Source organism: Ramlibacter sp. MAHUQ-53, assembly GCF_052600055.1.
Genome location: NZ_JBQWTS010000013.1, coordinates 1 through 54,773, shown reverse-complemented (window position 1 = coordinate 54,773; position 54,773 = coordinate 1). Strand labels below are relative to the sequence as shown.

At 70.9% G+C, this 54,773-nt stretch carries 52 protein-coding genes (1 of these 52 running past the window's edge); 16 read left to right on the top strand and 36 right to left on the bottom strand.

The genetic code is table 11. The annotated features are described in order from the left end of the window. Positions 1-1,080 carry the 3' portion of a peptide chain release factor 3 gene (locus ACT80S_RS17305; RefSeq protein WP_377418137.1) on the top strand. The gene continues 552 nt to the left of window position 1, outside the view, so the window shows 1,080 of its 1,632 coding nt (coding positions 553-1,632); its start codon lies beyond the left edge, outside the window; it ends in the stop codon at positions 1,078-1,080. Between the two features lie 100 nt (positions 1,081-1,180). Further along, on the top strand, positions 1,181-2,158 hold the full coding sequence (locus tag ACT80S_RS17300; RefSeq protein ID WP_377418135.1) for a tripartite tricarboxylate transporter substrate binding protein: 978 nt from the start codon (positions 1,181-1,183) through the stop codon (positions 2,156-2,158). A 25-nt stretch (positions 2,159-2,183) separates the two neighbouring features. Here ACT80S_RS17300 and uvrA read toward each other — a convergent pair whose 3' ends face one another. After that, on the bottom strand, positions 2,184-7,880 hold the full coding sequence (gene uvrA / locus ACT80S_RS17295; protein ID WP_377418133.1) for an excinuclease ABC subunit UvrA: 5,697 nt from the start codon (positions 7,878-7,880) through the stop codon (positions 2,184-2,186). 226 nt (positions 7,881-8,106) lie between these two features. Here uvrA and ACT80S_RS17290 point away from each other — a divergent pair, with 226 nt between their 5' ends. The 4 genes from ACT80S_RS17290 (at position 8,107) to ACT80S_RS17275 (ending at position 15,302) form a co-directional block, all read left to right on the top strand. Further along, on the top strand, positions 8,107-11,067 hold the full coding sequence (locus ACT80S_RS17290) for a PAS domain S-box protein (protein ID WP_377418131.1): 2,961 nt from the start codon (positions 8,107-8,109) through the stop codon (positions 11,065-11,067). Positions 11,068-11,198: 131 nt separating this feature from the next. Then, positions 11,199-12,911, top strand: a complete 1,713-nt coding sequence (locus tag ACT80S_RS17285) for a methyl-accepting chemotaxis protein (protein WP_377418129.1) — start codon at positions 11,199-11,201, stop codon at positions 12,909-12,911. Between the two features lie 35 nt (positions 12,912-12,946). Next, on the top strand, positions 12,947-14,491 hold the full coding sequence (locus ACT80S_RS17280; protein ID WP_377418127.1) for a methyl-accepting chemotaxis protein: 1,545 nt from the start codon (positions 12,947-12,949) through the stop codon (positions 14,489-14,491). A gap of 112 nt (positions 14,492-14,603) precedes the next feature. Beyond that, the gene (locus ACT80S_RS17275; protein ID WP_377418125.1) at positions 14,604-15,302 is read left to right on the top strand and encodes a hypothetical protein; all 699 of its coding nucleotides are present in this window, start codon (positions 14,604-14,606) and stop codon (positions 15,300-15,302) included. Between the two features lie 112 nt (positions 15,303-15,414). Here ACT80S_RS17275 and ACT80S_RS17270 read toward each other — a convergent pair whose 3' ends face one another. From ACT80S_RS17270 to ACT80S_RS17260, 3 genes are all read right to left on the bottom strand, one after another. Further along, on the bottom strand, positions 15,415-15,561 hold the full coding sequence (locus ACT80S_RS17270; protein ID WP_377418123.1) for a hypothetical protein: 147 nt from the start codon (positions 15,559-15,561) through the stop codon (positions 15,415-15,417). A 76-nt stretch (positions 15,562-15,637) separates the two neighbouring features. Next, positions 15,638-17,308 carry an MFS transporter gene (locus tag ACT80S_RS17265; RefSeq protein WP_377418121.1) on the bottom strand — a complete coding sequence of 557 codons (1,671 nt, stop codon included), beginning with the start codon at positions 17,306-17,308 and terminating at the stop codon, positions 15,638-15,640. Between the two features lie 176 nt (positions 17,309-17,484). Continuing rightward, complete coding sequence (locus ACT80S_RS17260) at positions 17,485-17,796, bottom strand: DUF4212 domain-containing protein (protein WP_377418119.1); 312 nt, start codon at positions 17,794-17,796, stop codon at positions 17,485-17,487. A gap of 101 nt (positions 17,797-17,897) precedes the next feature. On the opposite strand from ACT80S_RS17260, the gene ACT80S_RS17255 reads away from it, so the two are divergent. The 3 genes from ACT80S_RS17255 (at position 17,898) to ACT80S_RS17245 (ending at position 19,208) form a co-directional block, all read left to right on the top strand. After that, positions 17,898-18,209: a hypothetical protein gene (locus ACT80S_RS17255; RefSeq protein WP_377418117.1), complete on the top strand. Its 312-nt coding sequence runs from the start codon at positions 17,898-17,900 to the stop codon at positions 18,207-18,209. 15 nt (positions 18,210-18,224) lie between these two features. Then, positions 18,225-18,575, top strand: coding sequence for a hypothetical protein (locus tag ACT80S_RS17250; protein ID WP_377418115.1), 351 nt, complete (start codon positions 18,225-18,227; stop codon positions 18,573-18,575). Positions 18,576-18,641: 66 nt separating this feature from the next. Continuing rightward, positions 18,642-19,208: a hypothetical protein gene (locus ACT80S_RS17245; RefSeq protein WP_377418113.1), complete on the top strand. Its 567-nt coding sequence runs from the start codon at positions 18,642-18,644 to the stop codon at positions 19,206-19,208. A gap of 5 nt (positions 19,209-19,213) precedes the next feature. On the opposite strand, the gene ACT80S_RS17240 is transcribed toward ACT80S_RS17245, so the two are convergent. Genes ACT80S_RS17240 through ACT80S_RS17200 form a run of 9 tightly spaced genes read right to left on the bottom strand, consistent with a single transcriptional unit; the run spans position 19,214 to position 26,650 of the window. After that, positions 19,214-19,852: a 2-hydroxychromene-2-carboxylate isomerase gene (locus tag ACT80S_RS17240; protein WP_377418111.1), complete on the bottom strand. Its 639-nt coding sequence runs from the start codon at positions 19,850-19,852 to the stop codon at positions 19,214-19,216. A 22-nt stretch (positions 19,853-19,874) separates the two neighbouring features. Continuing rightward, positions 19,875-20,111 carry a DUF1289 domain-containing protein gene (locus tag ACT80S_RS17235; RefSeq protein WP_377418109.1) on the bottom strand — a complete coding sequence of 79 codons (237 nt, stop codon included), beginning with the start codon at positions 20,109-20,111 and terminating at the stop codon, positions 19,875-19,877. Further along, a complete protein-coding gene (locus ACT80S_RS17230; RefSeq protein ID WP_377418107.1) occupies positions 20,111-20,614 on the bottom strand; it encodes a YbaK/EbsC family protein in 504 nt (167 codons plus the stop codon). The genes ACT80S_RS17235 and ACT80S_RS17230 overlap by 1 nt, the downstream gene beginning before the upstream one ends. Further along, complete coding sequence (locus ACT80S_RS17225; protein WP_377418191.1) at positions 20,614-21,522, bottom strand: hydroxymethylglutaryl-CoA lyase; 909 nt, start codon at positions 21,520-21,522, stop codon at positions 20,614-20,616. Before ACT80S_RS17225 ends, ACT80S_RS17230 begins: the two co-directional genes overlap by 1 nt. Positions 21,523-21,542: 20 nt before the next feature. Further along, positions 21,543-23,537 carry an acetyl/propionyl/methylcrotonyl-CoA carboxylase subunit alpha gene (locus ACT80S_RS17220; RefSeq protein WP_377418105.1) on the bottom strand — a complete coding sequence of 665 codons (1,995 nt, stop codon included), beginning with the start codon at positions 23,535-23,537 and terminating at the stop codon, positions 21,543-21,545. Between the two features lie 22 nt (positions 23,538-23,559). After that, the gene (locus ACT80S_RS17215) at positions 23,560-24,339 is read right to left on the bottom strand and encodes an enoyl-CoA hydratase/isomerase family protein (RefSeq protein WP_377418103.1); all 780 of its coding nucleotides are present in this window, start codon (positions 24,337-24,339) and stop codon (positions 23,560-23,562) included. A 24-nt stretch (positions 24,340-24,363) separates the two neighbouring features. Beyond that, positions 24,364-24,765: a type II toxin-antitoxin system VapC family toxin gene (gene vapC, locus ACT80S_RS17210; RefSeq protein ID WP_377418101.1), complete on the bottom strand. Its 402-nt coding sequence runs from the start codon at positions 24,763-24,765 to the stop codon at positions 24,364-24,366. Next, entirely contained in the window at positions 24,752-25,003 is a 252-nt protein-coding gene (locus tag ACT80S_RS17205) for a type II toxin-antitoxin system VapB family antitoxin (RefSeq protein WP_377418099.1), read from the bottom strand. Before ACT80S_RS17205 ends, vapC begins: the two co-directional genes overlap by 14 nt. Before the next feature lie 39 nt (positions 25,004-25,042). After that, complete coding sequence (locus ACT80S_RS17200) at positions 25,043-26,650, bottom strand: carboxyl transferase domain-containing protein (protein ID WP_377418097.1); 1,608 nt, start codon at positions 26,648-26,650, stop codon at positions 25,043-25,045. 95 nt (positions 26,651-26,745) lie between these two features. Here ACT80S_RS17200 and ACT80S_RS17195 point away from each other — a divergent pair, with 95 nt between their 5' ends. Together ACT80S_RS17195 and ACT80S_RS17190 are read left to right on the top strand one after the other, a co-directional pair. Further along, entirely contained in the window at positions 26,746-27,783 is a 1,038-nt protein-coding gene (locus ACT80S_RS17195) for an AraC family transcriptional regulator (protein ID WP_377418095.1), read from the top strand. Positions 27,784-27,814: 31 nt separating this feature from the next. Beyond that, a complete protein-coding gene (locus tag ACT80S_RS17190; protein ID WP_377418093.1) occupies positions 27,815-28,174 on the top strand; it encodes a cupin domain-containing protein in 360 nt (119 codons plus the stop codon). A gap of 24 nt (positions 28,175-28,198) precedes the next feature. Here the strand turns inward: ACT80S_RS17190 and ACT80S_RS17185 are convergent, their stop codons facing one another. After that, positions 28,199-28,762 (bottom strand): restriction endonuclease, encoded by a 564-nt coding sequence (locus ACT80S_RS17185; protein ID WP_377418091.1) that lies wholly within the window; start codon positions 28,760-28,762, stop codon positions 28,199-28,201. Positions 28,763-28,816: 54 nt separating this feature from the next. Between ACT80S_RS17185 and ACT80S_RS17180 the strand changes: the two genes are divergently transcribed. Next, complete coding sequence (locus ACT80S_RS17180; RefSeq protein WP_377418089.1) at positions 28,817-29,086, top strand: SemiSWEET transporter; 270 nt, start codon at positions 28,817-28,819, stop codon at positions 29,084-29,086. Between the two features lie 7 nt (positions 29,087-29,093). On the opposite strand, the gene ACT80S_RS17175 is transcribed toward ACT80S_RS17180, so the two are convergent. From ACT80S_RS17175 to ACT80S_RS17125, 11 genes are read right to left on the bottom strand one after another with little or no spacing between them, the layout of a single operon-like run. After that, positions 29,094-29,480, bottom strand: coding sequence for a YkvA family protein (locus ACT80S_RS17175; RefSeq protein WP_377418087.1), 387 nt, complete (start codon positions 29,478-29,480; stop codon positions 29,094-29,096). Between the two features lie 11 nt (positions 29,481-29,491). Next, entirely contained in the window at positions 29,492-30,181 is a 690-nt protein-coding gene (locus ACT80S_RS17170) for an HAD family hydrolase (protein WP_377418085.1), read from the bottom strand. Beyond that, the gene (locus tag ACT80S_RS17165; protein WP_377418083.1) at positions 30,178-30,573 is read right to left on the bottom strand and encodes a YchJ family protein; all 396 of its coding nucleotides are present in this window, start codon (positions 30,571-30,573) and stop codon (positions 30,178-30,180) included. The genes ACT80S_RS17170 and ACT80S_RS17165 overlap by 4 nt, the downstream gene beginning before the upstream one ends. Positions 30,574-30,601: 28 nt before the next feature. Beyond that, complete coding sequence (locus tag ACT80S_RS17160) at positions 30,602-31,729, bottom strand: acyl-CoA dehydrogenase family protein (protein WP_377418081.1); 1,128 nt, start codon at positions 31,727-31,729, stop codon at positions 30,602-30,604. Between the two features lie 18 nt (positions 31,730-31,747). After that, positions 31,748-32,416, bottom strand: coding sequence for an SDR family oxidoreductase (locus ACT80S_RS17155; RefSeq protein WP_377418079.1), 669 nt, complete (start codon positions 32,414-32,416; stop codon positions 31,748-31,750). Between the two features lies 1 nt (position 32,417). Next, on the bottom strand, positions 32,418-33,602 hold the full coding sequence (locus ACT80S_RS17150) for an acetyl-CoA C-acyltransferase (protein ID WP_377418077.1): 1,185 nt from the start codon (positions 33,600-33,602) through the stop codon (positions 32,418-32,420). After that, positions 33,599-35,404 (bottom strand): bifunctional isocitrate dehydrogenase kinase/phosphatase, encoded by a 1,806-nt coding sequence (gene aceK, locus ACT80S_RS17145; RefSeq protein ID WP_377418075.1) that lies wholly within the window; start codon positions 35,402-35,404, stop codon positions 33,599-33,601. Before aceK ends, ACT80S_RS17150 begins: the two co-directional genes overlap by 4 nt. A 31-nt stretch (positions 35,405-35,435) precedes the next feature. Beyond that, positions 35,436-36,095, bottom strand: coding sequence for a carbonate dehydratase (gene can / locus ACT80S_RS17140; RefSeq protein WP_377418073.1), 660 nt, complete (start codon positions 36,093-36,095; stop codon positions 35,436-35,438). A 38-nt stretch (positions 36,096-36,133) separates the two neighbouring features. After that, positions 36,134-37,312 carry an isovaleryl-CoA dehydrogenase gene (locus ACT80S_RS17135; protein ID WP_377418071.1) on the bottom strand — a complete coding sequence of 393 codons (1,179 nt, stop codon included), beginning with the start codon at positions 37,310-37,312 and terminating at the stop codon, positions 36,134-36,136. A gap of 45 nt (positions 37,313-37,357) precedes the next feature. Further along, the gene (locus tag ACT80S_RS17130) at positions 37,358-37,822 is read right to left on the bottom strand and encodes a PaaI family thioesterase (RefSeq protein ID WP_377418069.1); all 465 of its coding nucleotides are present in this window, start codon (positions 37,820-37,822) and stop codon (positions 37,358-37,360) included. 58 nt (positions 37,823-37,880) lie between these two features. Then, positions 37,881-38,351, bottom strand: a complete 471-nt coding sequence (locus ACT80S_RS17125) for a MerR family transcriptional regulator (RefSeq protein WP_377418067.1) — start codon at positions 38,349-38,351, stop codon at positions 37,881-37,883. A gap of 96 nt (positions 38,352-38,447) precedes the next feature. On the opposite strand from ACT80S_RS17125, the gene ACT80S_RS17120 reads away from it, so the two are divergent. Then, on the top strand, positions 38,448-39,503 hold the full coding sequence (locus tag ACT80S_RS17120) for an MBL fold metallo-hydrolase (protein WP_377418065.1): 1,056 nt from the start codon (positions 38,448-38,450) through the stop codon (positions 39,501-39,503). A gap of 33 nt (positions 39,504-39,536) precedes the next feature. Here the strand turns inward: ACT80S_RS17120 and ACT80S_RS17115 are convergent, their stop codons facing one another. The 10 genes from ACT80S_RS17115 to ACT80S_RS17070 form a co-directional block, all read right to left on the bottom strand. Further along, positions 39,537-41,468: an ATP-binding protein gene (locus ACT80S_RS17115; RefSeq protein WP_377418063.1), complete on the bottom strand. Its 1,932-nt coding sequence runs from the start codon at positions 41,466-41,468 to the stop codon at positions 39,537-39,539. Between the two features lie 5 nt (positions 41,469-41,473). After that, a complete protein-coding gene (locus ACT80S_RS17110) occupies positions 41,474-42,457 on the bottom strand; it encodes a M48 family metallopeptidase (protein ID WP_377418061.1) in 984 nt (327 codons plus the stop codon). After that, entirely contained in the window at positions 42,429-43,214 is a 786-nt protein-coding gene (locus ACT80S_RS17105; RefSeq protein WP_377418189.1) for a lysophospholipid acyltransferase family protein, read from the bottom strand. Before ACT80S_RS17105 ends, ACT80S_RS17110 begins: the two co-directional genes overlap by 29 nt. After that, a complete protein-coding gene (gmhB, locus tag ACT80S_RS17100; protein WP_377418059.1) occupies positions 43,214-43,771 on the bottom strand; it encodes a D-glycero-beta-D-manno-heptose 1,7-bisphosphate 7-phosphatase in 558 nt (185 codons plus the stop codon). The genes ACT80S_RS17105 and gmhB overlap by 1 nt, the downstream gene beginning before the upstream one ends. Positions 43,772-43,805: 34 nt before the next feature. Then, a complete protein-coding gene (gene glyS / locus ACT80S_RS17095; protein ID WP_377418057.1) occupies positions 43,806-45,917 on the bottom strand; it encodes a glycine--tRNA ligase subunit beta in 2,112 nt (703 codons plus the stop codon). A gap of 4 nt (positions 45,918-45,921) precedes the next feature. Next, positions 45,922-46,827, bottom strand: a complete 906-nt coding sequence (gene glyQ / locus ACT80S_RS17090; RefSeq protein WP_377418055.1) for a glycine--tRNA ligase subunit alpha — start codon at positions 46,825-46,827, stop codon at positions 45,922-45,924. A gap of 37 nt (positions 46,828-46,864) precedes the next feature. Beyond that, positions 46,865-48,361: an apolipoprotein N-acyltransferase gene (gene lnt / locus ACT80S_RS17085; RefSeq protein WP_377418053.1), complete on the bottom strand. Its 1,497-nt coding sequence runs from the start codon at positions 48,359-48,361 to the stop codon at positions 46,865-46,867. Then, a complete protein-coding gene (locus ACT80S_RS17080; RefSeq protein ID WP_377418051.1) occupies positions 48,358-49,245 on the bottom strand; it encodes an HlyC/CorC family transporter in 888 nt (295 codons plus the stop codon). The genes lnt and ACT80S_RS17080 overlap by 4 nt, the downstream gene beginning before the upstream one ends. Positions 49,246-49,341: 96 nt before the next feature. Continuing rightward, entirely contained in the window at positions 49,342-49,998 is a 657-nt protein-coding gene (locus ACT80S_RS17075; RefSeq protein ID WP_377418049.1) for a GNAT family N-acetyltransferase, read from the bottom strand. 84 nt (positions 49,999-50,082) lie between these two features. Further along, the gene (locus ACT80S_RS17070) at positions 50,083-50,562 is read right to left on the bottom strand and encodes an Lrp/AsnC family transcriptional regulator (RefSeq protein ID WP_377418047.1); all 480 of its coding nucleotides are present in this window, start codon (positions 50,560-50,562) and stop codon (positions 50,083-50,085) included. A gap of 133 nt (positions 50,563-50,695) precedes the next feature. On the opposite strand from ACT80S_RS17070, the gene hppD reads away from it, so the two are divergent. Beyond that, positions 50,696-51,838 (top strand): 4-hydroxyphenylpyruvate dioxygenase, encoded by a 1,143-nt coding sequence (gene hppD, locus ACT80S_RS17065; RefSeq protein ID WP_377418045.1) that lies wholly within the window; start codon positions 50,696-50,698, stop codon positions 51,836-51,838. A 16-nt stretch (positions 51,839-51,854) separates the two neighbouring features. Then, a complete protein-coding gene (gene phhA, locus ACT80S_RS17060; RefSeq protein WP_377418043.1) occupies positions 51,855-52,670 on the top strand; it encodes a phenylalanine 4-monooxygenase in 816 nt (271 codons plus the stop codon). Here the strand turns inward: phhA and ACT80S_RS17055 are convergent. Then, the gene (locus tag ACT80S_RS17055) at positions 52,621-53,586 is read right to left on the bottom strand and encodes an esterase/lipase family protein (RefSeq protein WP_377418041.1); all 966 of its coding nucleotides are present in this window, start codon (positions 53,584-53,586) and stop codon (positions 52,621-52,623) included. The two genes, phhA and ACT80S_RS17055, sit on opposite strands and share 50 nt — an antisense overlap. A 75-nt stretch (positions 53,587-53,661) precedes the next feature. Here ACT80S_RS17055 and ACT80S_RS17050 point away from each other — a divergent pair, with 75 nt between their 5' ends. Next, complete coding sequence (locus ACT80S_RS17050; protein ID WP_377418039.1) at positions 53,662-54,585, top strand: MBL fold metallo-hydrolase; 924 nt, start codon at positions 53,662-53,664, stop codon at positions 54,583-54,585. The last annotated feature ends 188 nt before the right edge of the window (positions 54,586-54,773 follow it).

The following is a 54,773-nucleotide window of genomic DNA, read 5'->3' as shown; positions in this document are numbered from 1 at the left end:
CTGCGCACGAATGCCATGACGGTGTTCGAGTCCGGCAGCGAGCGCCGCCCGCAGGACTTCGAGACGATTCCGCTGGATGACGCCGCCACCCTGCAGGCCCGCTTCGGCGACGAGTACACCGCCGCCGCCGACAGCATGGAGCTGGCCGTGGGCGCCTCGCCCGCCTGGGACCACCCCGCCTTCCTCGACGGCAAGCAGACGCCCGTGTTCTTCGGCTCCGGCGTGAACAACTTCGGCGTGATGGAGGTGCTCGACGCCCTGGTCGACCTCGCCCCTGCGCCGCAGCCCCGCAAGAGCTCGCTGGTGGTGAACAAGCAGCTGGTCGAGAAGACCATCCAGCCCGACGACCCCGGTTTCGCCGGCGTGGTGTTCAAGGTGCAGGCCAACATGGACGCCAACCACCGCGACCGCATCGCCTTCGTGCGCATGGCCTCGGGCAAGTACACGCCGGGCATGAAGCTCAAGGTGCAACGCACCGGCAAGGAGCTGCGCCCGACCTCGGTGGTGACCTTCCTCTCGCAGCGCCGCGAGGCGGTCGATGAAGCCTACGCCGGCGACATCATCGGCTTCACCACCCATGGCGGCGTGCAGCTCGGCGACACCATCACCGATGGCGCCAACCTGCAGTTCACCGGCCTGCCGTTCTTCGCGCCGGAGATGTTCATGACGGTGCTGCTTCGCAACCCGCTGCGCACCAAGCAGCTGCAGCAGGGCCTGGCCCAGCTCGGCGAGGAAGGCGCGATCCAGGTGTTCCGCCCGCAGGCCGGCGGCGCCATGCTGCTGGGGGCCGTGGGCCAGCTGCAGTTCGAAGTGGTGCAGCACCGCCTGAAGGCCGAATACGACGCCGACATCCGCCTCGAGGGCTGCCAGTACACCGGCGCGCGCTGGATCACCGCCGACACGCCCCAGGAGCTGCGCGCCTTCTGCGACGCCTACCCGCAGCGCATGGCGCTGGACGCGGCGGACGCCCTGGCCTTCCTGTGCACTTCGCCCTACGACGTGCGCCTGGCCCAGGAGCGCTTCCCCAAGATCCACTTCCACCCGCTGCGCGAGCACGCGGGCCTGGCGCTGCAAGGCTGATCGCCGCGCCGGGGCAGGCCGCGCCGTCCGGGTGTTCCCGGATTGTTCCCCCGGGGGGCCGACCCTCCAATGCGAGGGTCCGGACCTCCTGGAGACACCGATGCGCCGACGCCTGATCGTCCAAGGGGCCGCTGCCGCGGCGGCCCTTCCCACCCTGAGCGCCCTGCCCGCGCGCGCGCAGTCCGACAACTTCCCGAGCCGGCCGGTCAAGCTGCAGATCGCCTTCCCCGCCGGCGGCCCCACCGACATCACCATGCGCCAGCTGGCCGACAACGCCGGCAAGGTGCTGGGCCAGCCGGTGATCGTGGAGAACAAGCCGGGCGCCGGCGGCACCCTGCCGGCCCAGGCCCTGCAGACGGCGCCGGCCGACGGCTACCTGCTGGCGCAGATCCCGCTGGGGGTCTTCCGCCTGCCCTACACCACCCGCATCACCTGGGACCCGGTCAAGGACATCAGCTACATCCTGAACCTCACCGGCTACGCCTTCGGCATCGTGGTGCCGGCCGACGGGCCGATCCGCACCTGGGCCGACTTCGTGGCCTACGCCCGCGCCAACCCCGGCAAGCTGTCCTACGGCTCCACCGGCACGCTGACCAGCCCGCACCTGACCACCGAGCTGATCGCGCAGCGCCTCGGGCTGCAGCTCAATCACGTGCCATACAAGGGCAGCGCCGACCTGATGCAGGCGCTGGCGGGCGGCCACCTCATGGCCGCCGCCGACTCCACCGGCTTCGCCTCGCTGGTGGCGGCGGGCAAGCTGCGGGTCCTCAACACCTGGGGCGAGAAGCGCCTCGAGAAATTCCCCGACGCGCCCACGCTGCGCGAGCTGGGCCTGGACATCGTGCAGAACTCGCCCTTCGGCATCGGCGCCCCGCGCGGCACGCCGCCCGAGGTGGTGGCGAAGCTGCACGACGCCTTCCGCAAGGCGATGGAGGAGCCCAGCTACGTGCAGGCGCTGACCCGCTACGACATGGTGCCGATGTACATGGGCCCGGCGGCCTATGCCCGGTTCGCGCAGGAGACCTTCGCCACCGAGAAGGCGCTGGTGGAGAAGCTCGGGCTGCTGCGGCAGCCCTGAAGCCCTCCCCCGGTTCGCCGAACGCTCAGGCCCGCGCCAGCACCGGCGCCAGCGCCAGGCCGGTGTGCGTGCCCAGGCGCACCACCTCCTCGGGCGGCGCGCTGGCCACCACGCGTCCGCCGCCGGTGCCGCCCTCGGGCCCGAGGTCGACGATCCAGTCGGCCTCGGCGATGACGTCGAGGTCGTGCTCGATCACCACCACGCTGTGGCCGCCGTCCACCAGCCGGTGCAGCACGCGAATCAGCTTCTCCACATCGGCCATGTGCAGGCCCACGGTGGGCTCGTCCAGCACGTAGAGCGTGTGCGGCGCCTTCTGGCCGCGGCGGGTGACGTCGTCACGCACCTTGCTCAGTTCGGTGACCAGCTTGATCCGCTGCGCCTCGCCGCCCGAGAGCGTGGGCGAGGGCTGGCCCAGCGTGAGGTAGCCCAGGCCCACGTCCTTGAGCAGCTGCAGCGGGTGGCTGATGGAGGGCATGGAGGCGAAGAATTCCACCGCCTCGTCCACCTCCATCTGCAGCACGTCGCCGATGCTCTTGCCGCGCCAGGTGACCGCCAGGGTCTCGGGGTTGAAGCGGGCGCCGCGGCAGGACTCGCACGGCACCTTCACGTCGGGCAGGAAGCTCATGGCGATGGTGCGCATGCCCTGGCCCTCGCAGGTGGGGCAGCGGCCCTCGCCGGTGTTGAAGGAGAAGCGGCCGGGGCCGTAGCCGCGGGCGCGCGCCTCCAGCGTATCGGCGAACAGCTTGCGGATGGTGTCCCAGAAGCCGATGTAGGTGGCGGGGCAGGAGCGCGGCGTCTTGCCGATGGGGGTCTGGTCCACCTCCAGCACGCGGTCCACCCCCTGGTAGCCGTCGAGCGAGCGGCAGTCCAGCCAGCCCGGGCGCTCGCCGCGGTCGTCGGCCTCGCGGCCGGCCTTGGTGCTGCGAAGCTGCACGGCCTGCTGCACGTTGTGCAGGAGCACGTCGCGCGCCAGGGTGGACTTGCCCGAGCCCGAGACGCCGGTGACGGCGACCAGGCGCTGCAGCGGCACGTCCACATCGACACCCTGCAGGTTGTGGAGGTCCGCGCCCCGCAGCTGCAGGTGGCGCTCGCCCGGGCCGCGCCGCGGCTTGAGCGGGTGCTTCATCGCGTGCAGCAGGTAGCGGCCGGTGAGCGAGTCGGGGTTGGAGGTGACCTCCGAGGCCGAGCCCTGGGCCACCACGCGGCCGCCGCGCTTGCCGGCGCTGGGGCCGATGTCGATGATGTGGTCGGCGCGGCGGATGGTGTCCTCGTCGTGCTCCACCACCACCAGGGTGTTGCCCTTGTCGCCCAGCTTGTGCAGGGCGTTCAGCAGGATCTGGTTGTCGCGGGCATGCAGGCCGATGGTGGGCTCGTCCAGCACGTAGCACACGCCCTGCAGGTTGGAGCCCAGTTGCGCCGCCAGGCGAATGCGCTGGGCCTCGCCGCCCGAGAGCGTGGGCGCGCCGCGGTCCAGGGTCAGGTAGCCCAGGCCCACCTCCTCCAGGAATTCGAGCCGGCTGCGGATCTCGGGGATCAGGTCGCGGGCGATGCCCTGCTCGCGGGTGGAGAGCGCGTTGCCGGCCTGCAGGCCCTCGACCCACTGGCGCACGTCGATCACCGACAGGGCCGCGATCTCGGCGATGCCGATGCCGTTGAACTTCACGCTGCGGGCCTGCGCATTGAGGCGGGTGCCGGCGCAGGTGGGGCAGGTCTCGTCGCTCACGTCCTCGACCTCGGGCTCGGCGAAGGTCTGCTCGCGGCCCTTGTTGTCCTCGGCCTGCAGGGTCTCGTCGTAGGCGCGGCGCTGCTCCTTGGTCAGGCGCACGCCGGTGCCCACGCAGTCGGGGCACCAGCCATGCTTGCTGTTGTAGGAGAACAGGCGCGGGTCCAGCTCCGGGTAGGAGGTGCTGCACACCGGGCAGGCGCGGCGGGCCGAGAACACCTCCACCTTCCCGATGTGGTGGTGGTTGCCCAGGCCCATCTCGAAGGCCTCGCGCAGGCCGTCCAGCGGGGCCAGCACGTGCAGCACGCCCTTGCCATGCTCCAGGGCCGCGGCCAGCGCCTCGCGCAGCTGCGGCTCGACCTCCGGCGTGACGGTGAAGTCCGCCACCGGCAGCTCGATGGTGTGCTCCTTGAAGCGGTCGATGCGCGGGAAGCCGGTGGTGGGCAGGAAGTTGCCGTCCACCCGCAGGTGGGTGTAGCCGCGCGCGCGGCCCCACTCGGCCAGCTCGGTGTAGACGCCCTTGCGGTTCACCACCAGGGGCGCGAGCAGGCCGATGTGCTGGCCGCGGTAGCGGGTCAGGAGCTGGGCGGCGATGCTGTCCGGCGTCTGCGGGCGCACCTCGGCGCCGTCCTTCACGCAATGCTGGATACCGAGCTTCACGTACAGCAGGCGCAGGAAGTGCCAGACCTCGGTGGTGGTGCCCACCGTGGACTTGCGGCCGCCGCGCGAGAGCCGCTGCTCGATGGCCACCGTGGGCGGGATGCCGTAGACCGCGTCCACCTCGGGCCGGCCGGCCGGCTGCACGATGCTGCGGGCGTAGGCGTTGAGCGACTCGAGGTAGCGGCGCTGGCCCTCGTTGAACAGGATGTCGAAGGCCAGGGTCGACTTGCCCGAGCCCGAGACGCCGGTGACCACGCTGAACTTGTTGTGCGGGATGCTGACCGTCATCGACTTCAGGTTGTGCTCCCGCGCGTTGACGATCTCGATCGCCTCGGTGCGGCGAGCCTTCACCACCGCCTGCAGCGGGCGGCCCTCCTCGGCCTTCTGCGGGCCGGCGCCCAGCGCATGGTCGTACTCGCGCAGGGCCTGGGCGGTGTGCGAGGTGGGGTGGTTCTTCACCTCCTCGGGCGGGCCCTCGGCCACCAGCAGGCCGCCGGCGTCGCCGCCCTCGGGGCCGAGGTCGATCAGCCAGTCGCTGGCCCGGATCACGTCCAGGTTGTGCTCGATCACCACCAGCGAGTGGCCCGCCTCCAGCAGCTTGCGCAGCGCCCGCATCAGCTTGGCGATGTCATCGAAGTGCAGGCCGGTGGTGGGCTCGTCGAACAGGAACAGCGTGCCCTTGGTGGCCAGGGGCTGGTGGCTGCGGCGGCCGGCCGCCTCGGCCAGGAAGCCGGCGAGCTTCAGGCGCTGCGACTCGCCGCCCGAGAGCGTGGGCACGGGCTGGCCCAGCTTCACGTACTCCAGGCCCACGTCGACGATGGGCTGCAGGGCGCGGATCACGTCGCGGTCATTGGCAAAGAGCTGCGCCGCCTCGCTGACGGTGAGTTCCAGCACGTCGGCCACGTTGAGCGTGCGGGGGCGCAGCTCGCCCACGGCCTGGCGCTCGATGGTGACCTCCAGGATCTCCGGCCGGTAGCGCTTGCCGTCGCAGTCGGGGCAGCGCAGGTAGACGTCGGAGAGGAACTGCATCTCCACATGCTCGAAGCCGGAGCCGCCGCAGGTGGGGCAGCGGCCGTCGCCGCTGTTGAAGCTGAACTTCGCGCCGGTGTAGCCCCGCTGCCGCGAGAGCGGCGCGGTGGCGAAGATCTCGCGGATCGCGTCCCAGGCGCCGACATAGCTGACCGGGTTGGAGCGCGCGGTCTTGCCGATGGGGGACTGGTCCACGAACACCACGTCACCGAGGTGGTCGGCGCCGAGCAGGCGGTCGTGCCGGCCGGCCGACTCGGTGGCCTTGCCGAACTGCCGCAGCAGCGCGGGTGCGAGGATGTCCTGGATCAGGGTGGACTTGCCCGAGCCCGAGACGCCGGTGACGCACACCAGGCGCTGCAGCGGGAACTCGATGGACAGGTCCTGGAGGTTGTGCTCCCGTGCGCCTTCGAGCACCAGGCGCGGCGTGGAATCCGTCACCGCGCGCTTGAAGCCCATGCCGACCTGGCGGCGGCCGCCGAGGTAGGCGCCGGTGAGGGTGTCGGCATGGCGAAGCTGGTCGGTGGTGCCGTCGAAGACGATCTGGCCGCCCTTCTCGCCGGGCGCGGGGCCCATGTCGATCATGCGGTCGGCGGCGAGCATCACCGCCGGGTCATGTTCCACCACCACCAGGGTGTTGCCGGCATCGCGCAGGCGCTTCATGGCCTCGGTGATGCGGTGGATGTCGCGCGGGTGCAGGCCGATGCTGGGCTCGTCGAGCACGAACAGCGTGTTCACCAGCGAGGTGCCCAGCGCAGTGGTGAGGTTGATCCGCTGCACCTCGCCGCCCGAGAGGGTGCGGCTCTGGCGGTCCAGCGTGAGGTAGCCGATGCCCACGTCCACCAGGTACTTCAGGCGGTGGGTGATTTCCTCGAACAGCAGCTTGAGCGCCTGCGCGTCCTCGCCCGCGGGCAGGGCGACGCGGTCGAAGAAGGTCCGCAGCCGGTCGATCGGCAGCAGCATCAGGTCATGCAGCGACAGGCCCGGCAGCGCCTCCAGCTGCTCGCGGCTCCAGCCGGTGCCCACCGGCTGGAAGCGCTTGGCGGGGGCGAGCACCGCGTCGGCATCTTCCCTGGAGCCCAGGCGCCACAGCAGCGGCTCGGTCTTGAGGCGCGCGCCGCCGCAGGTCTCGCAGGGCGTGTAGCTGCGGTACTTGGACAGCAGCACCCGAATGTGCATCTTGTACGCCTTGCTTTCCAGGTACTGGAAGAAGCGCTTGATGCCGTACCACTGCTTGTTCCACTGCCCCTCCTTGAAGCCGGGCGTGCCATCGAGCACCCAGGCCTTCTGCTCGGGGGTGAGCTTGTACCAGGGGGTGTCGCGCGGGATGCCGGCGGTCTCGGCATGGCGCATCAGGTCGTCCTGGCACTCGGCCCAGGCCGGGGTCTGGATCGGCTTGATCGCGCCGGCGCGCAGCGTGAGCTTCTCGTTGGGGATCACCAGGCCCCAGTCCACGCCGATGACGCGGCCGAAGCCGCGGCAGGCCTCGCAGGCGCCCACCGCGCTGTTGAACGAGAACATGGAGGGGATCGGGTCGGCGTAGCGGATGTCGCTGTCCGGGCAGTGCAGGCCGGTGGAGAACCGCCACGCTTCCCAGGCCTCTTCGCCGACCTGGGCGTAGACCGTGAGCCGGCCCGCGCCGCGCTTGAGGGCGACCTCGATCGCCTCGATCGCGCGGATCCGCTCCGTGCCCTGGAGCCGGAAGCGGTCGGCCACCACGTCGAGCACCTTGCGCGGGCCGGTGACCGTGGCCACCTCGCGCTCGGCATGCACCCGGGTGAAGCCGCTGGCGGCCAACCACTGCTCCACTTCCTCGGCGGTGGTGGAGGCGGGCAGTTCGACCGGGAAGGTCACGACCAGGCGCGGGTCGGCTTCCTTCGTGCGGGCCAGCAGGTCTGCGTAGATGGTGTCCGGCGTGTCGTGCCGCACCGGCTGCGCGGTCTGGCGGTCGAACAACTGCGCGGCGCGGGCGAACAGCAGCTTGAGGTGGTCGTTCAGCTCCGTCATCGTGCCGACCGTGGAGCGCGAGGAGCGCACCGGGTTGGTCTGGTCGATGGCGATGGCGGGCGGCACGCCCTCCACCCGGTCGACCGCGGGCTTGTCCATGCGGTCCAGGAACTGGCGGGCGTAGGCGGAGAAGGTCTCCACGTAGCGGCGCTGGCCTTCGGCGTAGAGCGTGTCGAACACCAGGCTCGACTTGCCCGAGCCGCTGGGGCCGGTGACCACGGTCAGCTCGCCGGTGCGCAGGTCGAGGTCGAGGTTCTTGAGGTTATGTTGCCTGGCGCCGCGGATGCGGATCAATCCCTGGGTCATACGGCTCTTGGTTCTGGGTGGGGGCCCGACATTCTAGGAACGCCTCCGCAGGCCCGCCGGCCGGCCGCCCCCGCATCCGGCGGCCATGAATTCTTTTGGATTCACTCCGCGCCTGCGAATCCTCAAGCCGTGCGTAAAAAGGCGGTCATTTGCCCTCTGTTCGGGCCCACGGAAGCTTTCGGCATGCCTATGCTTCAGTCTGCGGACACCCGTCCGCCACCTGCCCATGATCGCTTCCCGCCTGCTGCCCACCCTCCACCCCCAGACCCTGGCCTCCAGGCTGACGGCGCTGGCGGCCGTGGTCTGCCTGGCCCTGGGCGCCATGTGGTGGTTCACGCTGGACCGCGGCGCCCATGAAATGGCGGAGGCCCGCATCGACGAGGCCGAGCGCAACGACCGCCTGGCCCTGGCGCACGAGCAGCAGGTGCACCTGGTGCTGCGCACGCTGGACGAGGCGCTGCTGACGCTGTCCGACGACCGCGAGCTCGTCGAGCGCATGCTGGCCGGCGAGGCCGGGGTGCCGCGCCACCTGGCCCAGCGGGGCCTGCGCATCGGGCTGGCGGACGACCGCGGCCGCCGCGCCGGGGACGACGGCCAGCTGCCCACCGGCTGGACCGAGCGCCTGCGCGCCCACCACCGCAGCGGCGACCCCTGGCAGGCCTATGTCCAGGTGCCCGAGCGGGATGTCACCGGCGAGGGCTGGGTGACCACCCTCTCGCGGTCGCTGCTGGACCGGCAGGGCAACTTCATCGGCGTGGTCTACGCGCGCCTCGACCCCCGCGCCTTCCTCGAGTTCTTCCAGAAGGCGCCGCTGGGCGACAGCGACGTGATCGTGCTGCTCGGAAGCGACGGCCGCAGCCGCGCGCGGCGTACCGGCTCCGACTACAGCTTCGGCGACAGGCTCGGCGACACGCAGGGCAACGCCCCGCTGCGCAAGGAGGTCGCGAACCAGGCCATCGGCCACGCCGTCGCCGACAGCCCGGTGGACGGCGTGCGCCGCTTCTACAGCTGGCGATCCATCGAGAACTATGGCCTGACCGCGATGGTGGGGACCTCCTTTGCCGGCGTCATGCAGTCGGTGGCGGACCGCAATGCCCGCTACCGGTGGACGGCCCTGGCCGTGACCGCGCTGCTGCTCGCCGGCGGCGCCGCGCTGGCCCTCGCCATCGCCCGCCACGACCGGGCGCAGGCTCGCCTGCGCGCCAGCGAACAGCGGCTGGCCGGCATCATCGAGTCGGCGATGGACGCCATCATCACCGTCGACTCGAATCAGCGCATCGTGGTGTTCAACGCTGCGGCGGCCGACATGTTCCGCCGCGACCCGGTCGACACCCTGGGCCAGCCCGTGGGCCTCCTGCTGCCCCGGCGTTTCCGCTCCGCCCACCCGCGGCACATGCAGCAGTTCTCCCACACGCATGCCACGCCCCGCTCGATGGGCCGCGGCGGCCATATCTGGGCGCTGCGCGCGGACGGCCAGGAGTTCCCGGCCGACGCCTCCATCTCCACCATCGAGATCGATGGCCAGCCCCTGTATTCCGTGGTGCTGCGGGACATCACCGCGCGCCTGGCGGCCGAGGCCAAGCTGCGTGACAGCGAGGAGTCCTACCGGCTGCTGTTCGAGAACAACCTGGACGGCCTGCTCCTGGGCGACGACGTGGGCGAGGTCGGCCGCGTCAACCCGGCCGCCTGCCGCCTGCTGGGGCTGACGGAGGCGCAGGTCCTCGAGCGGGGCCTGGAGGTGCTGCGCAGCGAGGAGAACGCGCTGGACCTGGCGCTGGAGGAATGCCGCTTCGCCGGCCAGGCACGCGGCCAGTTCACCGTGGCCCGGCCGGACGGCACCACCGTGCACCTGGAGGCCGCCTTCAGCGCCTGGATGGACAGCGGCGGCCGCCACCGCAGCAGCGTGATCCTGCACGACGTGACCGAGCGCCACCTGGCGCAGGCGGCGCAGGCGGCCCTGGTGAACCAGCTGCGGCAGTCGCAGAAGATGGAGGCGCTGGGCAGCATCGCCGGCGGCATCGCGCACGACTTCAACAACGTGATCGCCGCCATCCTGGGCAACGCCCGGCTCGCGCAGGGCCACCTGGGCGAGGCCGCGATGACCGCGCACTACCTCAAGGAAATCAACAGCGCGGGCTTTCGCGCGCGCGAGCTGGTCAAGCGCATCATGACCTTCAGCCGCAAGCAGCCCGCGGTCTTCGTGCGCCAGCCGCTGGGGCCGGTGCTGCGCGAGGCGGTGGACCTGCTGCGCGCCACCCTGCCCTCGGGCGTGACGATCTCGCTGCGCGGCGAGGACACCCATGCCCCGGTGCGCGCCGACGCGACGCAGCTGCACCAGGTGGTGATGAACCTCGGCACCAACGCCTGGCAGGCCATGGGCCAGCGCACCGGCCGCATCGACGTGGCGATCGAGCGCGAGCCGGACGCGCCCTGGGTGCGCCTGGTGTTCGAGGACAACGGCAACGGCATGGACGCGGCCACCCAGGCCCGCGTCTTCGAGCCGTTCTTCACGACCAAGCCCGACGGCGAGGGCACCGGCCTGGGCCTGTCCGTCGTCCAGGGCATCGTCGAGGCGCACCAGGGGCGCATCTCGGTGACCAGCGCGCCCGGCAAGGGCTGCCGCTTCGAGATCCTGCTGCCCATCGCGCCGCCGGCGGACGGGCGGTTCGACCCGGAGTCCGTGCGCCTGCCGCCCTCGCGCCTGGCGCCGGCGCCGGTCCCCCTGCCGCCGGAGACGGCCCCCGCACCCGCACCCGCACCCGCACCTCGGCCCGAGGCGGCAGCGCCCGAAGGGAGCGGCCGCCACGTGGTGTATGTGGACGACTATGAGGCCATGGTGGCCATGGTCACCGCGGTCCTGGAGGGCCAGGGGTTCCGCGTCAGCGGCTTCGACAGCAGCCCCCGCGCGCTGGCCTTCATCGAGGCGAACGCCGACGACATCGACCTGCTGATCACCGACTACAACATGCCCGAGATGTCGGGCCTGGACCTCACCCGCGCCGCGCGCCGCCTGCGGCCCGGCCTGCCGGTGATCGTGGCCTCCGGCCACCTCAGCGCCGACCTGCGAGCCGGCGCGGCCGAGGCCGGCGTGAACTGCCTGTTCGACAAGCCGGCCGGCATCGACGAGCTGTGCCAGCGCATCGCCGAGCTGCTGCCGTCGGCCGAGGCGCAGACCGATCGCGGATAAGGCCGGTTTCCTGCCGGTTTTCGGCGCTTGGCCGGCGCCGGCCAGGACCTAAGGTGGAGCTCCCCGGAGCTGCAACGTCCCGCAGCCCCCTTGACCACCTTCCTGTCCTTGCGCCCATGAACACCCAGACCATGAAACTCCGCACCCGGCTGGGGCTGGCCTTCCTCGCGATGGTGATGCTGACCATGCTGGTCGGCGGCTTCGCGATCAGCCGCCTCGCCCAGGTCAATGCCGGCACCGTCGAGATCGGCACCAACTCGCTACCCAGCATCAAGGCGCTGGGCGACCTGCGAGCCAACGCGAACCAGATTCGCCGGGTGGAAGCCGACCATCTCCTGTCCAGCGACCTCCCCGAGATGGACGGGCTCGAGAAGCGCCTGGCCGACCTCAAGGCCTCCTACGAGACCAAGCTGCGCGATTACGACCGCCTGGTGGCGTCGCCCGCCGAGCGCGAGGCCTACGAGGCCCTGCGCAAGCAGACCGCGACCTACTTCGAGATCCAGCCCAAGGTCATCGCGGTGTCGCGCGGTGGCGACAAGACCCTCGCCGAGGCCAAGGCCCTGTTCCGCGGCGACTCGCGCGCCGCCTTCAACGCCCTGGTCGGCGAGATCGGCAGGCTCGTAGAGGTCAATGACAAGGCCTCGGACGCAGCCGTCGCCGCGGCCGCCGCGGCCTACCGCTCCGCCATCGTGTGGAGCGTGGCCATGATCGTCCTGGCCATGGCCGTGGCCGCAGTGCTGGGCGTGTGGATCGTGCGCAGCATCACGCGCCAGCTTGGCGCCGAGCCCGCCGAGGCCGCCGCCCTGGCCCGCCGCGTCGCCGACGGCGACCTCAGCGCCCCCATCACCCTGCGCAACGGCGACTCCGCCAGCCTCATGGCCGCCCTCAAGCGCATGCAGGACAGCCTCGCGGCCATCGTCCACAACGTGCGCTCCGGCGCCGAAGGCGTGGCCACCGCCAGCGCCCAGATCTCCCAGGGCACCACCGACCTGTCCAGCCGCACCGAGGAACAGGCCAGCGCCCTGGAGCAGACCTCCGCCTCCATGAAGGAGCTGGCCTCCACCGTCGAACAGAACGCCTCCAACGCCCAGCAGGGCTCGCGCCTGGCCAGCGACGCCTCCGGCGTCGCCCAGCGCGGCGGCGAGGTCGTGCGACAGGTCGTCGAGACCATGAAGGGCATCAACGACTCCTCGCGCCAGATCGCCGACATCATCTCCGTCATCGACGGCATCGCCTTCCAGACCAACATCCTGGCCCTCAACGCCGCCGTCGAGGCCGCCCGCGCCGGCGAGCAGGGCCGCGGCTTCGCCGTCGTCGCCGGCGAGGTGCGCACCCTCGCCCAGCGCAGCGCCGAGGCCGCCAAGCAGATCAAGGACCTCATCACCACCAGCGTCGAGCGCGTGGGCGAAGGCAGCGCCCTGGTCGACCAGGCCGGCACCACCATGGGCGAGGTCGTCGACGCCATCCAGCGCGTGTCCGACCTCATGGCCAGCATCTCGCGCGCCTCCACCGAGCAGAGCGCCGGCGTCGCCCAGATCGGCGAGGCCGTCAACCAGATGGACACCACCACCCAGCAGAACGCCGCACTCGTCGAGGAAAGCGCCGCCGCCTCCGACAGCCTGCGCTCGCAGGCCGGCCAGCTGGTGGAGACGGTCGCCGTGTTCAAGCTGGGCACCGCCTCGCGCGCCCCGGCTCCCGCCGTGACGGCGCCCACCGCCGCCCCGGCCAAGGCCCCGGCCGGCAACGTGGTGCGCCCGAGCTTCAAGCCGCGCCCGGCCCCCGCCGCGGTGCCGGCCGCTGCCCCGGCCGCGACCGGCACCCACGACGAGTGGAACAGCTTCTGACACCCGCCGGGTAGCACGCCATGCGAAGCAACGCCATGACACTCGGCCAGCGCCTGGGCCTGGCCTTCACCCTGATGCTGGGGCTGACCCTGGGGGTGGGCGGCCTCGGCGCCGAGCGGCTGTCGCGCGTGAGCGCCAGCGCGGCGGAGACCGACGCACGCTGGCTCCCGCGCATCAACGCGGTCAACGACCTGCGCACCGCCGCCAACCGCATCCGCCGCACCGAGGCCGACCACGTGATGGCGGCCACGCCCGCGCAGAAGGCCGACATCGAAAAGCGCCTGGCCGGCTTCAACGCCGACTTCCTGAAGAAGGACAAGGCCTACGACGACATCGCCGCGCCGGGCGAGGAACGCGCCGGCTTCGAGGCCTACGCCCGTGACCGCGCCCGCTACCTCGCGGCGCAGGACAAGCTGCTGGCGCTTTCGCGCGACGGCGCCGGCGATGCCGCGAGGGCCTTGTACGACGGCGAGTCGCGCGCCGCCTTCGACGCCATGATCGTCGACCTGCGCACGGTCGCCGCGGTCAACGAGAAAGGCTCCAAGGCAGCCGCCGCCACCGCGCGCGACACCTACGCGCAGGCGCAGCGCTGGCTGCTGGCCATGCTGGTCCTGGCCATCGCGATGGCTGCGGTGCTGGGCGTGTGGATCGTGCGCGGCATCACGCGCCAGCTCGGCGCCGAGCCCGCCGAGGCCGCCGCCCTGGCCCGCCGCGTCGCCGACGGCGACCTCAGCGCCCCCATCACCCTGCGCAACGGCGACTCCGCCAGCCTCATGGCCGCCCTCAAGCGCATGCAGGACAGCCTCGCGGCCATCGTCCACAACGTGCGCTCCGGCGCCGAAGGCGTGGCCACCGCCAGCGCCCAGATCTCCCAGGGCACCACCGACCTGTCCAGCCGCACCGAGGAACAGGCCAGCGCCCTGGAGCAGACCTCCGCCTCCATGAAGGAGCTGGCCTCCACCGTCGAACAGAACGCCGCCAACGCCCAGCAGGGCTCGCGCCTGGCCAGCGAGGCCTCCGGCGTCGCCCAGCGCGGCGGCGAGGTCGTGCGACAGGTCGTCGAGACCATGAAGGGCATCAACGACTCCTCGCGCCAGATCGCCGACATCATCTCCGTCATCGACGGCATCGCCTTCCAGACCAACATCCTGGCCCTCAACGCCGCCGTCGAGGCCGCCCGCGCCGGCGAGCAGGGCCGCGGCTTCGCCGTCGTCGCCGGCGAGGTGCGAACCCTCGCCCAGCGCAGCGCCGAGGCCGCCAAGCAGATCAAGGACCTCATCACCACCAGCGTCGAGCGCGTGGGCGAAGGCAGCGCCCTGGTCGACCAGGCCGGCACCACCATGGGCGAAGTCGTCGACGCCATCCAGCGCGTGTCCGACCTCATGGCCAGCATCTCGCGCGCCTCCACCGAGCAGAGCGCCGGCGTCGCCCAGATCGGCGAGGCCGTCAACCAGATGGACACCACCACCCAGCAGAACGCCGCACTCGTCGAGGAAAGCGCCGCCGCCTCCGACAGCCTGCAGTCGCAGGCCCGCAACCTGGTCGGCGTGGTCTCGGTCTTCCGCCTCGCGGCCACCTGAACCGGGGGCCTTCCCGGCCGTGGAGACTCAGCCGGGAAAAAGTTTGAAACAGGTGATGGCGGCCGTGGCCCGGCCTCCTATCGTGGCGCCTCCCGAAACAAGGAGGAATTCCATGAGGTTTTTCACGCTGTTCGTCCTGGCCGGCCTGTCCGCGGCCTTCACGGTAGGGGAGGCCCTCGCGGCGCCCCCCTTCGATGCCGCGGCCGGCCTGCCGCCCGGGCTCGCGCGCAAGCGCGAGGGCACGCCGGTCGCCAGCCCCAACCGCATGCCCGCCTCGCAGCTGGCGGGCGCGGCCCGCCCGCCCCTGGTGGCGCCGCCGGCGGAGGGCGCCGCCGGCCTGCTGCTGGTGGACCGCACGGGCCGGCCGGTCGGACGGGCCCATCCCGGCTTCCTCACCCACGAGCCCCTGGTGGTCGCCCGGGTCAACGGCCTGAGCACGGTCATCGCCGGGCTGGCGCCCGACATGCGCTGCGACGGCACGCGCTGCCACTACGGCGACAGCCTGGCCTGGGGGACCAACGCACCCCTGATGCTGGTGTACCGCCGCCCCGACTGCTCGGGCACGCCGGAGGTCTCCGTGCACCCCAGCGCGGCCGGCTTCGACGCCATCGCCTTCGCGGTGGACGAGCCCGAGGGCCGCTTCATCTACCTCGCCCGCAACCGTCCGCAGGACAGCTGGATCCGCTCGTGGCGCCTGCCCGGCGAGGCCGGCTGCCAGCGCGACGACACCGGCTACGCCGAGTACACCCTGCCGCTGGAGGCGGTCTACCCGGCCGCCCTGCTGGGCGCGCCGCCCCTGCGCTGGCGCTGAGCCTGCGCCGTCGGCGCGGTCGCACCGGTCGAACCGCCGCGCCGGCGGCCCACGAAGGCCGCACACAAAAAAGCCGCGCCCTCGGGCGCGGCTTTGTCGTTGGGGCGGTGCCTTACTTCGAGGCGGCGGGTGCCGGCTCATGGGCCGTGGTCTCGGTGCCGTGCTTCTCGCCGCCCATGTCGAGGTTGTCCCCCCCCTTCATGATCACGAACAGGGCCAGGGCGGCAAAAACGATGAAGCCGACAAAGATCTTCCACATGGTGTTCTTCTCCAGAGTTTGAAAGCAGACTCCAAAGGGCCGCCTCGCGGCGGCCCTTCAGGCTTTGCTATCGCGTTCAGTCGTTGGCGTAGATGTCCACGTCCTTGGTCTCACGCACGAACAGCAGGCCGATCACGAAGGTGGCGGCAGCGATCACGATGGGGTACCAGAGGCCGTAGTACATGTTGCCGTTCTGGGCGACCATCGCGAAGGCGATGGTGGGCATCAGGCCACCGAACCAGCCGTTGCCGATGTGGTACGGCAGGCTCATCGAGGTGTAGCGGATGCGGGTCGGGAACAGCTCCACCAGCATGGCGGCGATCGGGCCGTAGACCATGGTCACGTAGATCACCAGGATCGACAGGATGATCACGATGGTGGCCTTGTCGACCTTGGCCGGGTCGGCCTTGGTGGGGTAGCCGGCGGCCTTGAGGGCGTCGGTCACTTCCTTCTTGAAGGCGGCGATGGCCTTGGCGCTCTCCTCGTCGAACTTGGAGTTCACGACCTTGGCGACGGGCGCCACGATTTCCTTGTCACCGATCTTGACCTTGGCCGGGCCGGCTTCGGCAGCCACCGCGTTGTCATAGGACACCGAGTTCTGGGCCAGGAAGCGCTTGGCGATGTCGCAGGACTTGGTGAAGTCGATCTCGCGAGCCACCGGGTTGCCCTGGAAGGAGCAGTCGCCCTTGGCGGCGGTCACCACGATCTGGTTCTTGGCTTGCGCGGCGGCCAGGTCGGGGTTGGCCGCGTTGGTCAGCATCTTGAACAGCGGGAAGTAGGTCACCACGGCGAGCAGCAGGCCGGCCAGGATGATGGGCTTGCGGCCGATCTTGTCGGACAGCGCGCCGAACACCACGAAGAACGGGGTGCCGATGATCAGCGACAGGGCGACCAGGATGTTGGCGGTGGCGCCGTCGACCTTCAGGACCGAGGTCAGGAAGAACAGGGCGTAGAACTGGCCCGAGTACCAGACCACGGCCTGGCCGGCGACGAGGCCGAACAGGGCGAGCAGCACGATCTTCAGGTTCTTCCACTGGCCGAAGGACTCGGCCAGGGGGGCCTTGGAGGTCTTGCCCTCGGCCTTCATCTTCTGGAAGGCGGGGGACTCGTTCATCGTCAGGCGGATCCAGACCGAGATGGCCAGCAGCAGGATCGAGACAATGAAGGGAACGCGCCAGCCCCAGTCGGCGAAGGCGGCCTCGCCGATCGCGGTACGGGTGCCCAGGATCACCATCAGCGACAGGAACAGGCCCAGCGTCGCGGTGGTCTGGATCCAGGCGGTGTAGGCGCCGCGGCGGCCGTGCGGGGCGTGCTCGGCGACGTAGGTCGCGGCGCCGCCGTACTCACCGCCCAGGGCCAGGCCCTGCAGCATGCGCAGCACGATCAGGATGACGGGAGCGGCCACGCCGATGCTGGCGTAGGTCGGCAGGATGCCCACGATGAAGGTGGACAGGCCCATCAGCAGGATGGTCACCAGGAAGGTGTACTTGCGGCCGATCATGTCGCCGAGGCGGCCGAACACCAGCGCGCCGAAGGGTCGCACGATGAAGCCCGCGGCGAAGGCCAGCAGCGCGAAGATGAACGCGGCGCTGGGGTCCAGGCCCGCGAAGAACTGCTTGGCGATGATCGCGGCGAGCGAGCCGTACAGGTAAAAGTCGTACCACTCGAACACGGTGCCGAGCGACGAGGCGAAGATGACTTTCTTCTCCTCCGAGGTCATCGGCCGGATTTCGGCAGAACTTGCCATGGGATGTCTCCTGTAGAAGTCAGCGCCCGACAGGGGCACCTGGAGTCATTCTTTGGAGAGGCTCTGACCCTGGCCTTTCTCCAAACCAACACAAGCTTGCGCGAAACTTATCCGCGCCTGACAAACCAAGGGGAAACCCGGCACAACCATTTCACATCGACTCAATCCGGCGGTTTTCACCCCTCCGCAGGGGGGTGGCCGGGTGATTGGGGTTTTCCCGTGTCGGATCCCTCGTCGGTGTTCATGCCGTGCTCGGCATCGAGGCGCTGCATGCAGCGTGCGTAGATGAAGATGATCAGCACGTAGACGATGAGCGCGCCCTGGGCGCCCATCCAGAAGCTGAAGGGCCAGCCGAAGAAGTCGAAGCTCAGCTCCCGGGCGTAGAACGGCACGACGAAGGTCACGGCGAACCACACCGCCAGCAGGGCGGCGGTCAGGCGCAGGGTCTTGCGCCAGTAGAGGCGGTGGTTGTCGGAGGGGTCGGTCATCGGCAGGCTGGACAGGGCCATTGTCCGCGACTCGGCCGGTGCCCGGCCATCCGGGCGCACCCCGCCTCAACCCTGAGCGATGTGCCATCAGGGGCCCACCGATGGACCGGCGCCCCGGACGCTGCGGGGTGGCCCTCATCGGCCAGGAGCTCAAGCCAACGAAGTCGACAGACGACCTCATGGATAGGTGGATGGCCGCAACGGCCGTCTTCGACGACCTGATCCTGCGGAATCTGATCGCGCAATACGGGTTCGGCAACCGCTCGACCTACACGATCGATGGATTGAGTTACCGCACTTTTACGGTGACCTACGCAGACGGCATTCGCGAATCGTGGCCTGTACTGCCCAATGACCGGCTTTCATCCGACAAGTTGTCCCAGACCCCGATCCCTGGCTCCATGCGACCTTGAACAGGAGGACCGAGCATGAGGAACCCGTCGACGATTCGCATCATCGGCCTGGCCATCCTGGCCTCGGGTGCGGCGGTCGCCACCCTTGCCGTGGGATCCAGGATCTGGAGCCGCAGCGCCCCAGCGGCGCCCACCGCATTCGAGGCGCAACCATCCGCCCGGACTCGGCCCCTGGCGGTCGACCACACGGCGCAACCCGTCGATGCGGCACGCCCCCCTGAGTCCCCGCGACGCACGGCGTCGCTGGTGCGCGCATTCGCCACGACCCTGGACCTGCGCTCCTTCAGCCTCTCGGCATTGAAGCAACCCCGGTCCGGGGGCGTCTTCTACGCCGCCCAGGCGGTTCGCTGGTGCGCCCACGTTTGAGGCGGCCACCCCGACCTGCAGGCCCCCCAGCCCGCCACGCCCCCGCAGGCCGGCCCCCGGCAGCAGATGGCCCAGCTCCAGGCCTTCCAGTACCTCCAGGCGCGCTGCGCGAGCTTCGCGGACGACGAACTCACGGCACAGCGACTGGACACCCTGTACGGCGAGGCCGACACCCAGGGCGACCCGCTGGCAAAGCTGCCCCTTCGGCTCCACCGGGAGGGCCGCTCGCCCGATCCCGCCCTGCGCGAGGCGGCGGTGGCTGCCGTCCTGGCCACGGCCGATCCCTGGCTGTTCGAGGACATCGGCTGGCGCCTGTCCCTGGGTGCGATGAAGCAAGGCGGCATGGCCGTGTGGTTCGACGGCCAGCCCTACCCCCTCTCGGAAGATCCCGCGATCGCCGCGGCCTACAGCCTGGTCCCCTGCCGCCTCGGCCTGCCTTGCGACGCGACGGACCTCACGCTGGCCCTGCCCTGCGCGGTCGAGGCCGAGTGCTTCACGAGCCGCGAGGAGAAGCTGCGGCGGACCCTGGGCCGCGATGACCCGGCGCGCTGGGCCGAGATCCTGCAGTGGACCGACCGGATCGTTGCCGTGATCCGCACCGGCCGCGCCTCGGCGTTCTCACGCCGGAGCTGAGTCGCTCAGCGCCGCTGCACCCCTGCGGACACCGCCTGCGCCGCTTCCCAGTCGCCACCGCCGAACCAGGCATCCCCCTCCAGCCAGGCCCGCAGCATGGGCAGGCTGTCGAAGCCCCAGAACAGGCGGCCGTCGACCGCGAAGGTGGGCACGCCGAAGGCGCCGGCGGCGATGGCCTCGTCGGTGTTGGCCTTGAGCTCGGCCTTCACCGCCTCGCCCGCCGGGTCGCGCGCCGGCTGCAGGGCCTGGGTGAGCGCCGCCAGGCGCTGCGGGTCCGCCGCGTCGGCGCCGCCGCGCCAGACATGGCGCAGCACGGTCTCGGCCACGTAGCGGTTGATGCGCCCGCCCTCGCCGCAGGCCAGCGCCAGGCGCAGCAGCGGCAGGGGGTTGAACGGGTGCGAGGCCGGCATGCGCAGCTCGATGCCGTGGCGGTGCGCCTGCCACAGCACCTGCCGGTAGGTCCAGTCACGCTTGGGCGCGATCTCGGCGGGGCCGAGCTGGCCATGGTGCTTGAGCATGCCGGCGAACAGCACCGGCCGGTAGGCCACCGCGTAGCTGAGGCCCTCCAGCGCCTGCGGCAGGTGCTCGAAGGCCAGGTGGGCATAGGGCGAGATGAAGTCGAGGTAGCAGGTGATCTGCTTCATGGCCGCTCCAGGTGAGGTCAGGTCAGGCCAGCGCCGCGGCGCGCTGTTCGAGAAGTCGCCACACCGCGCGGCGCTGCGCGTCGGGCAGCATGCCCCAGCCGGCGATCTCGTCGATGCTGCGCAGGCAGCCGTCGCACAGGCCGTTGGCCGGGTCCATGCGGCACACCGAGGTGCAGGGCGACGGCGCCGGGCCCGCGCCCTCGCCCTCGAGCACCTCGCGGGCGCGCGCCCGCAGCGCGGCGGCCGTGCCAGCGTCCATCATGCGGCGTGCTCCTTGACCACGTCGGCGACCGGCGCGCCGGTCAGGCGCTCCAGGTCCTGCGGGCGCAGCTGGAAGACGCCGTGCGGGTGGCCCGCGGCGGCCCAGACCACCTCGAAGCGGAACAGGTCGCGGTCGATCAGCGTCACCGGCGGCTCGGCATGCCCCACGGGCGAGACGCCGCCGATGGAAAAGCCGGTGCGCGCCTTCACGAAGTCGGCATCGGCCCGCCCGGTCTTGCCGACGAGGGCATCGACCTTCTTCTCGTCGACGCGCCGGTCCCCGGAGGCGATGACCAGCACCGCCGCGCCGTCGGCCTTGCGCCGGAAGATGATGCTCTTGGCGATCTGCCCCAGCGCGATGCCCAGGGCGTCGGCAGCCTGCTGCGCGGTGCGGGCCGCGTCGTCCAGCATCACCGGCGCATGGGGGTGGCCGGCGTCCTGCAGCACGCGGGCGACGCGCTGCACGCCGTCAGGCAGGGCCTGGAGCTCGGCGCCGCACATCAGCCGGCCCGCTGGTTCAGGAGGGCGGTGGCCACGCGCGAGTTGGGCCTGCGGCCCAGGAACCCGCTGATGTAGGCGCCGGCGTCGACCAGTTGGTCGAGATCGATGCCGGTCTCGATGCCCATGCCGTGCAGCATGAACACCAGGTCCTCGGTGGCGACGTTGCCGGTGGCGCCCTTGGCGTACGGGCAGCCGCCCAGGCCGGCGACCGACGACTCGAAGTGCCACACGCCCAGCTCCAGCGAGGCCAGGGTGTTGGCCAGGGCCTGGCCGTAGGTGTCGTGGAAATGGCCCGCGACATGGTCGACGTCGTAGTGCTTCAGCGCCGCCTCCAGCGCGCGCTGCACCTTCAGCGGCGTGCCCACGCCGATGGTGTCGGCCACGCCGACCAGCTGCACGCCGATCTCCTTCATGAGGCGCGCCACCATCTCGACCCGCGCCGGCGCGACCTCGCCCTCGTACGGGCAGCCCACCGTGCAGGAGATGGCGCCGCGCACGCGGATGCCGCGCGCCAGCGCCGCCTCGACCACCGGCGCGAAGCGCTCGATGCTCTCGGCGATGGAGCAGTTGATGTTCTTCTGGCTGAAGGCCTCGCTGGCCGCGCCGAAGACGACGATCTCGTCGGCGCCCGCGGCCACCGCGCCCTCGAAGCCCTTCATGTTGGGCGTGAGCACCGAGTAGCACACGCCGGGCCGGCGCTGGATGCCCGCCATGACCTCGGCGTTGTCCCCCATCTGCGGGACCCACCTGGGGCTGACGAAGCTGGTGGCCTCGATCTCGCGCAGGCCGGCGGCCTGCAGGCGGTGGACGAGGCCGATCTTGACCTCGGCGGGCACGGGCTGCTTCTCGTTCTGCAGGCCGTCGCGCGGGCCGACGTCGACGATGGCGACCTGGCGGGGATAGTTCATGGACATGGCGTGATTGTTCCTCAGGCCGCGGCCAGCTTCAGCAGCTCGGCGCCTTCGGCCACCTGGTCCCCGGGGGCATACAGCACCTCGGCCACCGTGCCATCGGCCGGCGCGGCGATGGTGTGCTCCATCTTCATCGCCTCCATCACCGCCAGCGGCTGGCCCTTGGCAACGGTGTCGCCGGCCTTGACCGCGAAGGAGATCACCTTGCCCGGCATCGGCGCGGTCAGGCGCCCGCCCTCGGACTGGCCTTCGCCCGCATGGGCCAGCAGGTCCAGCGAGACGATGGCGGCCGCGCCACGGGCGGCGAAGACATGGTCGGTCTCGCCCTGGGCGTAGACGCTCACGCGCTCGCGCCAGCCGGCGAAGCGCAGGTCGATATCGTCGCCCGCGCCCTCGAAGGCGAGCAGGCCCTCGGCCTCGCCCACCGCGAGGTGCAGGCTGCCGTCGTGGCGGTAGGTGAGCAGCGCCTTGACATGCTCGCCGGCGAAGTCGAACTCGAAACGGCGCGCGTTGACGCCGTGCGAGCGCCAGCCGTCACGGCGGCTGAAGGGGTCGGCGCCCTCGAGGGCGCGCTCGTCGAGCAGCGCGCGGGCCACGGCGGCGGCGGCAGCCAGGGGCAGCGGCACCGGCTGCTGGTGGAACAGCGCGGCCTGCTCGCGCGGGATCAGCGCGGTGTCCAGGTCGGCCTGGGCGAAGGAGCGGCTGCGGGCCACCTGGCGCAGGAACTGCACGTTGGTGGCCAGGCCCACGATGTGGGTCTGGGCCAGCGCCTCGTCCAGCCGCGCCAGCGCCTCCTCGCGGGTGGCGCCGTGCACGATCAGCTTGGCGACCATGGAGTCGTAGAACGGCGAGATCGCGTCGCCCTCGCGCACGCCGTCGTCGACGCGCACCGGCGAACGCTCGAAGCTGGTGCAGGCCGGCTTGCGGTAGACCGCGAGCGTGCCGGTGGCGGGCAGGAAGTTGTTGTCCGGGTTCTCGGCGCAGATGCGCGCCTCGATGGCATGGCCGGTGATGCGAAGCTGCTCCTGCTTCAGCGGCAGCGGCTCGCCCGAGGCCACGCGCAGCTGCCACTCCACCAGGTCCAGGCCGGTGATGGCCTCGGTCACCGGGTGCTCCACCTGCAGGCGGGTGTTCATCTCCATGAAGAAGAAGCTCATCTCGCCCGAGGGCTTCTGCTCGACGATGAATTCCACCGTGCCGGCGCCGACGTAGTGCACCGCGCGGGCGGCGGCCACCGCGGCCTCGCCCATCTGCCGGCGCAGGGCCTCGGTCATGCCGGGCGCGGGCGCCTCCTCCAGCACCTTCTGGTGGCGGCGCTGCACCGAGCAGTCACGCTCGAACAGCCAGACGTAGTTGCCGTGCGTGTCGCCGAACACCTGGATCTCGATGTGGCGCGGGCGCTGCACGTACTTCTCGACCAGCACCGCGTCGTCGCCGAAGCTGTTGGCGGCTTCGCGCTTGCAGGAGGCGAGCGCGGCATCGAAATCCTCGGCCCGGTCGACGGCGCGCATGCCCTTGCCGCCGCCGCCGGCGCTGGCCTTGATCAGGACCGGGTAGCCGATCTGGCCGGCCGCGCCCTTGAGGAACTCGGGGTCCTGCTCGCTGCCGTGGTAGCCGGGCACCAGGGGCACGCCGGCCTTTTCCATCAGCTGCTTGGACTCGGCCTTCAGGCCCATCGCCTGGATCGCCGAGGGCGGCGGGCCGATGAAGACCAGGCCGGCGTCGGCGCAGGCCTGGGCGAACTCCTCGTTCTCGCTGAGGAAGCCGTAGCCGGGGTGGATGGCCTGGGCGCCGGTGGCCTGGGCGGCCTCGATGATGCGCTCCCAGCGCAGGTAGCTGTCCTTGGGCGCGCTGCCGCCGATGTGGACGGCCTCGTCGCAGGCGGCCACATGCTTGGCGTTCGCGTCGGCATCGGAATACACGGCCACGGTCTTCACCGCGAGGCGGCGGGCGGTGGCGGCCACGCGGCACGCGATCTCACCGCGGTTGGCAATCAGGATCTTCTTGAACATGGTCTCTCCGCTAGCTCGCTTATCACTGCAGCCAGGACGGCTTGCGCTTCTCGAGGAAGGCGCGCACGCCCTCCTTGCCCTCGGCACTCGCGCGGATGTCGGCGATGCCCTCCACGGTGTGCTGGATCAGCGCCGGCGTGACCTCGCGGCCGGCGACGTCGTGCACCAGCCGCTTGCAGGCCTTGACCGCCTCGGGGCTTGCCGAGACCAGCGCGCCGGTGAGCGCGGCCACCCGGGCGTCGAGTTCGGCGGCGGGCACCACCTCGTGCACGAAGCCGATGCGGTGCGCCTCGGCCGCGGAGAAGCGCTCCGCGGTGAGGAAGTAGCGCTGCGCGGCGCGCGCGCCCATGGCGCGGATCACGTAGGGGCTGATGGTGGCGGGGATCAGGCCGATCTTCACCTCGCTGAGGCAGTAGTTCGCCGTGTCTGCCGAGACCGCCATGTCGCAGGCGGCGACCAGGCCCATGCCGCCGGCGTACACGTCGCCCTGCACGCGGGCGACCGTGGGCCGGGGGCAGTTGGCGATGACTTCCAGCATGCGCGCGAGGGCGGAGGCGTCGGCGAGGTTCTCCTCGCGGCTGTAGCCGGCCATGCGCTTCATCCAGTTCAGGTCGGCGCCGGCGCAGAAGGCCGGGCCGTTGGCGGCCAGCACGATGGCGCGCACCTCGGCCCGGTGGCCCAGCTCGCCGAAGACGGCGGTGAGCTCGGCGATCACCTCGTCGTTGAAGGCGTTGCGCACCTCGGGACGATTGAGCGTGACGGTGGCCACGCCGGCGTTGAAGGTCAGGTCCAGGTGGTTCATGCGGCCCTCCTGGCGCGCTGAGGTTCAGGGGTTCCAGGCGCGCAGGCCGCGCAATTCCTCGAAGGCATCGAAGTCGCGGTCGCGATGCAGCAGGGCGTAGCCGCGGTCGATGCAGAAGGTGGCGATGAGGCAGTCGAGCGGGCTGCGCACCGTGACGCCCGCCGCGCGCAGCGCGCGGTAGTGGGTTGCGGCCTCGACGGCCAGGCCGGGGTCGCTCGCGGGCTCGACATCGAGTGCCTCGAGCAGGGCACGGGCCCGGCGCCATTCATGCTCGTGGCGGAAGCCCCGCAGCACTTCGAACAAGACCAGGTCCGGCACCACGAGGCGGACCTCGCCTTCATCCAGCAGGCGGGCCAGCACGTCGCAGGCCGGCTGCGGCCGGTCCGCGAAGAAGTCGATCCAGACGCTGGAATCAACGACGAGCACGGCGGTGCTTGGCGGAGGCTTCCTGCACCGTCGGCGAGGCGGGGGCCGGGGCGGTCCAGTCGATCGACTCGTCGCCCTCCCAATGCAGCCGCCCCCGCCACTGGAGGATCTCGCGGTACGCGGCCTGCCGCGCCAGCAGCTTCAGGCCCGCCTCGACCGCGTCCTTCTTGGTCTTGTACGGGCCGGCCTTCATGGCGTTGGCCATGAGCGCGTCGTCGATCTCGATGTTCGTGCGCATGATGTGTACTGTTGAGATGTTTCATACACACTCTACGCTTTACATGCGGAATACGCCAAACCGCGCGTCCGGAATTGGCACGTTCAGCGAGGCCGACAGCCCCAGCGCCAGCACACGTCGCGTGTCGGCCGGGTCGATGATGCCGTCGTCCCACAGGCGGGCGGTGGCGTAGTACGGGTGGGACTGGTGGGCGAACTGGTCCAGCAGCGGCTGCTTGAAGGTGGCCTCCTCCTGCGCGCTCCAGGTGCCGCCCTTGGCCTCGATGCCGTCGCGGCGCACGGTGGCCAGCACGCTGGCGGCCTGCTCGCCGCCCATGACGGAGATCCGCGCGTTCGGCCACATCCACAGGAAGCGCGGCGAGTAGGCGCGGCCGCACATGCCGTAGTTGCCGGCGCCGTAGCTGCCGCCGATGATCACGGTGAACTTGGGCACGTTGACCGTGGCCACCGCGGTCACCATCTTGGCGCCATGGCGGGCGATGCCCTCGTTCTCGTACTTGCGGCCCACCATGAAGCCGGTGATGTTCTGCAGGAACACCAGGGGCACCTTGCGCTGGCCGCACAGCTCGATGAAGTGAGCGCCCTTCTGCGCCGACTCCGAGAACAGGATGCCGTTGTTGGCGACGATGCCCACCGGCATGCCCTCGATGTGGGCGAAGCCGCACACCAGGGTGGCGCCGTACCGGGCCTTGAACTCGTGGAACTCCGAGCCGTCGACGATGCGGGCGATGATCTCGCGCACGTCGAAGGGCTTGCGGGTGTCGGTGGGCACCACGCCATAGAGCTCGCTGGGGTCGTACTTGGGCGGGCGCGGCGGCTGCAGGGCCACCGGCACCGCCTTCTTGCGGTTCAGGCTGGCCACGGCCTGGCGCGCCAGGGCCAGGGCATGCAGGTCGTTCTGCGCGAGGTGGTCGGCCACGCCGGAAAGGCGGGTGTGGACGTCGCCGCCGCCCAGGTCCTCGGAGGTCACGACCTCGCCGGTGGCGGCCTTCACCAGCGGCGGGCCGCCCAGGAAGATGGTGCCCTGGTTCTTGACGATGATGGTCTCGTCGCTCATGGCCGGCACGTAGGCGCCGCCCGCGGTGCACGAGCCCATGACCACCGCGATCTGCGGGATGCCCTGCGCGGACATCTGGGCCTGGTTGTAGAAGATGCGGCCGAAGTGGTCGCGGTCGGGGAAGACCTCGTCCTGCTGCGGCAGGTTGGCGCCGCCCGAGTCCACCAGGTAGATGCAGGGCAGGCCGTTCTGCTGCGCCACCTCCTGGGCCCGCAGGTGCTTCTTCACCGTCATCGGGTAGTAGGTGCCGCCCTTCACCGTGGCGTCGTTGCACACGACCATGCAGTCGACGCCGTTGACGCGGCCGATGCCGGCGATCACGCCGGCGCAGGGCGCATCGCCGTTGTACATGCCGTGGGCCGCCATGGGCGACAGCTCCAGGAACGGGGTGCCGGGATCCAGCAGCATCTGCACCCGCTCGCGGGGCAGCAGCTTGCCGCGGGCGGTGTGCTTGGCGCGCGCCGCCTCGCCGCCGCCGGCGGCGGCCTGGGCGACCTGGGCTTCGAGCTCGCCGACCAGCCCGCGCATGGCGGCGGCATTGGCCTGGAAGTCGGCGGACCGGGGATTCAGTTGGGACTCGATCGTGGGCATGGGTCTCCTCGCTGCCCGCCACTGTAGGCAAGAGCGTCGCCGGCGTGCTGCCAGCGAGGTTGCAAATCACGCCATCGACATGGATACTTTCGGCCATGTCCGCCGCCCCCGCACTGCCCGCCGCCGTCACCCCCATGGCCTATGCGCGGGTCATTGCGGACGCGATCCGGCGGCGGGGCCTGGACCCGGCAGGCGTCCTGAAGCAGGCACAGATCACGCCATCGCAGCTGCTCAATCCGCGGGGGCGCATCACCGCGCTGCAGATGGAGTGGCTGTCCGGCGCCGCCATGCAGGCGCTGGACGACGAGGCCCTGGGCGCCTTCGGCCGGGCGCTGCCCTGGGGCAGCTACGGCATGCTGGCGCGCGCCTCGCTCACCGCGCCCGACCTGGGCCTGGCCCTGCGGCGCTGGTGCCGCCACCATGCCCTGCTCACGCGGGACCTGCTGCTGCGGCTGGTCACCACCGGCGACACCGCCAGCCTGGTCGTCGAGGAGTCGCCGGCGCACCTGGCGCTGGCCCCGCAGGCGCGGGAGTTCAGCCTGGTCCACATCCTGCGGAACATCCACGGCCTGGCCTGCTGGTACGTGGACTCGCGCATCCCGCTGCAGGGGGCGGCCTTCCCCTTCGAGGCGCCGGCGCATGCGGACGCCTTCGGCCACATGTTCCCCGGCCCCCTCGCCTTCGGCGCGGCCCAGGCCGCCCTGCGTTTCGACGCGCGCTACCTCGCCCTGCCCGTGAGCCGGGACGAGGCCGCCCTGCGCCAGATGCTGCAGCGCGCCCTGCCCCTCACCGTGCGCCAGTACCGCCGCGACCGGCTGCTGGTGCAGCAGGTGCGCCAGGCCCTGGCCGCCCACCCCGAGGCGGCGCACAACGCCGACGGCGTCGCGGCGCTGCTCAATCTGTCGGCCCGCACGCTGCACCGCCAGCTGCGCGAGGAAGGCGCGAGCCTGCAGGCGCTGAAGGACGAGGTGCGCTCGGCGCGGGCGCGCGAGCTGCTGCATCGCACCGGCCGGCCGGTCAAGCAGGTGGCGGCGGCGGTGGGCTTCCTGAACGAGAAGAGCTTCATCCGCGCCTTCCGCGGCTGGACCGGTTTCTCCCCCGCCGAGTACCGCGAGCGCGTGCGCGCGGAGTAGAGTGCGCCCACCGAGTGAGAGGAGCCCCGCCATGGCCCTGCCTCATGCCCGCCCGCTGGACGTCATCGACATCGGCCCCCTGGGCCCGCAGCTGGGCGCCGCCGTCAGCACCAGCCTGATCAAGGCCGGCCGCCTGCAGCTGCTGCACCTGGTGCTGCGCGCGCACCAGGACCACCCCCTGCGCCATGTCGACGACGAATGCACCCTGCACTGCCTGGAGGGCGACGTGGAGGTGGTGATGCCCGGCGGCGTGCGCCGCCTCGGCCCCGGCCAGCTGGTGCTGCTGCCGCCGGGCCAGGTGCACGGGCTGCGCGCCCGGGCGGACAGCGCGGTGCTGGCGACCCTGGTGCTGCATGCCGGCGACGCCGGCACCGGGCCACAGGAAACCTAGCGCGGAAAACCTGCCGGCGCCGGCTCAGCGCAGCGCCACGCCGCGCAGGAGCTGGGCCAGCGCCTCGCCCTGCACGAGGGCGATGCCGCGGGCGTCGGCAAAGGCGCGCGCCTGGGGGCTGACCTCGCCGAGCGCGATGAACATGGCGCCGCCCGCGTCCTGCGCCTCGCGCACGGCCTGCAGGGCCTGCAGCGCGTCCTCTCCCTGGCGCGCGGCCTTCCAGCGGCGCGCCGCCACCAGCACGCTGCGGCCGCCCTTGCGCAGGCACAGGTCGGCGGCGCCGTGCAGGCGCTCGACCTCGTAGCCCTCCCGCGCGAAGGCCTGCTCCAGCACGCCGCGGAAGGCCTCCCAGCCCATGGCGGAGACGGCTTTCGTGGTGGCCTCGACCTGCGCCGCGCTGGGCAGGCGCCACTGGCGCTTGAGGGCCAGGGCCGAGATGATCAGGAAGGGCGCGCAGCCGGCCGCCGCGTAGGGGGCGAGGTCCTTCGGCATCAGGGCGAAGGGGATCACGGCGACGACGGCCGCGACCAACAGGCTGATCCACCACGGCTTGCGAAGCAGGACCGCGAACAGGGAATTGGGGGCCATCCGGAATTTCATGACCGGGCGATTGTGCCGGGCAATGGGACAATTCCCGCCGCGATGGAGCTCAAAGACCTGATCGGCTATGCGGCCGCCACCCTCACGACCGCCGCCTTCCTGCCCCAGGCCTGGAAGACCTTCCGCACGCGCGACGTGAGCGGCATCTCGCTGACCATGTACAGCCTGTTCACCCTCGGCGTGGCGCTGTGGCTGGCATACGGGTGGCTGCAGGGCGCGTGGCCGATCATCGTGGCCAACGCGATCACGCTGGCGCTGTCGTGCGCGGTGCTGGCGATGAAGGTCTGCTACCACCCGCCCGGGCAGAGGTAGCCCCGCATCAGGCGAGCCACCGCCACAGGCCCACCATCACGGCCACCCAAACCGCCACGACCAGCACCGCCCCCAGCCACCAGCGCGGCTTGCGGCCGCGGGCCTCCATCCAGGCCTCGGCGCGGGCGCGGCAATCGGCGAGGACATCGTCCGGAATGAGCCGTACGGTGAGCCAGATCAGCCCGGGCAGCAGGATCACGTCGTCCAGGTAGCCGAGCACCGGGATGAAGTCCGGCACCAGGTCGATCGGGCTGAGGGCGTAGGCCACGACGATGCCCGCCAGCAGCTTCGCCGGCCAGGGCGTGCGCGGGTCGCGCAGCGCGAACCACAGGCTCACCCCGTCGCGCTTGACGCTCCGGGCCCAGGTGCGGGTGCGGTCTCGCCAGCGCGCCATGGCCTGGCCCCTCAGGCGGACAGCAGGCCGGGCAGGTCGGCCATGTCGGTGAAGATGACCGAGGCGCCGGCCTCGCGCAGGGCAGCCGGCGCGTCGTGCCCCTGAGGCGAGGGGCTGTAGCCGAAGACGGTGGCGCCCGCGCGGATGCCCGCGGTGACGCCGGTGACCGTGTCCTCCACCACCGCGCAGCGGCGCGGGTCGGCGCCCAGGGCCGCAGCGGCGGCGAGGTAGACATCGGGGAAGGGCTTGGACCGCGGCAGGTCGTGCCCGCTGAAGATGCGGCCCTCGAACCAGCGCATGAGGCCGGTCTTCTCGAACTGCAGCTTGACCTTGTACAGGTCGGCGCCGGAGGCGCATGCGATGCGCCCGCCGTACAGGCCATGCACGGCCTCGACCGCCTCGGGCGCGTGGCGGATCGGCGTCAGGCGCTCGAGCAGCAGCTGGTTGCGTCGCTCTCGGAAGCCGGCGAGCCAGGCGTCGGTGAGCGGGCGGCCGGTGTGGGCCTCGATGCGGGCGCGCTCGTCCTTCACCGCCTTGCCCAGGAAGATGCGCATGCATTCCTGCGGCGTGAGCTCCCAGCCGGCCTCGGCCAGCATGTCGCGCAGCAGGCCGTTGGTGATGGGCTCGCTGTCCACCAGCACGCCGTCGCAGTCGAACAGCACGGCGTCGAAACGCGGGGCGCGGGAGGCGGCGCGGCTCACAGCAGGTCTCCGTCGACGTAGTACCAGCGGCCGTCCTCGCGCACGAAGCGGCTGCGTTCGTGCAGACGCATCGCCGGGCCGGGCCCGGCGGGGCGGCTGCGGGCGACGAACTCGACCTCGGCGTGCGTGTCGTCGACGACGCGGTGGCCGCGCACCTGCAGCCCCAGCCACCGGGTGCCGGCGTCGAAGTCGATCGAGGCGGGACGGGTGCTGGCGTGCCAGGTGGCCAGGAGGTAGTCGCCGTCGCCGCGCACGAAGGCGCTGTAGCGCGATCGCATCAGGCACTCGGCGTCGGGGGCGGGCTGCTGCAGCCAGCGGCCGCAGCATTCGGAGAACTTCACGGGATGGCCGCGGGCGGACTCGCGCCCGCAGGGACATGCGACATCAGGCATGCCACGATTGTCCCCGAAGCCCCGGCCCTCAGAGCGCGCGCTGGATGATGATCTTCTGCACGTCGGAGGTGCCCTCGTAGATCTGGCACACGCGCACGTCGCGCCAGATGCGCTCCACCGGGAAGTCGGCCACGTAGCCGTAGCCGCCCAGGGTCTGGATCGCGGCGCTGCACACCTTCTCGGCGATCTCGCTGGCGAACAGCTTGGCCATGGCCGCCTCCTTGAGGCAGGGCCGGCCGGCGTCGCGCAGGCTGGCCGCGTGCCAGATCAACTGGCGCGCCGCCTCCAGCTGCGTGGCGCAATCGGCCAGCCGGAAGCCCACCGCCTGGTGGTTGACGATGGCGGTGCCGAAGCTCTGGCGCTCCTTGGCATAGGCCACCGCCACCTCGAAGGCGCTGCGGGCCATGCCCACGCTCTGCGCCGCGATGCCGATGCGCCCGCCCTCCAGCGCGCTCAGGGCGATGCGGTAGCCCTCGCCCTCCTCGCCGATGCGGTTCTCGGCGGGGATGCGGCAGTTGTCGAAGTTGATCTGCGCGGTGTCGCTGGAGTGCTGGCCCACCTTCTCCTCCAGCCGCGCCACGATGTAGCCGGGCGTGTCCGTCGGCACGAGGAAGGCGCTCATGCCCTTCTTGCCCGCGCCCTTGTCGGTGACCGCGATGACGATGGCCAGGTGGCCATGCTTGCCCGAGGTGATGAACTGCTTGACGCCGTTGATGACGTAGTCGCCGCCCGCCTTCACCGCGGTGGTGCGCAGCGCCGAGGCATCGCTGCCCACGTGCGGCTCGGTCAGGCAGAACGCACCGAGCATCTCGCCCTGCGCCAGGGGCGTGAGCCAGCGCTGCTTCTGCGCCTCGCTGCCATAGCGCATGAGGATGGCGTTGACCGGGCAGTTGGTCACGCTGATGGCGGTACTGGTGCCGCCGTCGCCGGCGGCGATCTCCTCGAGCACCAGGGCCAGGGTGACGTAGTCGAGGTTGGCGCCGCCATAGGCTTCGGGCACGCAGATCCCGTAGGCGCCGAGGGCGGCCAGGCCGCGGTGGGCCTCGCGCGGGAAGTGGTGCTCACGGTCCCAGCGGGCGGCATGGGGCCACAGCTGGTCCTGGGCGAAGGCGCGCACGGCGTCGCGGATCATTTCCTGGTCGGGGGTGAGCAGCATGGTCGTCGGATTGAAGGGTTACCAGCCCGCGAAGGGCGTGCCGTCGACGTCCAGGAAGGCGCCGCGGTGTTCAGGGGTCAGGCGGGCGATGGCGCCGCGCATCGAGGCCACGCTGGCCTCCACGGTGAGCGAGGCGACCGCGCCGCCCATGTCGGTCTGCACCCAGCCGGGGCTCATCGCCACCATCACGGCCTGCGGGTACTCGAGCTGGGCACTGGCCACCGCCATGTTCAGGGCGGCCTTGCTGACACGGTAGGTCCAGCTGCCGCTGGACTCCACCTGCGCGATGCGGCCCATGCGGCTGGAGACGAAGACGAAACGGCCGCGGGCTGCTTCCACCAGCGGCGCGACCTGCGGGATGGCCTGCATCGCGCCGAGCACGTTGGTGTGCATGACGCGATCGAAGTCGACATCGGTGGGCGGCTGCTTCGCGTCGGCGCGGACGATGACGCCGGCCACGTACAGCGCCAGGTCGATCTTCTCGCCATCGAGCTGCCAGGCCAGGCCGGCGATGCTGGCCGTCTGGCAGACGTCCAGCCGCAGCGCCGTGGCGCCCAGCGCGCGCAGGCGCTCCAGCCCCGCCTCGTCGCGGGCAGTGGCGATCACGCGCTCGCCCGCCGCGCGGTACTGGCGAACGAACTCCAGGCCGATGCCGCGCGAGGCGCCGAGGACGAGGACCGTGCCCATGTCAGGCCAGCTCGATGGCCATGGCCGTTCCCTCGCCGCCACCGATGCACAGCGTGGCCAGGCCGCGCTTCTTGCCACGGGCCTGCAGGGCGTGGATCAGGGTGACCAGGATGCGCGCACCGGATGCGCCAATCGGGTGGCCCAGGGCGCAGGCACCGCCGTGGACGTTGACGACGTCGTGCGACACGCCCAGTTCGGCCATCAGGGCCATGGGCACGACGGCGAAGGCCTCGTTGATCTCCCACAGGTCCACGTCGGACACCTTCCAGCCGGCCTTGGCCAGCGCCTTCTGCGTGGCGCCCACCGGGGCGGTGGAGAACCACTCGGGCTCCTGCGCGTGGGTGGCGTGGGCCACGATGCGGGCCAGCGGCTTGCAGCCCAGGCGCCGGGCGGTGGACTCGGTCATGAGGACCAGGGCGGCCGCGCCGTCGTTGATGCTCGAGCTGGAGGCGGCGGTGATGGTGCCGTCCTTCTTGAACGCCGGCTTGAGCGAGGCGATCTTGTCCAGCTTGACCTTGCCCGGCCCCTCGTCGATGGACACCACGGTCTCGCCGGCGCGGGTCTTGACGGTGACCGGCGTGATTTCCCTGGCGAAGGCCCCCGACTGCGTGGCGGCCTGGGCGCGCTGCACGCTGGTGGTGGCGAAGGCGTCCTGCTGCTCGCGGGTGAACTGGTACTTGGCGGCGCAATCCTCGCCGAAGGTGCCCATGGAGCGGCCGGGCTCGTAGGCGTCTTCCAGGCCGTCGAGCATCATGTGGTCGAACACGCGGTCATGCCCCATGCGGTAGCCGCCGCGGCCCTTGAGCAGCAGGTACGGCGCGTTGGTCATGCTCTCCATGCCGCCGGCCACCATGACCTGGGCCGAGCCGGCCAGGAGCATGTCGTGCGCCAGCATCGTGGCCTTCATGCCCGAGCCGCACATCTTCGAGAGCGTGACCGCGCCCGCGCCCTTGGGCAGGCCGCCCTTGAAGGCCGCCTGGCGCGCCGGCGCCTGGCCCTGGCCGGCCATCAGGCAGTTGCCGAAAAGCACCTCGTCGACGGCGTCGGCCGGCACGCCGGCGCGCTCGATGGCGGCCCGGATGGCGGCGCCGCCGAGGTCGTGCGCGGCGAGCGAGGCGAAGTCACCCTGGAAGCTGCCCATGGGGGTGCGGGCGGCGCCGACGATGACGATGGATTCGGTGGTCATGGCATGGTCTCCTTGGAAGGGGTGGGTGGGCGGGCGAACCGCCGCTCGGGGTCGTAGGGGAACACGTCGAGGACATGTCCGGACTGGATGCGCTCCTTGTGGGCCTGCCAGAACGCCGGGTCGAGCAGGTCGCCGTGGTGGCGCATGAAAACATCGCGCACCGCGGGGTGGCCCAGGAGGAAGGGGCCGAAGGTCTCGGGGAAGACGTCGCGCGGGCCGACGGCGTACCAGGGCTCGCTGGCCAGCTCGTCGTCCTCGTTGCGCGGCGGGGGCACGCGGCGGAAATTGCAGTCGGTGAGGTACTCGATCTCGTCGTAGTCGTAGAACACCACCTTGCCGTTGCGGGTGACGCCGAAGTTCTTCCAGAGCATGTCGCCGGGGAAGATGTTGGCGGCCACCAGGTCCTTGATGGCGTTGCCGTACTCGATGACCGCGCGCTCGAGCTGCTCGCCGCCGCCGGCGTCCAGCGCCTCCTGCAGGTAGAGGTTCAGCGGGATCATGCGGCGCTCGATGTAGACGTGCTTGAGGATCACCTCCTCGCGGCCGTCGCCGTCGCGTTCGGAGATCTCGAGCTGGCTGGGGGCGAAGCGGCGGATCTCCTCGATCAGCGCGTCCTCGAAGCGCTCGCGCGCGAAGGCCACCTCGCTGTACTCCAGGGTGTCGGCCATGCGCCCCACCCGGTCATGCTGCTTGACCAGCAGGTACTTGCCCTTGACCTGCTCGCGCGTGGTCTCCTTCTGCAGCGGGAAGTGGTCCTTGATCACCTTGAACACGAAGGGGAAGGACGGCAGGTCGAACACCAGCATCACCATCCCCTTGATGCCCGGCGCGATGCGGAACTTGTCGCTGGAGTGGCGCAGGTGGTGCAGGAAGTCCCGGTAGAACAGGGTCTTGCCCTGCTTGGCCAGGCCCAGCGCGTTGTAGATCTCGGCGCGCGGCTTGCGCGGCATCAGCGTCCGCAGGAACTGCACCCAGGCCGAGGGCACCGCCATGTCCACCATGAAGTAGGCCCGCGCGAAGGAGAACAGCATCTGCAGGTCCTCCTCGCCGACCAGGCAGGCGTCGATCACCAGGCGGCCGTCGTCGCCGTGCACGATCGGCAGCGCGAAGGGCAGTTCGCTGAAGCCGTTGATGACCTTGCCGACCACGTAGGCGCCCTTGTTGCGGAAGAACAGGGACGACAGCACCTGCACCTGGAAGTTGGCGCGCAGCCGGGCTCCGGCCAGGCGCTGCGCGATCGCGTCGCTGGCCTGGCGCGCGTCGGCCTCGAGGTCGGCGAACGGGCGCTGCAGGCGGAAGTTGTGGACGATGCGCACCACCGTCTCGTGCAGGGTCTCGCGCGTGGGGTAGTAGGCGCGGTAGGTGGCGCTGGCGGCGGGATCGTTGTCCTCGATGTACTCGGTGCTGACCGCGGGCCGCACGAAGATGAAGTCGTTGTGGAAGTAGGTGCGGTGCAGGATCTTGGTGGTGACCGAGTTGAAGAAGGTCTCGGCCAGCTCCGGCTGCTGGTGGTCGATCAGCAGGCCGATGTAGTGCAGCTTGGCCTGCTGCCAGACCTCCATCGGCTGCTCGTGGGCGCGGAACTCCGTCTCCAGGCGCTGCGAGGCCTCGCGCACCCGCAGGTCGTAGAACTCGATGCGTTCGCGCTGCGCGCGCTGCTGGCCGTGCCAGTCGGCCGTCTCGAAGCGGTGCCGGGCGCGCGCGCTTTCGGCGCGGAACAGGCGGTAATGCCGGTCGAAGCCGTCGACCAGGGCCTGGGCGATGTCGTAGGCCAGCGGGGAATCGAGTCGCTGGGGGAACATCGCCAGGGGCCTCCCGGGGCGGCGGCGGGACTCAGCCCCGCTTGGCCCCGCCGATGGCGCCGACGGCGCCGCGGTAGGCGCGCTGCAGGTCCTCCGGCGAGTCCACCGTCATGTGCAGGTCCTGGAGGAGGCCGTCGGAGATGCCGTAGACCCACCCGTGCAGCGTGACGGACTGGCCGCGCTTCCAGGCGTCCTGGACCACCGTGGTGTGGGCCACGTTGACCACCTGCTCGATCACGTTGAGCTCGCACAGCAGGTCCAGGCGGTGCCCGTCGGGCGTGGCGTCGATCAGGGCGCGGTGGCGGTCGGCCACGTCCTTGATGTGGCGCAGCCAGTTGTCCGCCAGGCCCACGCGGATGCCGCGCAGCGCCGCGTTCACGCCGCCGCAGCCGTAGTGGCCGACGACCATCAGGTGTTCGACCTTGAGCTGGTCCACCGCGTACTGGATGGTGGACAGGCAGTTCAGGTCGGTGGGCACGACCACGTTGGCCACGTTGCGGTGGACGAAGACCTCGCCCGGGTCCAGGCCGGTGATCTGGTTGGCGGGCACGCGCGAGTCACTGCACCCGATCCACATGTAGCGCGGCTCCTGCTGCGCCTTCAGGCGGGTGAAGAAGCCGGGGCGCTCGCGTTCGATCTCCGCGGCCCAGGTCCGGTTGTGCGCAAACAGGTCTTCGAGTTCTCGGGTCATGGTGCCGATTGTCCGCGAGGCCAGAGGCCGCGGCCGCCTTACATCGTCTCCGCGAACAGCTCGCGGCCGATCAGCATGCGGCGGATCTCGCTGGTGCCGGCGCCGATCTCATAGAGCTTGGCGTCGCGCCACAGGCGGCCCAGGGGGTACTCGTTGATGTAGCCGTTGCCGCCGAAGATCTGGATGCCCTCGCCCGCCATCCAGGTGGCCTTCTCGGCGCACCAGAGGATGACGGAGGCGCAGTCCTTGCGGACCTGGCGCACGTGCTCGGCGCCCAGCATGTCCAGGTTCTTGCCGATGGTGTAGCAGAAGGCGCGGCCGGCCTGGAGCACGGTGTACATGTCGGCCACCTTGCCCTGGATCAACTGGAACTCGCCGATGCTCTGGCCGAACTGCTTGCGGTCGTGGATGTAGGGGACCACGTTGTCCATCACCGACTGCATGATGCCGATGGGGCCGGCGGCCAGCACGGCACGCTCGTAGTCCAGGCCCGACATCAGCACCCTGGCGCCGCCATTGACCGAACCCAGCACGTTCTCCGCGGGCACCTCGACGTTCTGGAACACCAGCTCGCCGGTGTGGCTGCCGCGCATGCCCAGCTTGTCCAGCTTCTGCGCGATGGAGAAGCCCTTCATGCCCTTCTCGATCAGGAAGGCGGTGACGCCGCGCGCGCCCAGCTCGGGCTCGGTCTTGGCATAGACCACCAGGGTGTCGGCGTCGGGGCCGTTGGTGATCCACATCTTGTTGCCGTTCAGGACGTAGTAGCCGCCCTTGTCCTCGGCGCGCAGCTTCATCGAGATGACGTCGGAGCCGGCGCCCGGCTCGCTCATGGCCAGCGCGCCGACATGCTCGCCGGAGATCAGCTTGGGCAGGTACTTCTTCTTCTGCGCCTCGGTGCCGTTGCGCTTGATCTGGTTGACGCACAGGTTGGAGTGCGCGCCGTAGGACAGGCCGATGGAGGCCGAGGCGCGGGAGATCTCCTCCATCGCGATCATGTGGGCGAGGTAGCCCATGTTCGCGCCGCCGTACTCCTCGGGCACGGTGATGCCCAGCACGCCGAGCTCGCCCATCTTCCGCCACAGGTGCATGGGGAACTGGTCGCTGCGGTCCACCTCGGCGGCGAGCGGGGCGATTTCGGCCTGGGCGAAATCGCGCACTGCGTCGCGCAGGGCGTCGATGTCTTCACCGAGCTGGAAATTGAGGCCGGGCAGGTTCATGGCGTGTCTCTCTTCGGATGGAATGGGGTTGTCGGTACGGCGGGGTCAGTGCTGGATGCCGTCGCGTCCGGTGATGACCATCATGGTGGCGACCATGGTGGCCACCAGCTTCTCGCGGCCGTCGTCGTCGACGGCCCAGGCCTTGCCCTCGGTCACGGTGATGGTGCGCCCGGGCTTGACGACCTCGCCCGCGACGCGGAAGCGGCGGCCCTTGGCGGGCGCCAGCAGGTTGACCTTGAACTCGATGGTGAGCACGCCGGCGTCGGCCGGCATCAGGCTGGAGGCGGCGTAGCCGCAAGCGGAGTCGAGCACCGCGGAGATCACGCCGCCATGCACGAAGCCGTGCTGCTGCGTGATGTGGGCCGCGAACGGCAGCTCGATCTCGACCTGGCCGGCATCCACCCGCTGCAGCCTCGCGCCCAGCGTGGCCATGGCGGTCTGGCGGCTGAAACTCGCGCGCACGCGCGGCTCGAAGGCCGGGTCGAGGGACTCGAAGCGGGGGTTCTGCATCGCGGTGGTCTCCGTGTCGTTGTGGCGGGCCCGAAATTGACGTTTACGTAAACGTCAATTATGCCGCCTTGGCCCGGGGCCGGGACCCGCTGCCTTTTGCGGACTTGTCGGCCGCCTCCGCCTTCGCGCCCTTCTCGCCGCTGCCGATGCGCCCCAGCAGGGCCCGGGCCTCCTTCTCGTGGACCTTGACCTCGTCGAGGTTGGCCTGGAGGTCGGCCATCTGGTCCTCGAGCTGGCGGCGGTGCTGGGCCAGGATGTCCAGGAAGCGGCGTAGCTGCGGGCCGGTGTCGCGCGGGCTGTCGTACATGTCGATCAGGTCACGCGCCTCGGTGAGGGACAGGCCCAGGCGCTTGGCCCGCAGCGTGAGCTTGAGGCGGGTGCGGTCGCGCGCGCTGTAGATGCGGTTGCGCCCGCCGGGGCCGGTGCGCTGCGGCTGCAGCAGGCCCATGTCCTCGTAGAAGCGCATGGCGCGCGTGGTCAGGTCGAATTCCTTCGCCAGGTCGCTGATGGTGTAGGTGGTGGTGGCCATGGGATCCGTCTCGCAGATGCGGGCCCCCTGCCGGGGGCCCGCCTAGAATGCCGCATTACATCTGACGTTTACGTCAACGTCAATCGCAGGAGCCGCATGCCGCCGCCACCGTCCACGCTCGACTACCCGTTCGCCGACCGCCAGCCGGAGCCGGCCACCACGATCGAGGTGGCGCCCGGCGTGCGCTGGATCCGCATGGGCCTGCCGTTCGCGCTGGACCACATCAACCTCTGGCTGCTGCGCGACACGCTGGACGGCCGCGAGGGCTGGACCGTGGTCGACACCGGCATCCATCACGCGGACACCCGCGCGCAGTGGGAACAGCTGTTCGCCGGCGAGATGCAGGGCCTGCCGGTGCTGCGGGTGGTGGTCACGCACATGCACCCGGACCATGTCGGCTTCGCCCACGCGCTGTGCGAGCGCTGGCAGTGCGAGCTGTGGATCAGCGCGCTGGACTACTACGCGGCCTGCACCGGCACCGCGGGCCTGGCCGGCTTCGGCGGCGAGGCGACGGCCCGGTTCTTCGCGTCACACGGCCTCGCGGACGCCGAGGTGCTGGCGCTGGTGCGCTCGCGCGAGGGCCACTACGCCTCGCTGGTGCCGGCGCTGCCGCCCCGCTTCCGGCGCCTGTCCGACGGCGCGACGCTGCGCATCGGCGGGCGCGACTGGCTGTGCATCAGCGGGCAGGGCCACTCTCCCGACCACATGGCCCTGTACTGCGGGGAGCTGGGCGTGCTGGTCTCGGGTGACATGGTGCTGCCCCGCATCTCCACCAACATCAGCGTCTACGACATCGAGCCCGAGGCCGACCCGCTGACCGCCTTCCTCGCCTCGCTGCAGAAGTTTCTGGCGTTGCCGGCCGCCACGCTGGTGCTGCCCTCGCACGGCAGGCCGTTCACCGGGCTGCATGCGCGCGTCGGCCAGCTGCTCGCCCACCACGAGGAGCGCCTGGCCGAGGTGCTGGCCGCCTGCCGCGCGCGCCCGCACACCGCCGTCGACATGCTGCCGGTCCTGTTCCGCCGCACGCTGGACGCGCAGCAGACGCTGTTCGCCCTGGGCGAGTCGCTGGCGCACCTGCACGCGCTGCGTGGCCAGGGCAGGCTGCGCCGCCGGCGCGGCGAGGACGGGGCCTGGCGCTTCGAGGCCGCGTGACGCGCGGGCGCCCCGGCGCGTCACGGCCCGCGCTCACTCGGCCGGCGGCAGCGTGAACCAGATGGTGCAGCCCTGGCCCGGCGCCGACTCGGCACGCAGGGTTCCGCCGTGGCGCTCGATCACCCGCTGCACCGTCGCCAGGCCGATGCCCGTGCCCGGAAACTCGCTGGCCGGGTGCAGCCGCTGGAACGGCTTGAACAGCCGCTGCGCGTGCGCCATGTCGAAGCCGGCGCCGTTGTCCCGCACGTAGTACTCGACCCGGCCCTCGCGCCTGGCAGCGCCGACCTCGATCGTCGCCTGCTCCCGGCCCGACGTGAACTTCCAGGCGTTGCCCAGGAGGTTCTGCATCACCGTCTGCAGCAGGCGGCCGTCGCCGGTGACGGCCAGGCCCTCCTGCACGGTGCTGCGGACCGCGCGCAGCGGCTCCTGCATGTGCAGCCCCTCGAGCGTATCCCGCGCCAGGGTGGTGAGGTCCACGCGCGCCTGCTCCATCGGGTCGCGCACGGCGCGCGAGAGCTGCAGCAGGCCCTCGATCAGCTGCTCCATCTGCAGGGCGCCGGACTGGATCCGGTCCAGGTAGTGGTGCAGCTTGGGGTCGGCCCCGGGGGCGATGCGCTCGGCCACGGCCCGCGCGAAGCCGCCGATGGCTGCCAGGGGCGCGCGCAGGTCATGGGAGACCGAGTAGGAAAAGGCCTCGAGGTCGCGATTGGCCTGGCGCAGGCTGGCGGTGGCCTCGGCGACGCGGTCCTCCAGCGTGCGGTTGATCTCGTCCAGCATGGCGTGGGCCTGCCGGGTGTTGGCCAGTTCGGCCTCGACCTCGCGCTGGCGCTCCTGCAGGGAGGCGGCCAGCTGGTTCAGCGCCGCGGCAATGTGGCCGAATTCGTCATAGGGGCCTTCGGTGGCCAGCGGCACGCGCGCCGCCAGGTCGCCCCTGGCGAGGCGGCGAGCCACGGCCTCGACCTCGGCGGCCGGCGCGGTGATCATGCGCCGGCCCACCAGCCAGGCCGCGGCGAGGCACAGTGCGAGCGCCGCGGCCAGCACGCCCAGCTCGCGCCAGGCGCGCCCCCAGGTGGTGGCGTCGACGAGCGCCTCGTCCATGCTGGCGAAGACCATGAACCTTCGCTCGCCGACCGCCTGGGTCGGCTGGTAGGAGAAGATGCGCTGGGTGCCGTCGCGGCCGCTGGTGCGGGCCTGGCCGCTCGCCATGCGCACGGCGGCGTCACGCAGCGCCGGCGAGGCCGCGGGTGTTCCGGGCGGGCGTGGGGCCAGCCCGCCGGCATCCCGCTCGATGACGATGCGGCCCGCCACGTCGGTGAGGACCAGGCGCACGCCCGGCGGCAGGGGCACCTCGTTGAGGTCGGCCTGCATCTGCGCCACGTCGATGCCGGCGAAGGCGACGCCGCGCACTTCGCCGCCCTCGAGGATCGGCATGGCGAAGGTGATGACGGGGCGGTTCATCGTGCGGCCGACGACGAGGTCCCCCATGACGAAGCGGCGCAGGCGGATGGCGTCCTGGAAGTAGACGCGGTCGGCGGCGTTGAAGTCGCCCTGGCGGCCGCCGGCGTGGCAGGTCAGGTTGCCCTGCAGGTCGAGGATGCCGATGTTCCCGTAGATCGGGTAGCGCCCGCGCAGGCCGGCCATGTAATCGACGCAGCGATCGCGTTCCAGGTGGCGGATCTCGGGGATGGCGGTGATCACCGCCAGCAGGTGCTCGGCGGCGTCGGCCAGGCGGTCTTGCTGCGAGGCCACCAGCGAGGCGGTCAGCGCGAGCTGGTCGTAGGTCTGCGCCAGCGCGCTGCGCGAGGCCGCATACGCCGACCAGATGGACAGCGCTCCCAGCGGCAGCAGCGTGGCCAGCACCAGCGCCATCAGCCGCAGTCGCAGGCTCAGGCTCAGGCGGCTGATCATCTCGGGCCCCGGGCAGTCATGGACGCGATTGTCACGCACCTGGGCCCGGGAGGCCATGGGGTCTACCAGGGCGGCAGCGGGTCGGCCCTGAGTTCGGCGCGCAGCGCCGCGTAATCGGGCACCACCGTGCCCACCGTTTCCCAGAAACGCGGGCTGTGGTCCATCACGCGCAGGTGACTGAGCTCGTGAACCACCACGTAGTCGATCACCGGCAGGCGGAAGTGGACCAGGCGCCAGTTCAGGCGGATGGCGCCGTCAGCGCTGGCCGTGCCCCAGCGGGTGGCGGCGCTGCTCAGGCTGAGCTTGGTCCAGCGCACCCCCAGCTGCGGGGCGTAGTGCTCCAGGCGTTCGGTGAACAGCCGGCGCGCCTGGCGCATCAGCCAGGCCTGGGCGGCGTCGCGGATCTGCACGGGGCCGGCCTGCTGCGACAGCCCCAGGTGCAGGGTGAGCCGCGGCACGCCCGGCAGGGCCTGGGCGTCGGTGTGCAGCACGCCGCCACCCTCGAAGCCATGGCGCGGGTCGAGCACCACGATCACGTCCTCGCCGAGGAAGGGCAGGACCGCGCCGTCGCGCCACTCGATGCGCGCGCCCTCCAGGCGGGCATCGCGATCGCGCATCTCGGCGAGCTTGCGCACGATCCAGGCGGACTTGTGGCGCAGCGCGTCCTCGATCTCGCGCAGCGTGACCCACTGGGGCGCGCTGACGGTGAGCCCCTCGGCGCCGACGCTGAAGCCGATGGTGCGCCGGCGCGCGCGGCGCAGCTCGTAGGCCACGCGGGTGCCTTCGAGCAGGGACTCCCGGTTGGCGCGCGGGTGCGCGAAGCGCACCGGCTCGAGCACCCGGGACAGGGGCTCCGCGGGCGGGGCGGCCGGTGCGGAGGCCGTGGGAACCCGGGGCGCCCCGGTGGGCGTCACGCCGGCCGGGGCGGGGGACGGCGTGGAGGCCGGAAAGGCGGCCGGCGCGGGTGCCGCGGGCGGCGCGGGTGGCGCGCTGGCGGGAGCCGGCGCGTCGAACAGGTCAAGCGCGAGTTGCAGGAGCCTGTTCATCGTCCGCCACGGCCCGGGCTTGCGGGGGGTAGGCCTCGGGGTCGAGGCGGCGCATCTCGGATTCGATCCAGGCCTCGACCTCGCGCATCAGCTCATCGGCGTCGCGGCCCTCGCTGGGGATGGGGCGGCCGATGGAGACATCGACGATGCCCGGGCGCTTGACGAAGGCCTTGCGCGGCCAGACCTTGGCCGAGGTCACCGCCACCGGGATCACCGGCGCGCCAGTGGCAATCGCCAGGCGCGTGCCGCCGGTCTTGTAGGTGCCCTTCTCGCCGCGCGGGATGCGCGTGCCCTCGGGGAACATGATGATCCAGATGCCGCGCGCCAGCAGCGCCTGGCCCTGCGACACCACCTTGTTGAAGGCGGCCGCGCGCTGGCTGCGGTCGATGTGGATCATGTCCAGGCGGGCCATGGCCCAGCCGAAGAACGGGATCTGCAGCAGCTCCTTCTTGAACACGTAGGCCAGCGGGTGCGGCATCAGCGTGGGCATCAGGAAGGTCTCGAAGGTGGACTGGTGCTTGACCAGCAGGATCGCCGGGCTGGTCTCGCCCTGGGGCAGGTGCTCCATGCCGGTGACGCGCACGCGGATGCCGATGATCCAGCGCGCCGCGGTGACCGCGCCACGCAGCCAGCGCGCCGCCATCCAGTACAGGGGAATGCCGCGCACGCGCACCGACACCAGCAGCATCAGCAGCCCCCAGGGGATCACGGACACCAGCATCCACAGGCCGTGAACGAGGGAGCGCAGGAAATTCATCATCGGGGCTGGCGTATCAGGTAGTCGGCGAAGGCCGCGAGGTCCTCATGGACCCGGGTGCCGGGGGGGAAGTTCTCGGGCAGCGGCCGGCCGCGGAAGCCCGCGCCCTTGCCGGTGAGGACCAGGTGCGGCTCGCAGCCCACCGCGGCGCCGGCCTGCAGGTCACGCAGGGTGTCGCCCACGCAGGGCACGCCCTTGAGGTCCACGCCGAAGCGCTCGCCGATCTGCTCGAACAGGCCCGGCTGCGGCTTGCGGCAGGTGCAGTTCTCCTCGGGGCCGTGCGGGCAGTAGAAGACCGCGTCGATGCGCCCGCCCTGCGCGCCCAGCAGCTTGTGCATCTTGGCGTGCATGGCGTTGAGGGCGGCCACGTCGAACAGGCCGCGCCCGAGGCCGGACTGGTTGGTCGCCACGGCGACGTGCCAGCCCGCGTGGTTCAGGCGCGCGACGGCCTCCAGCGCGCCGGGCAGCGGCACCCACTCCTCGGCGGACTTGACGTATTCGTCGCTGTCGACGTTGATCGTGCCGTCCCGATCCAGGATGACCAGCTTCAGGTTCATCCGGCCCCCACGCTCGGCGCTGCGCTCATGATCCTCATGCCGCCAGGCGCGACAGGTCGGCCACGCGGTTCATCTCGCGGTGCAGCGTCGCCAGCAGGCCCAGGCGGTTCAGGCGCAGGTCGGTCTCCTCGGCGTTGACCATCACGTCGTCGAAGAAGGCGTCGACCGGGCCGCGCAGCGCGGCGAGCGTCTGCAGCGAGCCGGTGTAGTCGCCGGCCTCGAACTTCGCCCCGGCCTCGGGGGCCAGCTGGCGGGTGGCGGCGAACAGGGCCTTCTCGGCATCCTCCCGCAGCAGCACCTCGCTGACATGGGCATCGACCACGCCGTCGGCCTTCTTGAGGATGTTGCCGATGCGCTTGTTGGCAGCGGCCAGGGCCGGCGCCTCGGGCAGCGCGGCGAAGGCGCGCACCGCCGCCAGGCGCTTGGCGACATCGCCCAGGCGCTGCGGCTGCAGGGCCAGCACCGCGTCCACTTCCTGGGCGCTGTAGCCCTGCTCGCGCAGCATGCCGGCCAGGCGCTCGTAGATGAAGGTGGCCAGCTGCCCGGTGGTCTCGGCGCCGGCCTGCGGGAACAGGCCCACGGCCGCGGCCAGGATCTCGCCCAGGGACAGCGACAGGTCACGCTCCATGAGCATGCGCACCACGCCCAGGGCGTGGCGGCGCAGCGCGAACGGGTCCTTGTCGCCAGTGGGCAGCTGGCCGATGGCGAACAGGCCGGCCAGCGTCTCGAGCTTGTCGGCCAGGGCGACCACCAGGCCCACGGAATTGCGCGGGAGCTCGTCGCCGGCGAAACGCGGCTTGTAGTGGTCCTCGATCGCGTCGGCGACGTCGGCGTCCAGGCCGTCGGCCTGGGCGTAGTAGCGACCCATGATGCCTTGCAGCTCGGGGAACTCGCCCACCATGTCGGTGAGCAGGTCGGCCTTGGCCAGGCTGGCGGCGAGGTCCGACTTCCAGGCCAGGTGGTCGTCACCGAGCTGGGCGCCGATCACCTGCGCGAGCTCGCGCACGCGGGCGGTGCGCTCGCCCTGGGTGCCGAGCTTGTTGTGGTAGACCACCTTGGCCAGGCCCTCGGCGCGCGAGGCCAGGGTCTTCTTGCGGTCCTGGTCGAAGAAGAACTTGGCATCGGCCAGGCGCGGGCGCACCACGCGCTCGTTGCCGCCGGTGACGGCGCTGGCGTCGGCCGGGCGGATGTTGCTCACGACCAGGAAGCGGTTGGTGAGCTTGCCGGCCGCGTCCAGCAGCGGGAAGTACTTCTGGTTGGCCTTCATCGTGAGGATCAGGCACTCCTGCGGCACGTCGAGGAATTCCTTCTCGAACTGGCACAGCAGCACGTTGGGGCGTTCAACCAGCGCGGTCACTTCATCGAGCAGGGCCTCGTCCTCGATGGGGCGGGCGCCGCCGCCCACCTGGGCCGCGGCCTGCGCGAGCTGGCGCGCGATCTCGGCGCGGCGCGCCTCGAAGCCGGGGATCACGGCGCCGTCACGCTGCAGCACCTCGGCATAGGCGTCGGCCGCGGGGATGGTCACCACCGGGCTCGCCGCCTCGAAGCGGTGGCCCTGGGTGGTATTGCCGGCGGTGAGGCCCAGCGCGGTGACAGGCACCACGGCGCCGCCATGCAGCGCCACCAGCGAGTGGGCGGGGCGCACGAACTTCACGTCGGTCCAGCCGTCGGCCAGCTGGTAGGTCATGACCTTGGGAATCGGCAGCTTGGCGATGGCCTCGGCCAGCGCCTTCTGCAGGCCCTCGGCCAGCGTGGCGCCGCGCGCGGTGCTCTCGTAGAACAGGGCCTCGGCCTTGCCGTCGGGCGCGCGCTTGAGGCCGGCCACCGCGGACGCATCGGCGCCCAGGGCCTGCAGCTTCTTCAGCAGCGCCGGGGTGGCGTTGCCCGCGGCGTCGAGGCCGACGCTCACCGGCATCAGCTTCTGCGAGACGGCCTTGTCGGCGGCCTGGAAGGCCACCGCGGTGATGTGCGCGGCCAGGCGGCGCGGCGAGGCGAACGCGGTCAGCTCGGAGCCGGCGCCCGCCAGGCCCTGGGCCTGCAGCTGCTCGAACAGCACGCCGGCGAAGGCCTGGCCCAGTTTCTTCAACGCCTTGGGAGGCAGCTCCTCGACGAACAGTTCGACGAGCAGGTTCTGGGAAGTGGTCATGGTGTCAGGCGGCCTTCTTGGTCATCTCGGCCACCCACTCCTTCGGCGCCATGGGGAAGCCCAGGCGCTCGCGGCTGTCGTAGTAGCTCTGGGCCACGGCGCGGGCCAGGTTGCGGATGCGGCCGATGTAGGCGGCGCGTTCGGTCACGCTGATCGCGCCGCGCGCGTCCAGCAGGTTGAAGCTGTGGGCCGCCTTGAGCACCTGCTCGTAGGCCGGCAGGGCCAGCTGCTGCTCCATCAGGTACTTGGCCTGCTTCTCGTGGGCAGCGAAGGCGGTGAAGAGGAAGTCGGCGTCGCTGTGCTCGAAGTTGTAGGCCGACTGCTCCTTCTCGTTCTGCAGGTAGACGTCGCCGTACGACAGGCCCTCGGTCCACTTCAGGTCGTAGACGTTCTCCACGCCCTGCAGGTACATGGCCAGGCGCTCCAGGCCGTAGGTGATCTCGCCGGTGATGGGCTTGCAGTCGATGCCGCCGACCTGCTGGAAGTAGGTGAACTGCGTCACCTCCATGCCATTGAGCCAGACCTCCCAGCCCAGGCCCCAGGCGCCCAGCGTGGGGTTCTCCCAGTCGTCCTCGACGAAGCGGATGTCGTTCTTCTTCAGGTCGAAGCCCAGGGCCTCGAGCGAGCCGAGGTACAGCTCGAGGATGTTGGCCGGCGCGGGCTTGAGCACCACCTGGTACTGGTAGTAGTGCTGCAGGCGGTTCGGGTTCTCGCCGTAGCGGCCGTCCTTGGGGCGGCGGCTCGGCTGGACATAGGCGGCCTTCCACGGCTCGGGGCCGAGCGCGCGCAGGAAGGTGGCGGTGTGCGAGGTGCCGGCACCGACCTCCATGTCGTAGGGCTGCAGCAGGGCGCAGCCCTGCGCGTCCCAGTAGGACTGCAGCTTCAGGATGATTTGCTGGAAGGTGAGCATCGGCCGATTTTAAGGTCGCGGCCGAGGCTGCCCCGGGTCAGGCAACGCGCCGGGAACGCCTTCCAGCTAGCAAAACGATAGCAACGCCGAACCCCCAGGCTGGCCACAGGCCGAAGGCTGCGGACCAGCGCGCGAACGGGGTCAGGCCTTCGCGGCCCTCGACCTCGCCGGCCAGCACGCCACGGGTGTGGCGCGCGAGCCGGTGGGTGACCACGCCGCGGTGGTCGACGATGGCGGTGGCGCCGGTGTTGGTGGCGCGGATCACGGGCCGGCGGAACTCCAGCGCGCGCATGCGGCTGATCGCCAGGTGCTGGTCGATGGCGACGGTGTTGCCGAACCAGCCGATGTTGCTCACGTTCACGAAGACGGTGGGCGCGCGCGCCGGGTCGGCGAAGCGGGCCGCCAGCTCCTCGCCGAACAGGTCCTCGTAGCAGATGTTGGGCGCCAGGCGCTGGCCCTGCCACTCGAACGAGGCCTGGCCCACGCCGCCGCGGTTGAAGTCGCCCAGGGGAATGTGCATCAGGTCGGTGAACCACCGGAACAGGGGCGGGATGAACTCGCCGAAGGGCACGAGGTGGTGCTTGTCGTAACGGTAGGCGCCCCCGCCCGGCCGCAGCCCCACCACCGAGTTGGTGTAGCCCTCGGCGTAGCTGCCCAGGGGAATGCCGACCAGCGCCGCCTGCGGCCCGGCCTGGAAGTGCGCGGCGATGCCGTCGAGGTAGTCCGGCGGGAGCTGGGCGGGCAGCAGGGGGATGGCCGTCTCGGGCGCCACCACCAGCGAGGCCGGCGCGGCGCGCAGCATGTCGGCATACCAGGCCAGCGCCTGGGGCACGCCGGTGCCGGAGTGGAACTTCTCGTCCTGCGGGATGTTGCCCTGGAGCAGCGCCACCGGCAGCCGCCCCGCGCTCGCGCCCTCGCCGGCCGGCGCCCAGGCGGCCGCGGCGGCGACGGCCAGCACGCCCGCGGTCGCGCCCCAGGGCCGGCGCCCCGCCGGTCGCACGAGGGCGGCCAGCAGGCCCGCCAGCAGGGTCGCGGCAAAGCCGATGCCGTGGACCCCGACCCAGGGCGCCAGGCCCGCCAGCGGCCCCTGCACGTGGGCATAGCCGCCGGCGCCCCAGGGGAAGCCGGTGAACCAGCGCGCCCGCATCAGTTCGGCCAGGAGCCAGGCGCCCGCGAGCGCCAGCGCGCCGCCGCGCCCCCAGCGCCAGGCCACCGCCGCGGCGGCGCCGTAGTACAGGGCGAGGAAGCCGGCCAGGGCCAGCACGGCGAGCACCGCCAGGGGCGCGGCCAGTCCGCCGTAGACATGCATGGAGATGAACAGCCACCACCAGGTGGCGGCCAGCCAGGCCACGGCAAAGCCCCAGCCGGTGGCCGCGGCCTGCCGCCAGGAGGGCGCGTCGCGCACCAGCAGCGCCAGCGCGCCCAGCGACAGCAATTGCAGCCACCACAGGGGCTGGCCGTCCCAGGGCGCGGCGATGGACAGGCCCTGGGCGGCGCCGGCCGCGAGCGCCAGCGCCAGGCGGGCGGCGATCAACCGGTGCTGTCGCGGGCCGCAGCCGGCGACACCTTGAACCAGCGCACCGCTCCGCCCTTGGTGTGGAGCACGACGAAATCGAGCCCACCCAGGGAGGTGCGCTCGCCGCGCTTGGGGACATGGCCCATCTCGTGGGCGACCAGGCCGCCGATGGTCTCGATGCGCAGGTCGGCATCATCGGCGTCGCTGGGCGCGAGCGTCACGCTGAAGGCCTCGTTCACGCGCTCGAGGGTGGTGTCGCCGCTCACGCGGTAGGTCTGGTCGGCCAGGCCGAAGATGTCGCCCTCGTCCTCGGCGATGTCGAACTCGTCCTCGATCTCGCCGACGATCTGCTCGAGCACGTCCTCGATGGTGACCAGCCCGGCGACACGGCCGAACTCGTCGATCACGATGGCCAGGTGGTTGCGGTTGCCGCGGAACTCGCGCAGCAGGTCGTTCAGGCCCTTGCTCTCGGGGATGAAGGAGGCCGGGCGCAGCAGCGCGCGCAGGTTCAGCTCGGGCGCGCGCTGGAGCTTGAGGAGGTCCTTGGCCAGGAGGATGCCGATGATGTTCTCGCGGTCCCCCTCGTAGACCGGGAAGCGCGAGTGCGCCGTCTCGATCACCAGGTGCAGGATCTCCTCGTACGGCGCGTCGATGTTGACCAGGTCCATCCGCGGCGCAGCCACCATGACGTCACCGGCGGTGAGGTCGGCCATGCGGATCACGCCTTCGAGCATCACGCGGGACTCGGGCCCGATGACGTCGTTGTCCTCGGCGTCCGCCAGCGTCTCGATCAGTTCGGCCTTCGAATCCGGGCCCGGGTGGATGAATTCCGCCAGCTTTTGCAGGAACGTGCGCTTGTCTTCCTTTTCGCCAGGAGCGCGCGCAGGGTGGGGGTCTGACACAGTCAGGAGGTGCAGGACATGCGGTCGTTGGGAGGGCTCCAAGGATAGCCCAATCGAATGACAGCCACGCCCGGCGCACCGGGGGCCGCCACGGCTTCAGCGGCCGGACTTGTAGCGCCCTTCGCGCACGCCCCGCCGGACCTCCTGCAGACCGCCGAGGAAGTCCCAGAACTGGCGCGCCTGCTGCTTGAGCCGGTAGTCGGTCTGGGCCATCTGCTCCTCGAGCAGCTCGGTCACGCGCGTGTCCAGCGTCGCCGGGGGCAGGCGCAGGTGGGCCTCGGTCTCGGTGCCATCGCGTTCAACCGTGGCGCCGGCGTTGCGCGCGATCTTGATCATCGCGGCGTTCTCGCTGAGCGCGTGGACGAACAACAGCTCCACGCCCTCGTTGCGCGCATGCATGACGGCGCGGTCGAACAGTCGCGAGCCGAAACCGCGGCCGCGCGCCTTCTTCGCCACCGACACGCCGAACTCGGCGCAGTTGGCCGAGCCGGGATGGTCGGAGAACGCGAGGTGGGCGATGGCGACCAGCTCGAGCCAGCGGTTGTAGATGCCGAAGATCTCGTCACGGTCGAAGTTCAGCGAGTCGACGTACTTGCGGACCTGCTCGTCCGTGGCCATGTAGCCGAACCGCAGATACCGGTCGTGCTCGTCCAGCGCCAGCAGGTGCTCGGCGATCTTCTCGCGGTGGGCGGGGCCCAGCGAGCGGATGGGGACGTGGAACAACTTCGACCGGAGGTCGGACGACTCGGGCATGGGTCGGATTGTCGGGCATTTCCTGCTGCACTGCAGCAAGAAAATTACTCAACCTTACAGCCAGGACTTCGGGTAGGGAACCGGTCAGAGCGGCACGGCGGTGGTGGCCTTGACCCGGTCGAGCACGAAGCTGGTCTTGCAGTCCTCCACGCTGGGGTGCTTGAGCAGCGTGTCCATGATGAAGCGGCTGTAGTGCGCCATGTCCTCGACGACCACGCGCAGCAGGTAGTCCATCTCCCCGGTCAGGGCGGCGCACTCCACCACCTCCGGCCAGGTCTGCACGCTGGCGCGGAACAGGTCCATCGGGTTGCGCTTGTGGCTCTCGGTGTGCTTTTCCAGGCGCACGTTGAGGTAGGCGGTCAGGCCCAGGCCCACGGTCTCCGGCCGGACCAGGGCGACGTAGCGGTCGATCACCCCGGTTTCCTCCAGCCGCTTGACCCGCCGCAGCACGGCCGAGGCCGACAGGCCCACCTGGCCGCCGATCACGTCGTAGGTTTCGCGCCCGTTGGCCTGGAGCAGGCGCAGGATTGCACGGTCGAGCTTGTCGAGGTCAGCGGCTGGCATGCTGGAATTATCTGCATCGCGGCGGGCGCACGCAAAAAACCTGCAAAGTCGCTGGCTTTGACGGCACCAGATCGCACGAATCGTGAAGATCAAGCCGCCTACAGTGCGTCAATCACCTGAAGGAGACACGCGCATGAATGCCCCCCTGCCCGCCGGCACGACGGCGGCCACCTGGGACAACCCCATGGGAACCGACGGCTTCGAGTTCATCGAGTACGCCGCGCCCGACCCGGCCGCCATGGGCGCGCTGTTCGAGCGCATGGGCTTTCGAGCCATCGCCAGGCACCGCCACAAGGACGTGACGCTGTACCGCCAGGGCGGCATCAACTTCATCGTCAATGCCGAGCCGGACTCCTTCGCCCAGCGCTTCGCGCGCCAGCACGGGCCGAGCATCTGCGCCATCGCCTTCCGGGTGCAGGACGCCAAGGCGGCCTACGAGCGCGCGATCGCGCTGGGCGCGTGGGGCTACGCGGGCCAGGCCGGCCCGGGCGAGCTCAACATCCCGGCCATCAAGGGCATCGGCGACAGCCTCATCTACCTGGTGGACCGCTGGCGCGGCAAGAACGGCGCGCAAGCCGGCGACATCGGCAACATCGGCTTCTACGACGTGGACTTCGAACCGCTGCCCGGCGCGCGCGGCGTCGAGGCGCTGGACCCGGCGGGCTTCGGCCTCACCGTCATCGACCACCTGACGCACAACGTGCACCGGGGCCGCATGAACGAGTGGGCGGAGTTCTATGAGCGGCTGTTCAACTTCCGCGAGGTCCGCTACTTCGACATCGAGGGCCAGGCCACCGGCGTCAAGAGCAAGGCCATGACCAGCCCGTGCGGCAAGATCCGCATCCCGATCAACGAGGAGGGCAACGACAAGGCCGGCCAGATCCAGGAGTACCTGGACCGCTACCACGGCGAGGGCATCCAGCACATCGCGCTGGCCTCGACCGACCTGTACGAGACGGTCGACGCGCTCCAGCTCTCCGGCGTGAAGCTGCTGGAGACCAGCGACACCTACTACGAGCTGCTGCCCCGGCGCATTCCCGACCTGCGCGAGGACGTGGAGGCCCTGCGCCAGCGCAACATCCTCGTCGACGGCTTGCCTGACGCCTTGCTGCTGCAGATCTTCAGCGAAAACCAGCTCGGGCCGATCTTCTTCGAGTTCATCCAGCGCAAGGGCAACGAGGGCTTCGGCGAGGGCAACTTCAAGGCGCTGTTCGAGTCCATGGAGTTGGACCAGATGCGCCGCGGCGTGCTCGCCCCCGGCGCCGCGACGCCCTGATCCCGCAGGAGGTCCCTTGGCTGTCCAGCCCGTCGTCTATGGCACCAGTGACCGGCCGCCCCGCGGCGACTACAGCCGCGCGGCCGACGACTACACCTGCGCGCAGGACCCTGGCGCCTACACGGCCCAGGACCACGACACCTACCGTCGCCTCTACGCGCGCCAGGCTGCCCTGGTGCAAGGGCGCGCGTGCGAGGCCTTCGTGCGGGCGCTGCCGGCGCTCGGCGCGAGCGACCGCATTCCCCGCTTCGAGGCGATCAACGAACGCCTGCGGCGCGCCACGGGCTGGGAGATCGTGGGCGTTCCCGGGCTGATCCCCGAGGTGCCGTTCTTCACGCTGCTGGCGAACCGGCGCTTCCCGGTCACCGACTGGATCCGCAGGCCCGAGGAGTTCGACTACATCGTCGAGCCGGATGTCTTCCACGACCTTTTCGGCCATGTTCCGCTGCTGTTCGATCCGGTGTTCGCCGACCACATGCAGGCCTATGGCCAGGGCGGCCTCAAGGCCCACAGGCTCGGCGCCTGCGAGCAGCTGTCCCGCCTGTACTGGTACACGGTGGAATTCGGCCTGATCCGCGAGCGGGGCGCGCTGCGCGCCTACGGGGCCGGCATCCTCAGTTCACCTGGTGAACTGCGCTACGCCGTGGAAAGCCCGCAGCCGCAGCGGCTTGCGCTGGACGTCGAGCGCGTCATGCGCACGCGCTACAAGATCGACACCTTCCAGCACACGTACTTCGTCATCGACAGCTTCCAGGAACTGTTCGACAAGACCGCGCCGGACTTCACGCCGATCTACGAGCGGCTGCGCGGACTTCCGGAGCTGCAGCCTTAGCGTCCAGGTCCGCGAGCAGGGCCAGCGTGCCCGCCATCACCTCGCGGCGGAACGCCAGCTGTACGTGGGCGGCGCCCGGCACGAAGCGGTTGTCCGCGTCCGCCAGCCTGGCGGTGGACGGGGGCATCACGATGTTGTCGCAGTTGGACCACCAGCAGGTGAAGCGCGCAGCGCGCCCGGCGGGGCTCGCCTCAGCCAGCGCCCGCAGCCAGGCGCTGCCCTGGCGCATCTGCAGGCCATTGGGAAGGTGGCTGAACCTCGCGAGCCAGGTGCCGGCATGCGGGCTGCCGATCGTGACCACATGCGCCGCGGCCCCGTCATCGCGCTGCTCGCGCAGCCAGGCGCGCGCGACCAGTCCGCCCATGCTGTGGCACACCAGCAGCGGCGGCAGGCCCGTCGCCTGCCGCACCGCCTGCACGGCGGCGTCCAGGGTCGGCACGTGGACGTCGATCGCGGCGAACACCGGCTCCAGGTTCACCGACACATGCGCCCGCCCCTCGGATTCGAGCCGGCGGCGCCAGTGGGTCCAGAATCCGCGGTTGCAGACGAAGCCATGCACGAACACGACCCCGTGCCGGCCGGCCACCCGCGGTCCCTGGAGGCGGTCCGGGATGGCGCGCCAGCGGAATGGCTGGCGCCAGGCGAAGACCAGGAGGCCCAGGCAGGCCTCGGCGCCCCAGGCGAGAAGGAGCTGCCGCCCGCTCGCCCGAGGCGCCGGGTCTTCACGCCGGACCTCGCGCAGCATCAGGAACTCCGCGCCCATCACCCAGGCGTGAGTGAACGCGATCACCAGCGCCCCCAGGATCGCGACGGCCGCCGCCCGATCCCACCAGGCCCAGGCCCAGCCGAGTGCGCACGCAGCCACCCACACGGTGATCACCTGTTGCAGGCGTGCGAGGGACGAAGGCGCGGGCATGGCCCCAGTATGCCGCGGCGCTCCGGACAGTCCCGGGGGCGCGCTCCTGCGGTTGCGCGGGAGAATGGGCGCTTCATGACGCACGCCCTCCCCTTGCCCGCCGGTGTTTCCGTGTTTGAACGCGGATGGCTCTCCGCGAACAACATCCTGCTGGTCGGCGACGGCCCGTCCACCCTCATCGACAGCGGCTACTGCACGCACGCCGAACAGACCTTGGCGCTGGTGTCCCGCGCGCTGGGCGAACGCCCGCTCGACCTGCTGGTGAACACCCACCTTCACAGCGACCACTGCGGTGGAAACGCGGCCCTCCAGGCGCGTTATCCCGCAGCCCGGACCCTGGTTCCACCGGGCCATGCGCAGCAGGTGCGGGACTGGGATCCGGTGGCCCTCACCTACGAGCCCACGGGCCAGCTGTGTCCTCGCTTCCGGCTCGACGCGGCGCTCGTTCCGGGCAGTATGCTCGCCATGGGTGCCCAGAGTTGGGAAGTCCACGCGGCCCCGGGCCACGACCCGCACTCGGTCATCCTCTTCGAGCCAGCCTCGCGCACCCTGGTTTCGGCCGATGCGTTGTGGGAAAGCGGCTTTGGCGTGGTCTTCCCGGAGCTGGAGGGCGAGTCCGCCTTCGCGGAAGTCGGGCAGACCCTGGACCTCATCGAGTCACTGGCTCCCCGCGTGGTCATCCCGGGTCACGGCCCGGTCTTCACCGATGTCACGGGAGCGCTGGCCACCGCGCGCAAGCGCCTTCGCGGGTTCGAAGAGGACCCGGCGCGCCACGCCCGCTATGCCGCCAAGGTGCTGTTGAAATACAAGCTCCTCGAACTGAAGCGATTCACCCAGGATGAGCTGCGCGGCTGGGCTGATCGCACGCGCTACCTGGGTCTGGTGCGTGAGCGCTGGGCGCCGGGAATCGAGCCCTCGGCATGGTTGGACCAGGTGGTCGACGAGTTGGCCGCCTCGGGCGCCTTGCGCCGCGAGGGCACGGACATCGTGGACGCCTGATAGCCATCAGCAGGATCGCAAACCTGCGGCGTCATTTCTGCAAACCGACAACCCAGGCGCAAAAACAAAAACCCCCTGTATCTTTCGACACAGGGGGTATTTGCTGCTGTAAGAGCCTGACGATGTCCTACTTTCACACGGGAATCCGCACTATCATCGGCGCAGAGGCGTTTCACTGTCCTGTTCGG

What these genes read in the sequence shown, in the direction of transcription:
- ACT80S_RS17300 (WP_377418135.1), top strand. Translation starts at nt 1,181, where the DNA reads ATGCGCCGACGCCTGATCGTCCAAGGGGCCGCTGCCGCGGCGGCCCTT.
- uvrA (WP_377418133.1), bottom strand. Translation starts at nt 7,880, where the DNA reads ATGACCCAGGGATTGATCCGCATCCGCGGCGCCAGGCAACATAACCTC.
- ACT80S_RS17290 (WP_377418131.1), top strand. Translation starts at nt 8,107, where the DNA reads ATGATCGCTTCCCGCCTGCTGCCCACCCTCCACCCCCAGACCCTGGCC.
- ACT80S_RS17285 (WP_377418129.1), top strand. Translation starts at nt 11,199, where the DNA reads ATGAAACTCCGCACCCGGCTGGGGCTGGCCTTCCTCGCGATGGTGATG.
- ACT80S_RS17280 (WP_377418127.1), top strand. Translation starts at nt 12,947, where the DNA reads ATGACACTCGGCCAGCGCCTGGGCCTGGCCTTCACCCTGATGCTGGGG.
- ACT80S_RS17275 (WP_377418125.1), top strand. Translation starts at nt 14,604, where the DNA reads ATGAGGTTTTTCACGCTGTTCGTCCTGGCCGGCCTGTCCGCGGCCTTC.
- ACT80S_RS17270 (WP_377418123.1), bottom strand. Translation starts at nt 15,561, where the DNA reads ATGTGGAAGATCTTTGTCGGCTTCATCGTTTTTGCCGCCCTGGCCCTG.
- ACT80S_RS17265 (WP_377418121.1), bottom strand. Translation starts at nt 17,308, where the DNA reads ATGGCAAGTTCTGCCGAAATCCGGCCGATGACCTCGGAGGAGAAGAAA.
- ACT80S_RS17260 (WP_377418119.1), bottom strand. Translation starts at nt 17,796, where the DNA reads ATGACCGACCCCTCCGACAACCACCGCCTCTACTGGCGCAAGACCCTG.
- ACT80S_RS17255 (WP_377418117.1), top strand. Translation starts at nt 17,898, where the DNA reads ATGGACCGGCGCCCCGGACGCTGCGGGGTGGCCCTCATCGGCCAGGAG.
- ACT80S_RS17250 (WP_377418115.1), top strand. Translation starts at nt 18,225, where the DNA reads ATGAGGAACCCGTCGACGATTCGCATCATCGGCCTGGCCATCCTGGCC.
- ACT80S_RS17245 (WP_377418113.1), top strand. Translation starts at nt 18,642, where the DNA reads ATGGCCCAGCTCCAGGCCTTCCAGTACCTCCAGGCGCGCTGCGCGAGC.
- ACT80S_RS17240 (WP_377418111.1), bottom strand. Translation starts at nt 19,852, where the DNA reads ATGAAGCAGATCACCTGCTACCTCGACTTCATCTCGCCCTATGCCCAC.
- ACT80S_RS17235 (WP_377418109.1), bottom strand. Translation starts at nt 20,111, where the DNA reads ATGGACGCTGGCACGGCCGCCGCGCTGCGGGCGCGCGCCCGCGAGGTG.
- ACT80S_RS17230 (WP_377418107.1), bottom strand. Translation starts at nt 20,614, where the DNA reads ATGTGCGGCGCCGAGCTCCAGGCCCTGCCTGACGGCGTGCAGCGCGTC.
- ACT80S_RS17225 (WP_377418191.1), bottom strand. Translation starts at nt 21,522, where the DNA reads ATGAACTATCCCCGCCAGGTCGCCATCGTCGACGTCGGCCCGCGCGAC.
- ACT80S_RS17220 (WP_377418105.1), bottom strand. Translation starts at nt 23,537, where the DNA reads ATGTTCAAGAAGATCCTGATTGCCAACCGCGGTGAGATCGCGTGCCGC.
- ACT80S_RS17215 (WP_377418103.1), bottom strand. Translation starts at nt 24,339, where the DNA reads ATGAACCACCTGGACCTGACCTTCAACGCCGGCGTGGCCACCGTCACG.
- ACT80S_RS17205 (WP_377418099.1), bottom strand. Translation starts at nt 25,003, where the DNA reads ATGCGCACGAACATCGAGATCGACGACGCGCTCATGGCCAACGCCATG.
- ACT80S_RS17200 (WP_377418097.1), bottom strand. Translation starts at nt 26,650, where the DNA reads ATGCCCACGATCGAGTCCCAACTGAATCCCCGGTCCGCCGACTTCCAG.
- ACT80S_RS17195 (WP_377418095.1), top strand. Translation starts at nt 26,746, where the DNA reads ATGTCCGCCGCCCCCGCACTGCCCGCCGCCGTCACCCCCATGGCCTAT.
- ACT80S_RS17190 (WP_377418093.1), top strand. Translation starts at nt 27,815, where the DNA reads ATGGCCCTGCCTCATGCCCGCCCGCTGGACGTCATCGACATCGGCCCC.
- ACT80S_RS17185 (WP_377418091.1), bottom strand. Translation starts at nt 28,762, where the DNA reads ATGGCCCCCAATTCCCTGTTCGCGGTCCTGCTTCGCAAGCCGTGGTGG.
- ACT80S_RS17180 (WP_377418089.1), top strand. Translation starts at nt 28,817, where the DNA reads ATGGAGCTCAAAGACCTGATCGGCTATGCGGCCGCCACCCTCACGACC.
- ACT80S_RS17175 (WP_377418087.1), bottom strand. Translation starts at nt 29,480, where the DNA reads ATGGCGCGCTGGCGAGACCGCACCCGCACCTGGGCCCGGAGCGTCAAG.
- ACT80S_RS17165 (WP_377418083.1), bottom strand. Translation starts at nt 30,573, where the DNA reads ATGCCTGATGTCGCATGTCCCTGCGGGCGCGAGTCCGCCCGCGGCCAT.
- ACT80S_RS17160 (WP_377418081.1), bottom strand. Translation starts at nt 31,729, where the DNA reads ATGCTGCTCACCCCCGACCAGGAAATGATCCGCGACGCCGTGCGCGCC.
- ACT80S_RS17155 (WP_377418079.1), bottom strand. Translation starts at nt 32,416, where the DNA reads ATGGGCACGGTCCTCGTCCTCGGCGCCTCGCGCGGCATCGGCCTGGAG.
- ACT80S_RS17150 (WP_377418077.1), bottom strand. Translation starts at nt 33,602, where the DNA reads ATGACCACCGAATCCATCGTCATCGTCGGCGCCGCCCGCACCCCCATG.
- aceK (WP_377418075.1), bottom strand. Translation starts at nt 35,404, where the DNA reads ATGTTCCCCCAGCGACTCGATTCCCCGCTGGCCTACGACATCGCCCAG.
- can (WP_377418073.1), bottom strand. Translation starts at nt 36,095, where the DNA reads ATGACCCGAGAACTCGAAGACCTGTTTGCGCACAACCGGACCTGGGCC.
- ACT80S_RS17135 (WP_377418071.1), bottom strand. Translation starts at nt 37,312, where the DNA reads ATGAACCTGCCCGGCCTCAATTTCCAGCTCGGTGAAGACATCGACGCC.
- ACT80S_RS17130 (WP_377418069.1), bottom strand. Translation starts at nt 37,822, where the DNA reads ATGCAGAACCCCCGCTTCGAGTCCCTCGACCCGGCCTTCGAGCCGCGC.
- ACT80S_RS17125 (WP_377418067.1), bottom strand. Translation starts at nt 38,351, where the DNA reads ATGGCCACCACCACCTACACCATCAGCGACCTGGCGAAGGAATTCGAC.
- ACT80S_RS17120 (WP_377418065.1), top strand. Translation starts at nt 38,448, where the DNA reads ATGCCGCCGCCACCGTCCACGCTCGACTACCCGTTCGCCGACCGCCAG.
- ACT80S_RS17115 (WP_377418063.1), bottom strand. Translation starts at nt 41,468, where the DNA reads ATGGCCTCCCGGGCCCAGGTGCGTGACAATCGCGTCCATGACTGCCCG.
- ACT80S_RS17110 (WP_377418061.1), bottom strand. Translation starts at nt 42,457, where the DNA reads ATGAACAGGCTCCTGCAACTCGCGCTTGACCTGTTCGACGCGCCGGCT.
- ACT80S_RS17105 (WP_377418189.1), bottom strand. Translation starts at nt 43,214, where the DNA reads ATGAATTTCCTGCGCTCCCTCGTTCACGGCCTGTGGATGCTGGTGTCC.
- gmhB (WP_377418059.1), bottom strand. Translation starts at nt 43,771, where the DNA reads ATGAACCTGAAGCTGGTCATCCTGGATCGGGACGGCACGATCAACGTC.
- glyS (WP_377418057.1), bottom strand. Translation starts at nt 45,917, where the DNA reads ATGACCACTTCCCAGAACCTGCTCGTCGAACTGTTCGTCGAGGAGCTG.
- glyQ (WP_377418055.1), bottom strand. Translation starts at nt 46,827, where the DNA reads ATGCTCACCTTCCAGCAAATCATCCTGAAGCTGCAGTCCTACTGGGAC.
- ACT80S_RS17075 (WP_377418049.1), bottom strand. Translation starts at nt 49,998, where the DNA reads ATGCCCGAGTCGTCCGACCTCCGGTCGAAGTTGTTCCACGTCCCCATC.
- ACT80S_RS17070 (WP_377418047.1), bottom strand. Translation starts at nt 50,562, where the DNA reads ATGCCAGCCGCTGACCTCGACAAGCTCGACCGTGCAATCCTGCGCCTG.
- hppD (WP_377418045.1), top strand. Translation starts at nt 50,696, where the DNA reads ATGAATGCCCCCCTGCCCGCCGGCACGACGGCGGCCACCTGGGACAAC.
- ACT80S_RS17055 (WP_377418041.1), bottom strand. Translation starts at nt 53,586, where the DNA reads ATGCCCGCGCCTTCGTCCCTCGCACGCCTGCAACAGGTGATCACCGTG.
- ACT80S_RS17050 (WP_377418039.1), top strand. Translation starts at nt 53,662, where the DNA reads ATGACGCACGCCCTCCCCTTGCCCGCCGGTGTTTCCGTGTTTGAACGC.